The sequence below is a fragment of the Phenylobacterium sp. FG114 genome, assembly GCF_057809855.1.
The window spans coordinates 385,128-440,250 of sequence record NZ_JBMDKU010000001.1 but is presented as its reverse complement, the minus strand read 5'-3'; the positions used below and the strand labels follow the sequence as shown (position 1 = coordinate 440,250).

The window sequence follows — 55,123 nt, the reverse complement described above, 5'->3', positions numbered from 1 at the left end:
AACGCTTCGGGTTCCGGCAGCAGGTAGCCGATCTCGCGCAGGAAGGCGGTCTCCTCGGCCACGTCCACCGGCTTGCCGCGGCGTTCGCGCCAGTAGCCGTCGATCAGGACCTGCAGTTCGTCGCGACGGCGCAGGAGCTCCAGGTTCTTCGGCGCGAAGTCGGCGAGGATCGCCTCCAGGGCGTTCCAGAACGCCTGCGGGCCGACGCCGGTATCCGGCAGCAGCTCAGTCTCGACGAACGCGTGCAGCAGGTCATCGACGGCGAGGTTGGCGGTGATGTCCATCTTGAACTCTCGACTGGCTGGCGGCAGCGCGCGCGGCCTCAAGCCATAGCAGGAAAAAAGAGGGCGGCCCGAGACATCCCAGGCCGCCCTTTCGACGCGAGAACGAGCGCGCGGTTAGGCGAACTGGTTCATCGTGTTGTGCGCGCCGCCGGCCTTCAGAGCCGCCTCGCCGGCGAAGTATTCCTTGTGGTCGTCGCCGATGTCCGAACCGGACATGTTCTGGTGCTTCACGCAGGCGATGCCCTGGCGGATTTCCTTGCGCTGGACGCCCGCGACGTAGCCGAGCATGCCGGCGTCGCCGAAGTATTCCTTCGCCAGGTTGTCCGTGCTGAGCGCGGCCGTGTGGTAGGTCGGCAGCGTGATCAGATGGTGGAAGATGCCCGAGCGCTTGGCGCTGTCGCGCTGGAAGGTCCGGATCCGCTCGTCGGCCTCAGCCGCCAGTTCGGTGGCGTCGTAGTCGGCGCTCATCAGGCCCGCGCGGTCGTAGGACGAGACATCCTTACCGGCCGACTGCCAGGCGTCGTAGACCTGCTGGCGGAAGTTCAGGGTCCAGTTGAACGACGGGCTGTTGTTGTAGGCCAGCTTGGCGTTCGGGATGACTTCGCGGATGCGGTCGACCATCGAGGCGATCTGCTCGATGTGGGGCTTTTCCGTCTCGATCCAAAGCAGGTCGGCGCCGTTCTGCAGCGAGGTGATGCAGTCGAGGACGCAGCGGTCCGCGCCCGTGCCTTCCCGGAACTGGAAGAGGTTGGACGGCAGGCGCTTCGGACGCAGCAGCTTGCCGCCGCGGTTCAGGACCACGTCGCCGTTCTTCATGTCGGCGGGCGCGATCTCCTCGCAATCCAGGAAGCTGTTGTACTGGTCGCCGATGTCGCCCGGCGTGTGGCTGACCGCGATCTGCTTAGTCAGGCCGGCGCCCAGGCTGTCGGTGCGGGTGACGATGATGCCGTTGTCGACGCCCATCTCGAGGAAGGCGTAGCGGCAGGCGCGGACCTTCGCGAGGAAGTCCTCGTGCGGGACCGTGACCTTACCGTCCTGGTGGCCGCACTGCTTCTCGTCGGAGACCTGGTTCTCGATCTGCAGGGCGCAAGCGCCCGCCTCGATCATCTTCTTGGCCAAGAGGTAGGTGGCTTCCGCGTTGCCGAAGCCGGCGTCGATGTCGGCGATGATCGGGACCACGTGGGTCTCGAAGTTGTCGATCGCGTCGACCAGCTTCTGTTCCTTGGCCTTGTCGCCGGCCGCGCGGGCCGCGTCGAGGTCGCGGAAGAGGCCGCCCAGCTCACGGGCGTCGGCCTGCTTGAGGAAGGTGTAGATCTCTTCGATCAGCGCCGGCACCGAGGTCTTCTCGTGCATCGACTGGTCCGGCAGCGGGCCGAAGTCGGAGCGCAGGGCGGCAACCATCCAGCCGGACAGATAGATGTAGCGGCGCTTGGTCGAGCCGAAATGCTTCTTGATCGAGATCAGCTTCTGCTGGGCGATGAACCCATGCCAGCAGCCCAGCGACTGGGTGTAGTTGGCCGGATCGGCGTCGTAGGCAGCCATGTCCTCGCGCATGATGCCAGCGGTGTACTTGGCGATTTCCAGGCCGGTCTTGAAGCGGTTCTGTAGACGCATGCGGGCCACGGATTCGGCGCTGATCCCGTCCCAGGTTCCGCCCTTGCTCTTGATGAGCTGGCTCATCTCGATGATGTGGTCTTGGTACGCCATTGCCGAAGTTCCTAGTGCCGTGTGGGTGATGTGAACCATCGGCTACCTCCGCCGCGACGGCGTTGGGAGGGCCCACGCGGTCTAGGTGTCAAACTTTACAAACTTTCCGTGTAATGTTGTAAGGAATGACAAAGAGGGTGACATGCCCGCCGAACGTCGCATCTACGCCGGACCCAGCCTGCGCCGCCTCCGGCGCGACCGTGGGCTCACACAGGCCGACATGGCCGCCGACCTCGACGTCTCGGCCTCGTACATCGCGCTGCTGGAACGCAATCACCGGCCGCTCAGCGCCGAGGTGCTTGTGCGCCTGGCCCAGACCTACAAGGTGGACGTGGCGGCCCTCGCTGGTGACGGCGCGAATGACGACGCCGCGCGACTGCAGGCGGTGCTGAAGGATCCGATGTTCGCCGACATCGACCTGCCATCCCTGGAGGTCGGCGACGTCACCACCAACTTCCCCGGCATCACCGAGGCGCTGCTGCGCCTCTACACCTCATACCGCGAGGAACAGCTGGCCCTGGCGGATCGCGGAGCGGCGGCCGAAGCCGACGCCGGCGCGCGCGCGCCGGAGGCCTCGGACCCCGTCGCGGAATCCCGTCGTTTCCTGGAGGCGCGGCGCAACAGCTTCCCCAGCCTGGACGACGCCGCCGAACGGATCTCGCAAGCGGTCGCGGCGCACGACGGCTTCACGCCCTACTTCAAGGCGCGCCACAACCTTCGGGTCCGCCGCCTGCCGCCCGAGGTCATGGTGGGATCGACCCGACGTCTGGACCATCATCGCCGCGAGATCCTGTTGAGCGACGAACTGGACAACGCCAGCCAGACGTTCCAGCTCGCGCTGCAACTCGCCTATCTCGAACTCGGCGCCGACGTGGACGCGGTGGTCGCCCCGGGCGGCTTCGCCACCGACAGCGGCGAGCGTCTGACCCGCCGCGCCCTGGCCAGCTATGCCGCCGCCGCCATCCTGATGCCCTACACGGCCTTCGCGCGGGCCGTCGAAGCTCGCCGCTACGACGTCGAAGCCCTGGGGCGGCAGTTCGGGGCCAGCTTCGAGCAGGTGGCTCACCGGCTGACCACATTGCAGAAGCCGGGCCAGGAGCGGGTGCCCTTCTTCTTCATCCGCGTGGACGAGGCGGGCAACATCTCCAAGCGCCTGGACGGCGCAGGCTTTCCGTTCGCCCGGCATGGGGGCGGCTGCCCGCTCTGGAACGTGCACCAGGCGTTCCGAACGCCTCGGCAGATCGTCACGCAGTGGCTGGAACTCCCTGATGGTCAGCGGTTCTTCTCGGTCGCCCGCACCGTCACCGCCGGCGGCGGTGGCTACGGCCGGCCCAAGGTGGAGCGCGCCATCGCGCTGGGCTGCGCGGCCGAGCATGCCGATAAGCTGATCTACGCCCAGGGCCAATCGGCGGAGGGCCAGGCGGCGACGCCCATCGGTGTCACCTGCCGGCTCTGTCACCGCACGGAATGCACCGCGCGCTCGGCCCCGCCGATCGGGCGTTCGATCCTGCCGGACGATATCCGGCGGACCAGCGCGCCTTTTGGCTTCTCGGACAACTGACGCATTCGGAATGCCGTAAGGTCAAGCCGGGCGATGTAGACCCTTGGCGAAGCGGTGCTTTCGGGGTCAAAAGGGTGCTCATTCGGGGAACTGTGCGTCCATGGTCCAGCGAAGCGCGGCGGTGAAATCGACGGACCGGTTCGAGCGTAAGCGGGAAGCCATCCTCGACGCGGCGACGCGCATCCTGAACCGCAAGGGAATCAAGGGCCTGACGCTGGGCGACACCGCCGCGGCCGTGGACCTCTCGACGACCAGCGTCACCTACTACTTCAAGCGTAAGGACGACCTGGCGGCGGCGTGCATCACGCGCGGGATCGAGACGCTCCACGACCTCGCCGACCGGGCAGTGCGCGCGGCCACGCCAGCCGAGCGCCTCAGTGACTTCTTCACGCTCTATCTCGAGGCGCTGGCGGCCACCCTCGCCGGGACCGCGCCCCCGCTGCCGATCATCTCCGAACTGCGCGCGCTCACGTCGCCGCGACGCGAGGAGGTGGCGACCGCCTACGGCCGGCTCTTCCGCAAGACGCGCCAGATCTTCGACCATCCCGACCTGATCTGGATGTCGCGCGGCCGCCGGACGGCGCGCACACGCATGCTGCTGGAACAAGTGTTCTGGGGCGGAGCCTGGCTCGCCAAGTTCGACGCCGAGGACTATCCGCGCATCCACGACCGGATGGTGGACATCTTCCTGCACGGCCTGGCCCCGGAAGGCGCGGCGTGGGACCCGAAGCCGATGGCGATGGACAAGCTCGCGGCCCGCGATGGGCCGGAGCTCGCGCGTGAAACCTTCCTGCTGGCGGCCACGCGGCTGATCAACCTCCGCGGCTATCGCGGCGCCTCGGTCGACAAGATTTCGGCCGAGCTGAACGTGACCAAGGGCAGCTTCTATCACCACAATGAAGCCAAGGACGACTTGGTCGTCGCGTGCTTCGAGCGCAGCTTCGAGGTCATGACCCGCGCGCAGCGTCTGGCGATGGAGCTGCCGGGAAACCAGTGGGACAAGGTCTCGGCCTGCGCCGCCGCCCTGGCCGAGTTCCAGCTGTCGGACCATGGCCCGCTGCTCCGCACCAACGCGCTGACGGCCCTGCCCGAGCAGATGCGCCGCGTGATGGTCGAGCATTCGAACCGCGTTTCGGACCGTTTCGCCTCGATGATCTCGGACGGGATCGCCGAGGGCTCGATCCGGCCGGTGGACCCGTTCATCGCGTCCCAGATGCTGAACGCCACGCTGAACGCCTGCGCCGAGCTGGGCTACCTGGTCCCCGACGTGCGCCCCAAGGCGGCCGCCTCGGTCTTCGTGCGTCCGCTGCTCAAGGGCATCTTCGAGCGCTAGCCAGCGGCGCGCGTCTGCTCGGCTTCGCGCCTCGCCTCGATGTCTTCCGGCTCTTCTGCGTCAAGCCCCGCCAGCTCGCTGCGCGCCTCGCCGTGCGCGCGCAGCAGTTCGTCCAGCTTCGCCTGGATCGCCTGGGTGTCGCGATGGGCGGCGCGCTGAATGAAGAGCGTCATCACCCACGCGCCGAGGGCGGCTCCGCCATGCATGTCGAAGCTGCCGCGGTCGAAGATCAACCAGGCGGCCATGTAGACGGCCAGGGCCAGGAAGGCGATGGGCCGCGCCGTCAGGACGCCCAGTTCGGTGAGGCCGCGCCGGATAACATTCGATGCCATGCGGCGCGAACGTCCGGACAGCGGCGCCGTTCCGGTCAGCCGGCGGTGAGGATCACCTTGCCCACGTGCGCGCCGGCTTCGAGGTGGGCATGGGCGGCCGCGGCCTGCTCCAGCGGGAAGGTCGCATCGATCCGCGTCTTCAGCTTGCCGCCCGCGATCCACGGCCAGACGACCCGCTCGACCTCGGCCGTCAGCCGCGCCTTCTCGTCCGCGTCGCGGGGACGCAGCGTCGAGCCGGTGATCACCGCGCGCTTCATCATGATCGCGAAGATCGGGATATTGAGCATGCCGCCGCCCAGGGCGGCGATGAACACGATCCGGCCGCCGGTCTTCAGGGCCGCGAGATCCTTCGGCACATAGTCGCCGCCCACCATGTCGAGCACCACGTCGGCGCCGCCTTCGCGCGTCGCGACTTCGGCAAAATCCTCGTTCGTCACGTCGACGGCGACGTCGGCGCCGAGCGCGAGCGCCTGTTTCGCCTTGTCGGCCCCGCGCCCCGTGGCGATAACCTTCGCGCCGGCGGCCTTCGCCATCTGGATCGCGGTCACGCCGATGCCCGACGTCGCGCCGTGGATCATCAGCGTTTCGCCGGCCTTCAGCGCGCCGTGCTCGAACACGTTGGCGAAGACGGTGAAGACCGTCTCGGGAAGCCCCGCGGCCTCCTCGAAGCTAAGCCCTGCCGGGATCGGCAGCGCATGCCGCGCATCCACCACCGCATATTCGGCATAGCCCCCGCCGCCCAGCAGGGCGCAGACCTTGTCGCCGACTTTCCAGCGTCCCGCGGCCCTGGCGACCTCGCCGGCCACTTCCAGGCCCAGGGTATCCGGCGCGCCGGGCGGCGGCGGATAGGACCCTCCGCGCTGGACGATATCGGGACGGTTCACGCCCGCCGCGCGCACCTTGATCAGGATCTGACCCGGGCCCGGCTCGGGGATCGGCAACCGGACCGGCTTCAACGCCTCGGCCGGTCCCTTCCCACCCTCCACGGCGATGGCGGTCATGGTCTCGGCTTCGACGGGGCTGGTCATGGATCGTCCTGAAACTTGCGCAAATCGGCCTTTCCCGGTCAGATAGTCGTCCTGTCGGGGGACGGGAAGGAGGGTTCGACCATGGATGAACCTGCTGACGTCCGGCTCGGCCGCGGCCAGCGCCTGCTGGAGGCGGTACGCGAGGACCTGGATCTCTACGCCGTCTCCGAGCTGGAAGAGCGCCTCGAGATCCTCGAGGCCGAAGCCCGCCGCGTAAAAGCCCAGATCGACAAGAAATTGTCGGGCCGCGCCGCCGCCGACGCGCTTTTCGCCCCTCGCGCCAACTAGTCCGGACTGGCACAGCGGTTGCACGGGGACGTCGGCGCCGCGACGTTTCGTTCAGCGCGTGGAAACCCTATCCGGTGTAGAGTCATGTTGATGCAGGATATCCAGAGCCCCGATTGGCGTGACGACGTCATCCAGGACTTCGCTCGGTCCGAGCTGTTCGAGCGCACGTTCCAGGAAGGGATGGAGCTGGTCGAGGAGACCGCCGGATATCTGGACGGCGAGGGCCGCCAGGAATCCAAGCTGCTCTCGCGCAACGCCGCCCTGGCTTATGCGGCCGAAAGCATGCGGCTGACCACGCGGCTGATGCAGGTGGCCTCGTGGCTGCTGGTCCAGCGCGCCGTCCGCGAAGGCGACATGGCTCCGGCCGCCGCGTGCGAGGACCGATATCGCCTCAATGCCGAGGACGTGTCGCGCACCGCCGAGACCGACGCCGCGCGCGTCGAACTGCCCCGTGGGCTCACCGGCCTTGCCGACCGCGCCGAGCGCCTCTACGAGCGCGTCCGGCACCTGGACAAGCGCATGTATCTGGAAAGCCGGACCGCCGAACCGGCCAATCCGGTGCTGGGCCAGCTGGACCGCCTGAAGAGCGCCTTCGGCGGCTAAGCGGCGGATAACGGCCTTCTCCCGCAAGGGAAACGCACAACAAGAAGCGCCGCGAAGGTCACCCCTCGCGGCGTTTTGATTCTTACCCTGGATCCCCGCCTTCGCGGGGATAGGTCCAACCCGCCGGGCCTACTTGCGGGTGAAGGCGCCGAACTTGGCGTTGAAGCGCGAGACGCGGCCGCCGCGGTCGAGCAGCTGGTGACCGCCGCCGGTCCACGCCGGGTGGGTCTTCGGATCGATGTCCAGGTTCAGCGTGTCGCCTTCCTTCCCGTAGGTGGAACGCGTCTTGTAGGTGGTGCCGTCCGTCATCACGACAGTGATGAAGTGATAGTCGGGGTGAGTGTCTTGTTTCATCGAACGGGCGCCTGACGTATTGGAGCGGCCACATGCGGGCCGGCCGCCGGTGAAGGCGGGCGAAAAGGAAGCCGCGCGTATAGAGAAACGCGCGGGCAAATGCAAGGTGCGAGACGGATGAGCGAGCCGGGGCCAGAGTCCAATGCGCCCGGATCCCAGGTCGAAGGTCGGCCCAGCGCCGGTCAGGCCATGGCCCAGACGCTGGCCGAGGGTGCGGCGAAACGGGGCAAGAGCCGCAATGTGCGGGCGCTGAGCCGGCTTCAGCCGTTTCTCGCGGCGCATTGGGGACGAGCCCTCGCCTCGCTGGTCTTCCTGCTGCTGTCGACCAGCGCGACACTGGGGATGTCGGGCGCGATCCGCCTCGTCGTGGACAACCTCACCAAGCCCGGCCTGGACGCGGCCACCGTCGACAAGCGCTTCCTGGTTGTGGGCGCGGTGGCCGGCACGCTGGCCCTGGCCACGGCGCTGCGCTTCTACTTCGTCACCAGCCTGGGCGAGCGCGTCGTCGCCGACCTGCGCAAGGCCACCTACGGCCACATCCTGACCCTGGACCCGGCCTTCTTCCTGCAGACGCGCACCGGAGAGGTGCTCTCGCGGCTGACCACCGACATCGCCATCGTCGAGAACCTGCTGGCGACCTCGGTTTCGGTGGCGCTGCGCAACCTGCTGACCTTGATCGGGGCGCTGATCCTGCTGATGTTCGTCAGCGCCCACCTGACCACCCTGGTGCTGCTGACCTTCCCGTTCGTGCTGGCGCCACTGTTCCTGTTCGGCCGCCGGGTGCGCAAGCTGACCACCTCGGCCCAGGACAGGTTCGCCGACGCCGTGGGTTCGGCAGGCGAGAGCCTCGACGCCCTGGAGACCGTGCAGGCCTTCGGACGCGAGCGCGCCGCCGCCGAGCGCTTCGGCGGGGCCGTGGAACAGGCCTTCCGCGCCCAGATGCGGCGGATCACGACGCGGGCGGCCATGACCGCCGCGGTCATCGTGCTGGTGTTCGGCGGCATCGTCGGCGTCTTCTGGCTGGGCGTCCACGCGGGCCTGCGCGGCGACATCTCGTGGGGCGCCCTCTTTCAGTTCGCCTTCCTGTCGGTGATGGCCGCAGGCTCGGTCAGCGCGCTGGGCGAGACATGGGGCGACGTCCAGAAGGCCGCGGGCGCCATGGAGCGCGTCGGCGAGCTGCTGGACGCGCGACCGGGCGTGGCCGCACCGCCGAATCCGCAGTCTCTGCCCGTCCCGCCGCGGGGCGAGGTGGTGTTCGAAAACGTCACCTTCGCCTATCCTGGCCGCCCGGACCTGCCCGCGCTGACCGACTTCAGCCTGCACGTACGGCCGGGCGAGCGCGTGGCGCTGGTCGGGCCGTCGGGCGCCGGCAAGAGCACGGTCTTCCGCGTGCTCTTGCGCTTCTACGATCCCCAGGCCGGCCGCATCCGGCTGGACGGCGTCGACCTGCGCGACGCCGATCCGGTGGAGGTGCGTTCGCGCATGGCCCTGGTGGCGCAGGAGAGCCCGCTGTTCTCGGGCTCGGCGGCTGACAACGTGCGCTTCGGCCGCGACGGGGCCAGCGACGCCGATGTCCAGGCCGCGATCCGCGCCGCCCAGGCCGAGAGCTTCCTGGCGGCCCTGCCCGAGGGCCAGGACACCCTGGTCGGGGACCGCGCCCGCACGCTGTCGGGCGGCCAGCGCCAGCGCCTCGCCATCGCCCGCGCCCTGATCCGCGAGGCGCCGGTCCTGCTGCTGGACGAGGCGACCAGCGCCCTGGACGCCGAGAACGAGCACCTGGTGCAGCGCGCCCTCGACGAAGCCATGAAGGGCCACACCACCCTCGTCATCGCCCACCGCTTGGCGACCGTGCTCAAGGCCGACCGCATCGTCGTGATGGATCAGGGCCGCGTGGTCGAGGAAGGCACCCACCACGAGCTGGTGGCCAAGAACGGCCTCTACGCCCGCCTGGCCGCCCTGCAGTTCGAGGCGGCCTAGAGCCTGTCGGGTTCAGATGGAATCATCTGAACCCGATAAACAGGCTCGATCTCTATGATTTAGAGCGCATTTCAGGGGCGAAACCGGCATCCACTTTCGCCCAACGCGCTCTAGGCGCGCGCCTGCGCGGCCAGCCCCGGGAAGTCGCTGAACAGGCCGTCGACGCCGGCCGCGTAGATGGCCTTGAACACCGCGTCCACGTCGCCGTGCGCAGCGGGACCATCGCCGCGCTGCAGGCTCTTGGGCAGGAAGATGTTCTCGGCGCGGACCGTCCAGGGGTGGACCTGCAGCCCCGCCGCGTGGGCCCATTTCACCAGCTCGGTGGGCGGACCCAGCGCGCCGCCCGTCGTGGGGATCACCAGCGGCCATTCGGGGCCCAGCCCCTCGGCGAAGGCGGCGACGGCTTTCACCCCGGCCTCGGATTTCACGTCGACCGGCGCCGGACCCTGGCCGACCAGCATGACCCGGCGGCTCTGCACCAGCTTGCCGATCGCCTTCAGGGGCTCGACCTCGAAGCACTGCACGAAGACCGGCGCGCTCCTCGTGGCCAGGCCATTCTTCTTCAGCGCATCCGCCAGACGGACCTCCAGTGACAGGCCGATCCCTGCGAAATAGGTCGGATGCTTCATCTCGGGATAGGTGCCGATGGTCCGGCCGACCCGCTTGCCCTCGGCCTTCGCGAGGTCGACGACCTCCTGGTAGGTCGGGATGGCGTACAGGCCGTCGAACTTGGCGCTGCCTGGCCGCAGCTGCGGCAACCGCTCGCGGGCCCGCAGCGTCTTGAGCTCGGCCAGCGTGAAGTCCTCGGTGAACCAGCCGCTGATCTTCTGCCCGTCGATGACCTTTTCGGCCTTGCGGGCGGCGAATTCGCTCCGGCTGGCCACGTCGGTCGTGCCGCCGATCTCGTTCTCGTGGCGCACCACGAGGTGGCCGTCCTTCGTCGCGCAGAGGTCCGGTTCGATGAAGTCGGCTCCCTCGTCGATGGCGAGGGTATAGCCCATCAGCGTGTGCTCGGGCCGCTCGCCGCTGGCGCCGCGGTGCGCGATGACCAGCGGGCGCTTCGGCTGGGCGAAGGCGGGCGCCGCCGCGGCGGCGAGGGCAGTGGCGGCGAGGGTGCGGCGAGTCAGCATCCCTCGACCTTAGCCTCTATTTTGCGGCAGTCAGACGACTGACGATCTGCGGGTGCAGCTCCAGGTTCGCGGCGACCACCGAGCCCGTGCCGAGGACAGCATCGCCGCCATCGGCGTCGGTGACCTTGCCCCCCGCTTCGGAGACCAGCAGCATCCCGGCGGCCAGGTCCCACGGCTTCAGATCGCGCTCCCAGTACCCGTCGAAGCGCCCGGCGGCGACCCAGGCCATGTCCAGGGAGGCCGCGCCGAACCGGCGGATCCCCGCCACGCGCTGGGTCATCTGGTGCAGTTCCTTCAGGAACTTCGCGTGCTGGCCGTGGCCGAGGAACGGGATGCCGGTGGCCAGCACCGCCTCGTCCATATGCTTGCGCGCCGCCACCCGCAGGCGATGGTCGTTGACGAAGCAGCCCTTGCCCTTCTCGGCCCAGAACAGCTCGTTGGTGATCGGGTTGTAGGTGACCGCCGCCACCACGCCCACCTCGGCGCGCTCGAGCGCGATGTTGATGGCGAAGTGCGGGATCGCGTGCAGGAAGTTGGTGGTGCCGTCCAGCGGGTCGACGATCCAGGTGTGGGTCTTGTCGGTGCCCTCGATCAGGCCCCGCTCCTCGCCGTGGAAGCTGTAGCCCGGGCGCGCCTTGGTCAGCGCCTCGAAGATCACCTGCTCCGCCTTGAGGTCGGCGGCCGAGACGAAGTCGGCCGGCGCCTTCTTGGCCACCTGCAGCTCGGCGAGTTCGCCGAAGTCACGATTGAGCCCGCGCGCGGCCTTGCGCGCAGCGTCGCTCATCACCTTCAGGAGGGCGGATTGGGTGCTCACGGTTTCAAAAGATCTCGGGCGGGGATAGAGGGCGCGGAACCTAGTGTCGGGCCGTTGTGAAAGCAAGGAGAGTCGGATGACCACCGCCGTCGAACGTGTCGCATCCTGCTGGTGCGGCGATCTCGCGGTGACGATGCAGGGCGATCCGATGCTGGTGTCGAGCTGCTGCTGCACGCGTTGCCAGCGGCGCACGGGGGGCTTCTTCGGTGTGACGGTCTACTACCGGCCGGGCCAGATGGTCGCGCAGGCGGGCGCGGTGCGGACGTTCCACCACCCCGAGGGATCGACCACCTTCCACCTCTGCCCTCGCTGCGGCTCGAACATCTGGTGGGTCCCGGACGAAGAGGACGACGTCATCGGCGTGGCCGGCGGCGCCTTCGCCGACCCGACGCTGCCGTCGCCCCAGCGGATGGTGTTCACCGCGACACGTCATCCCTTCGTGTGTGCGCCAGAAGACGTGCCCGAATACGAGGGCGCGGCGGACTAGCCTCGGTCCGCGAGCCCCGCGGCGATCTCGGCGTTCAGGGCCTTCACGGCGGCCGCCGGACCCTCGCCGTGGCTCCAGACGCCCGCCGAGACCGCCAGGAAGTCGGCCCCGGCCGCGGCCAGGCCGCGGGCGTTCGCGGCGGTGATCCCGCCGATGGCGACGCAAGGAACCTCCATCGTCTCCTGCCAGATCGTCAGGATCTCCGGATCGGCGCGGGTGGGCGCATCCTTGGTGGTGGTCGGGAAGAAGGCCCCGAAGGCCACGTAGTCGGCCCCAGCCTCGGCGGCCTCCATCGCCAGGTGCCGGCTGTCGTGGCAGGTGACGCCAACCATGCGGTCCTTTCCGACCAGCCGACGCGCCTCGGCGTAGCTGGCGTCGGACTGGCCCACGTGCACGCCATCGCAGCCGAGGCGGGCGGCGAGGTCCGGCCGGTCGTTCAGGATCACGGCGAGCCCGCGCGCCTGGGCGATGGGCATCAGGGTGTCGACCGCGGCGGCGATGATCTCGTCGCCGACGTCCTTCAATCGGATCTGAAGGGCCGCGACGTCCCCTGCGTCCAGGGTGTGGCCCAGGACGTGCCCGAAGGCGGCGAGGTCGTCCAGGCGCGGCGGGGTGATCAGATAGAGGCGGCAGAGCGGCGAAGCCATGTCCCTACATACACAAGGCCGCCGCTAGCGCAGCAGCGACTTCAGCGCGTAGGCGATGACCGCGCAGGACAGCGCGCCGGTGATGGAGAGGCCGGCGAACCAGGCCAGCCGCTTCCAGAGGGGCGGAAGCCCATCGCCCGCCTCGGGCGGAGGTTCAATGATAGCCGGCATCGCCGCGTCCTACCTTGCCCCGGAACAGCCAGTACACCCAGACCGTATATCCGAGGATCGCCGGCAGGAGGATGACGACCCCCACCAGCATGAGGCCCAGCGCGTTGTCGGCGTTAGCCGCCTGGCGGAAGTCCAGGTCGTAGGGGACGATGTGGGGAAAGAAGCCCACGGCCAGGCCCACGTATCCCGACAGGAACACGAGGTAGGCCCCGATCAGCGAGGTGGCGTGGTGCGCCTTGCGAATGCCCAGAGCCACGACGCCGAGACCTGTCAGGCCCAGCAGCGGGATCGGCAGCAGAGGCAGGAGCGTCGCGAAGTCGAAGGCGCCGTCCTGGAAGCCCCAGCGGACGGCGATCCGCGGATGCACCAGCAGGGTCGCGATGCTCACGACGGCCAGCAGGGTCGCCGTGGCCGCCGCCGCGATCCAAGCCCATCGGTGCGCACGGACCTGCAGATCGCCGTCCGTGCGCCAGATCAGATAGGTCGCACCGAGCAAGGTGTAGCCGGCCAGCAGGCCCACCGCGACCAGCAGGCTGTAGGGCGTCAGCCAGTCGAACGGCCCGCCGGCGAAGGCGCCGCGTTCGAGGGTCACGCCCTGGATGAAGCCGCCCAGCACCAAGCCCTGGGCGAGGGTGGCGGCGATCGAGCCCCCCGCGAAGGCGGCCGTCCAGAACGCCTTGCCGCGCACCCGGCCGTGGTGGCGGAATTCGAACGCCACGCCGCGCAAGATCAGCGCCAGCAACATCAGGATCACGGGCAGGTACAGGGCCGGCATCAGCGCGGAATAGGCGAAAGGAAACGCCGCGAAGAGTCCGCCGCCCCCCAGGACCAGCCAGGTCTCGTTGCCGTCCCAGACGGGCGCGATGGAGTCCATCATTACGTCGCGCTCGGCGGGCGACGCGGCGAACGGGAACAGGATGCCGATCCCCAGGTCGAAGCCGTCCAACAGGACGTACAGCAGCACGGCGGTGGCGATGATCCCGGCCCAGATCAGCGGCAGGTCCAGCGTCATGGCGCGACCTCCTTCGTGCCGGTGGCCAAGGGGTTGCCAGGCGGCTCGTCGTGCTCGCCAGGCGGCGCCTCCGGCCCCTCGGCGATCAGGCGCAGGATATAGAGCACGCCCACGCTGAAAATGACCGCGTAGATGCCCATGAAGGCGAGGAGCGAGGCGGTGACCTGGCCGGCGCCCACGGGGGAGACGGCGTCGGCGGTACGGAGAATTCCGTAGATCACATAGGGCTGGCGGCCCACCTCGGCGACGACCCACCCGGCGATGACCGCCACGAAGCCGGCGGGCCCCATGACCACCGCCGACCACAGGAACGGGCGCGAATATTCCGGCCCGCGCGTCCGCCAGAGCAGCCATCCGCCCCAGGCGCCCAGCCCGATCATCAGGATGCCCAGGCCCACCATGACCCGGAACGCCCAGAACACGATTAACACGGGCGGCCGGTCCTGTGGCGCAAAGTCCTTCAATCCCTTCACCTCGGCCGATGCGCTGCCGGCGGTGATCAGGCTGCCCATCGCAGGGACGGAAATCTCAAAGCGGTTGCCCTCGATCGCGCGGTCGGGCCACGCGGCGATGTGGAAAGGCTGCTCCGTCCGTGTCTCCCAGAAGGCCTCGATGGCGGCGAGCTTGGCCGGCTGGACATGCATGACCTCTTTCCCGGAGAGGTCGCCGACCAAGAGCTGCAGCGGCGCGACAATGGCGAACATGCCGATGGCCATCCGCAACCCCAGGCAGGGCGCCTCGTCGTCGGCCCCGTGCCGAAGGATCCGCCACGCGGACGCCGCGCCGACCACCAGCGCCGTGGTCAGATAGGCGGCCAGCGCCATGTGCGCGAAGCGCTCGGGGAAGGTCGGCGAAAAGATCACCTGCCACCAGTCGACCGCGCGGAGCGCGCCATCCGGCAGCACCGTGTGGCCGGTCGGATGCTGCATCCAACTGTTGGCGGAGATGATCCAGAAGGCCGAGATCAGCGTGCCCACTGCCACCAGCGCGGTGGCGGTGAAGTGAAGGCCGGGTCCGACCTTCTTCCAGCCGAACAGCATCACGCCGAGGAACGAAGCCTCGAGGAAGAACGCCGTCAGCACCTCGAAGGCCAGCAATGGCCCGATCACCGGCGAAGCCACCGCGGAGAACACGCTCCAGTTGGTTCCCAGCTGGTAGCTCAGCACGACGCCGGAGACGACGCCCATGCCGAACGAGATCGCGAAGATCTTCACCCAGAACAGGTAGAGAGTCTTGAACGCCTCTCGCCGGGTGCCCAGCCAGAGTCCTTCCAGAACCGCCAGGTAACTGGCCAAGCCAATGGTGAAGCTTGGAAAGATGATGTGGAAGGCGATCGTGAACGCGAACTGCAGTCGCGAGAGTATCAGCGCGTCGAGTTCCATCGCCATCCCCGCGGCGCCGCCACCGGACGTTCCAGTGACCTGAACTGCTCCGGCGCCTACAACGTCCAAGCTGAACCGTTGGTCGCTGCGACATGCTGCCGCAGGATTGATCTCGTTGACTATTCCTTGCGAATGACTTGCAAACTTAGTCGCAAGACGCTAGTTGGAGAGCGTCATCCAGGAGCCGTCGGCGCGCCAATGTACGTCTGCAATTGCAATGGCATCCGTGAGCGCGAGGTTCGCGCCGCCATCGCGGCCGGCGCCAGCCGGCCGGTCCAGATCTTCAAGGCTTGCGATTCCGCAGTGCAGTGCGCGCGCTGCGTCTGCGACATGCGGAAGATCCTCGACGAGGAGCGCGAGGCGCTCCGGTTCGCGGCCGAGTAGGCCTCTCCGCGCCTTTTCCGGGCGATCGAGAGGCATTCGCAGCGGGAATCGCATTTTCTTGGCGACCGCAAATCACTTGCAGACATAGGCTTTGACATCTTGGGCCCGCGGGAGGCATCCCCCGCTCAGTGATGGGACGGAGGCTTGGCGGTGCAGGGCGACAAGGCGATCATCAGACTGCTGAACGCAGTGCTCACCAATGAGCTGACCGCGGTCAATCAGTACTATCTGCATGCCCGGATGTACGAGAACTGGGGCTTCGCCCGGCTCGGCAAGATCACCTACGAAGAGTCGATCGGCGAGATGAAGCACGCCGACAAGCTCATCAAGCGCATCCTCTTCCTGGACGGGCTGCCCAACCTGCAGGACTTGCACAAGCTCTCGATCGGCGAATCCGTCGCCGAGGGGTTGGCGGCCGACCTCGGGGTGGAAACCGGCGGTCGGGTGACCCTGATCGAAGGCATCAAGCTCTGCGAGGCGTCAGCCGATTTCGTCAGCCGCGAGATCCTGACCGAGATCCTGTCGGACACCGAGGAGCACATCGACTTCCTCGAGACCCAGCTGTCGCTGATCAAGAGCCTCGGCGAGCAGAACTACCTGCAGAGCGCCCTGGGCGAGCTCGAGGGCGGCGGCGGCCACTAGGTCGTAGGCCGGGCATTGCTTCCCCGGCTCGGCTAGCCCTACCGTCCCGGCCAACGATTGGGGGGAGACGGGCATGGCTGCGGCTGAAGAGGGGTCGCCGGCGCGGGTCGGGTCCAATGCGACGGTGGTCGCGGGGGCCTCGGTCGGCACGGTGTTCGAGTGGTACGACTTCTACCTCTACGGCTCGCTCGCCGGCTTTATCACCCAGCACTTCTTCTCGGGCGTGAACGAGGTCACGGGTTACATCTTCGCCCTCCTCGCCTTCGCCGCGGGGTTCGCGGTGCGGCCGTTCGGGGCCATCGTCTTCGGGCGGCTAGGCGACCTCTGGGGCCGGAAGAACACCTTCCTCGTGACGATGCTGCTGATGGGCCTGTCGACCTTCGTCGTGGGCCTGCTTCCCAGCTACGAGACCATCGGCGTGGCCGCGCCGATCCTGCTGGTCACCCTGCGGCTGGTGCAGGGCCTGGCGCTGGGCGGCGAGTACGGCGGCGCCGCCACCTACGTGGCCGAGCACGCCCCGCCGGGCAAGCGCGGCCTCTACACCAGCTGGATCCAGACGACGGCGACGTTCGGCCTGTTCCTGAGCCTCGTGGTCATCCTGCTGGTCCGCACCAACATCGGCGAAGACGCCTTCAAGGCATGGGGCTGGCGGATCCCGTTCCTGGTCTCGATCCTCTTGCTGGGCGTCTCGCTCTGGATCCGCCTTCGGCTGAACGAGAGCCCGGTGTTCAAGCAGATGGTCGACGAGGGAAAGGCCTCGAAGCGCCCCTTGGCCGAAAGCTTCGGCGAGTGGTCGAACCTGAAACTGGTGATCCTGGCGCTTCTGGGCCTGACCGCCGGCCAGGCGGTGGTCTGGTACACGGGTCAGTTCTACGCCCTGTTCTTCCTGGAGAAGATGCTCAAGGTCGATGGCGCGCTGACCAATACGCTGGTGGCGATCGCCCTGGCGCTGGGCACGCCGTTCTTCGTGTTCTTCGGCTGGCTGTCCGACAAGATCGGGCGCAAGCCGGTGATCCTGGTGGGCTGCGTCGTCGCGGCGTTGACCTATTTCCCGATCTTCAAGGGCCTCACCGAGGCGGCAAACCCCGAACTCGCCCATGCCGCCACGCGGGCGCCGGTCGTCGTGATCGCCCATCCGCAGGCCTGCAGCTTCCAGTTCGATCCGGTCGGCAAGCAGACCTTCAGGACCGGCTGCGACGTGGCCAAGGGCGCCCTGGCCAACGCGGGCGTGCCCTACGTGAACGGCACGCCCCCGATCGACCTGCCGCCGAACAAGGCCAGGATCGTGATTGGCAGCGTGGAGCTCGACGGCCTGGACGCGCGAGACGCGCCGAAGGCCGAGTTCGACGCACAGAAGAAGGCCTGGACTGCGAAATTGGCGACCGAACTCAAGGCCGCCGGCTATCCTGCCAAGGCCGACCCGGCCACGATGAACAAGCCGATGGTGGTCTTCCTGCTGTGGCTGCTGGTGATCTACGTGACCATGGTCTACGGGCCGATCGCCGCGGCGCTGGTGGAGATGTTCCCGGCGCGGATCCGCTACACCTCGATGTCGCTGCCCTACCACCTGGGCAACGGCTGGCTGGGGGGCTTCCTGCCCACGACGGCCTTCGCCATGGTCGCCGCCACCGGGAATATCTACTACGGCCTCTGGTATCCCATCGCGGTGGCAGCCTTCACGGCGGTCGTCGGCTTCCTGTTCCTCAAGGAGATGAAGGGGAATCCGATCGAGGCTTAGGCGTCAGCCGAACCAGCCGTGCTTAGCCAGCGGGATATCCGCCACCTTCTTGACGACATCGCCCGAGCGGCGCTCGACTTCCAGGGCCTCGATATGGCCGTGGATATCGATGCCGCCCATGTTCAGCGCCTGGGCTAGCTTGCGGGCCGCCGGATAATCCTGGGTCGTCGCCACGGTGATGTGCGGCAGGTAGGGCGTGTCGAAGCGTAGGGCCGCCTCGATGTCGCCGACGTGGAGGGCGTCGTACAGCTTCAGGATCGCGCCGAAGCCCTCGTCCGGGATGAGGAAGACGTGGAACCGGCCGACGGTCGGCTCGGGCGCGACGAGGGCCGAGCGCAGGCGGAAACGGATGCGCGGGATGCCGGCGGCCAACTTGCGCACCTGTTCGGCGAAGGCCGCGGGTGTCAGGTCGGCGCCGTGGAACACGAGGGTGAAATAGGGCGGCCCCCGACTGCCGGCACGACGCGAGCGGATATCGGTGAGCCAGGCAAGGTCGGCCTTTTCGAAATGGGGCCGGGCGATGACTTCAAGGGTTTCCATCGGCGTCTCCACCGCCGATTGTGCCTCAAAGGCTCAGCTTCGCCTATCGCGTGCGGCGCCGGCTGGGCCGGCGCCGCAGCGCCCTATTCCGCCGCGACCTTCGTCAGGCCGATCTTCGGGGCCAGTTCGCCCGAGGCGTAGCGCTTGGCCATGGCCGAGAGCGCGATCGGCTTGATGCTGGAGGCGTGGCCGGCGGTGCCGAACTCCTCGAAGCGCTGGACGCACACCTTGCGCATGGCTTCCTTGGCCGGCTTCAGGTAGCCGCGCGGGTCGAACTCGCCGGGCTTCTCGACGAACACCTGGCGAATGGCTGCGGTGATGGCCATGCGGTTGTCGGTGTCGATGTTGATCTTGCGCACGCCGTGCTTGATGCCGCGCTGGATCTCTTCCACCGGCACGCCCCAGGTCTGGGGCATCTCGCCGCCGTACTTGTTGATCAGGTCCTGCAGATCCTGCGGCACCGACGAGGAGCCGTGCATCACCAGGTGGGTGTTGGGCAGGCGGCGGTGGATCTCCTCGATCACGTTCATGGCCAGGACGTCGCCGTCCGGCTTGCGCGTAAACTTGTAGGCGCCGTGGCTGGTGCCCATGGCGATGGCGAGCGCGTCGACCTCGGTGGCCTTCACGAACTCGACGGCCTGGTCCGGGTCGGTCAGCAGCTGATCGTGGCCCAGCTTACCCTCGAAGCCGTGGCCGTCTTCCTTCTCGCCCATGCCGGTTTCCAGCGAACCCAGCACGCCCAGCTCGCCCTCGACCGAGGCGCCGACCCAGTGGGCCATGTCCACGACGTTGCGGGTGACCTTGACGTTGTAGTCGTAGTCGGCCGGCGTCTTGCCGTCGGCCTTCAGCGAGCCGTCCATCATCACCGAGGTGAATCCGTACTGGATCGCCGTGGCGCAGGTGGCCTCGTTGTTCCCGTGGTCCTGATGCATGCAGATCGGGATGTGCGGGTACATCTCGGCCATGGCGTCGATCAGGTGCTTCAGCACGATGTCGTTGGCATACGACCGGGCGCCGCGCGACGCCTGCATGATCACCGGCGAGTCGGTGGCCTCCGCGGCCTCCATGATCGCCAGCGCCTGTTCCATGTTGTTGATGTTGAACGCGGGCACGCCGTAGCCGTGCTCGGCCGCGTGGTCCAAAAGCTGTCGAAGCGTAATCCTGGCCATAACTTCAGGTCCCCACCTGTCTCATTGGGAGAGCGCCGCGACGCCGGGCAGCTCCTTCCCTTCCATCCATTCAAGAAACGCGCCGCCCGCAGTCGATACGAACGTAAAGTCCTGCGAGACGCCGGCCGCGTTCAGAGCCGCCACCGTATCACCCCCGCCGGCCACAGCCACCAGCTTGCCGGATGTGGCGAGCCGGGCGGCGTGCTTCGCGGACTCAACCGTCGCCTTGTCGAACGGTTCCACCTCGAACACGCCGAAGGGTCCGTTCCAGATCAGGGTCTTGGCCTGGTCCATGGCCGCCAGCACCTCGGCCAGCGCCTTCGGGCCGATGTCGAAGATCTTCTCTTCGGCGGCGACGCCGTCCGCCAGCGTCACGGTGCGGCTGGGGGCGTTCGGCGCCAGGTCCTTCGCCACGACCACGTCGACGGGCAGGATCACCTTGCAGCCGGCGGCCTGCGCCTTCTTCAGGATCTCTCGGGCGGTGTCGGCCATCTCCTTCTCGCACAGCGAACCGCCGATCTCGGCGCCTTGCGCGAAGCAGAACGTGTTGGCCATGCCGCCGCCGATGGCGAGGTAGTCCAGCTTGCCGACCAGATTGTTCAGCAGATCCAGCTTGGTGGAGACCTTCGCCCCGCCGACGATGCCGAGGACGGGCCGCTGCGGATTGCCCAGCGCCGCGTCCAGGGCGTCGAGCTCCTTGCGCATCTGCTCTCCGGCGTAGGCGGGCAACAGCCGCGCCAGGCCTTCGGTCGAGGCGTGGGCCCGGTGCGCGGCCGAGAACGCGTCGTTGACGAAGAGGTCGCCATTGGCCGCGAGGGCCTTGGCGAAGTCGGCGTCGTTCTTTTCCTCGCCGGCGTGGTAGCGGACGTTTTCCAGGAGGAGGACGTCGCCGTCCTTCATCGCCGCGACCGCATTGGCGGCGTCGTCGCCGATGCAGTCGTCGGCGAAGGCGACGGTCGTTCCGACCAGCTTGCTCAGCGGGCCGACCACGGGCTTCAGGCTCATCTCGGGGACCCGCTTGCCCTTCGGCCGGTCGAAGTGGGCCAGGAGGATGGTCTTGGCCCCGCCCTTGCGCAGCTTCTCGATGGTGGGCAGCGCGGCCTTCAGGCGAGTGTCGTCGCTGACCGCGCCGTCTTGCATGGGCACGTTGAAGTCCACGCGGACGAGGGCGCGCTTGCCGGACAGGTCTGCGTCGTCGAGGGTCTTGAAGGTCATGGATCGCACACAGCTGAGCCTTCTCCCCTTGCGGGAGAAGGTGTCAGGCGAAGCCTGACGGGTGAGGGGTTCCGCGGCGCGGCGGGCGAAGGGTGGTCAAGGCGGAAATCGCGGAGCGACCCCTCATCCAACCGCCTGCGGCGGCCACCTTCTCCCGCGAGGGGAGAAGGCTGCATGTCGCCGGCCCTGCGCAAAGGCTCTTTAGATCAGCTTCGACATGGCGACGGCGGTGTCGCTCATGCGGGTCGAGAAGCCCCACTCGTTGTCGTACCAGCTGAGGACGCGGCAGAGCCCGCCGTCCACGATCTGGGTCTGCGGCAGGGCCGCGGTCGACGAGGCGGGGTTGTGGTTGAAGTCCATGGAGACCAGCGGCTCCTTGGTCACCGCCAGCACGCCCTTCAGCGCGCCGTTGGCGGCGGCTTCCAGCGCTTCGTTGATCTGGGCGACAGTCACCGCCTTGGACGGCACGAACTTCAGGTCGACGACCGAGACGTTCGGGGTCGGCACGCGGATCGAGGAGCCGTCCAGCTTGCCGGCCAGGGCCGGGATCACCAGGCCCAGGGCCTTTGCGGCGCCAGTCGAGGTCGGGATCATGGACATGGCCGCGGCGCGGGCGCGGTACAGGTCCTTGTGCATCGTATCCAGGGTCGGCTGGTCGCCGGTGTAGGAGTGGATCGTGGTCATGTAGCCACGCTCGATGCCGCACAGCTCCTGCAGCACGTGGGCCACCGGCGCGAGGCAGTTGGTGGTGCACGAGGCGTTGGAGATGATCAGGTCGTCCTTGGTCAGCGACGCGTGGTTGACGCCGTAGACGATGGTCTTGTCGACGCCGTCGCCCGGAGCCGAGATGATCACTCGCTTGGCGCCGGCGTCCAGGTGCGCCTGGGCCTTGTCCTTGGCGGTGAAGATGCCGGTGCATTCCAGGGCGATGTCGACGCCCAGGTCCTTGTGCGGCAGGTCCTTCGGGTCGCGGATCGCCGTGACCTTGATGCGGCCGTGGCCCGCCACCTCGATGAAGTCGCCGTCGACCTTCACCTCGGCCGGGAAGCGGCCGTGCACGCTGTCGTAGCGCAGCAGGTGGGCGTTGGTCTCGACCGGACCCAGGTCGTTGATGGCGACCACCTGGATGTCCTTGCGGCCATGCTCGACAATCGAACGCAGGACCAGGCGGCCGATGCGACCGAAACCGTTGATGGCGACGCGGACAGCCATGGGGCGGAGCTCCTTGAGATTTTTCGTGTGGCGGGGTTCTTCAGGTGAGAACCCGCGAAGTCAACCCCTTGCCCTCTGGGAGAGAGCAAGAGACTGACCCTGCGGCGCGGGCCTGCAAGACCGGCGCCGGACCGCGATGTGCCGAATTGGAGCGGTCGCCCGCCTTGTCCGGCCGGCGCGCGCCGCGTCAGTCTTCGTTCCGCATGAGGAAGTGGCCGGTGAGGCCGGCGATCGGCTGCGAGCGGCTGTCCTGCCAGGCCTCGACCTGCACGTTCGCGACGCGCCGGCCCACCTTGCGCAGGATCGCGCGTGCATAGGTGTCCTGGGCCCGGCCCGAGCGCAGGTACTCGATGGTGATGTCGATAGTCTTCGGCACGCGTTTCCCCGGCGCCGCGAGCGAGAGCTGGGCCAGCGCCGTCAGCTCCATGAACGCGCCGATCGCCCCGCCGTGCAGGGCGGGCAGGATCGGGTTGCCGATCAGGCCCTGGCGGAACGGCAGGACGGCGGTCATCTCGTCGCCCGCCAGCTCGACGCGCATCCCGAGGAAGCGGACGTAGGGCACGGTCTGCAGAAAGCCGTCGAGGCCTTGGATCGCTGCGTCTTCCATGCGCTCAGGCCTTCAGCGGCTGGGCGCGGGTGTTGAGCATGAACGCCGCCTGGGCGGTGGCCACCAGGTCGCCGCGTTCGACGTCCCAGGCCTCGGCCCGCACGAAGCCCACGGTGCGGGTCAGGTGGTAGGCGTGCGCTTCGGCGGTGACGCCCATCCGGGGGGCGGCCGGGCGCAGGTAGTCGATCCGTAGGTCCAGGGTGGCGATCGGCGCCATCTCGTCCATGGAGGAGTTGATGGCCAGCCCGCAGGCGTGGTCGATCAGCGCCGTGACGACGCCCGAGGCGATGACACCGGTCTCGGGATCGCCCACCAGTTCCTCGCGCCAGGGCGCCGACATCACGCCGCGACCCTTCGCGATCGAGACCAGCTTGAGGCCCAGGGCGTCGGCGTGGGGCGCCATCAGCATCCGCTCGGGCAGCGGGGCGGTATTGAAGTCGGACATGACCCCTGGGTAGGGACCTGACGGGCAGGTAAGTCAATGTGCGGAGCCTTCGCCGCGCCCCTACATTGAAGAGTGATGATCCGTCCCCAGGACCTGCTCTGCCCGAAGCCCGAGGGGCTCTACTGCGCCCCCGGCGACTTCTACATCGATCCTGTGCGGCCCGTGGCCCGGGCGGTGATCACCCACGGACACTCCGACCACGCGCGCGCCGGACATGGCGCCGTGCTGGCGACGCGCGAGACCCTGGACATCATGGGCGAACGCTACGGTCTGGACTTCGCGCACTCGACGCAGGGCGCAGCCTACGGCGAGTCGGTGGACCGCGACGCGGTGCAAGTCACCCTGGTCCCCGCCGGCCACGTCCTAGGCTCGGCCCAGGCGGTGGTGCGGTGGAAGGGCCTGACCATGGTCGTTTCCGGCGACTACAAGCGCCGCCGCGATCCCACCTGCCCACCGTTCGAACCCGTTCCCTGCGACGTCTTCATCTCGGAGGCGACCTTCGGCCTGCCCGTCTTCCGCCACCCCGACGACCGCGAGGAGGTCGCCCGCCTGCTGCGCTCGGTGGCCCAGTTCCCTGAGCGCAGCCACATCGTCGGCGCCTACGCCCTGGGTAAGGCGCAGCGGATCATCCGCCTGCTGCGCGAGGCCGGCTGGGACCAGACTATCTACGTGCACGGCGCGCTGGAGCGGCTTAACGCCCTCTACGAGCGACACGGGATCGACCTCGGCCCGCTGGCGCCCGCCACCACGGCCAAGAAAGCCGATTTCGCGGAACAGGTCATCGTCGCCCCGCCCTCGGCGATGCAGGACCGCTGGAGCCGCCGCTTCCCCGAGCCGGTGGCCGCCTTCGCCTCAGGCTGGATGCAGATCCGCGCACGAGCCAAACAGAAGGGCGTCGAACTGCCCCTGGTGATCTCGGACCACGCCGACTGGGACGAACTGACCGCCACCGTCGACGAACTGCGCCCCGGCGAACTCTGGATCACCCACGGCCGCGAGGAGGCCCTGGCCCGCTGGGCGACCCTCCACGACATCCCGGCCCGCGCGCTCGCGCTGGTCGGCTACGAGGACGACGAGGACAGCTAGGATGCGCGCCTTCGCCGAACTCCTCGACCGGTTGTCGCTGACGTCTTCGCGGAACGCCAAGCTGACGATGGTGCGCGACTACCTGCGCGAGACGCCCGACCCGGACCGCGGCTGGGCGCTGGCGGCGCTCACCGGCGACCTGACCTTCGACGCCGCCAAGCCGGCGTTCATTCGCAAGGCCGTCGAGGCGCGGATGGACCCACAGCTCTTCTGGTGGAGCTACGACTATGTCGGCGACTTGGCCGAAGCCGTGTCGCTGGTCTGGCCCGCGCGGCCGGGCGCCAACCGCGAGCCCGAGCTCAGCGAGGTCATCGAGGCGCTGCGCACCGCCGGCCGCGGCGAGGTGCAGAAGCTGATCGAGGGCTGGCTGGACGCCATGCGCGAGCCCCGCGAACGCTGGGCGCTGCTGAAGCTGATGACCGGTGCGCTGCGGGTCGGCATGACCGCCCGCCTGGCCAAGCGCGCCGCCGCCGAGATGGGCGGCGTCGACCCTGCCGAGATCGAGGAGCTGTGGCACGCGCTTCATCCGCCCTACGAGGACCTGTTTGCCTGGCTGGAGGGACGCTCTGAGAAGCCGTCGGCCGAGCATCCAGCCCGCTTCCGGCCGGTGATGCTGGCCCAGGCGATCGACGAGGCGGTCGATTTCGCCAAGCTCGACCCGGCGGACTACGCCGCCGAGTGGAAGTGGGATGGCATCCGCGTGCAGGCGGCGCACGAGGGCGGCCTGCGCCGGCTCTACACGCGCACCGGCGACGACATCTCGCGCACCTTCCCCGACGTCCTCGACGCCCTGGAGGAAGAGGGCGTGATCGACGGCGAGCTCTTGGTGATCCGCGACGGCAAGGTGGCGCCCTTCGCCGACCTTCAGCAGCGGCTGAACCGCAAGACGGTCGACGCCAAGCTGATGGCGGCCTTCCCGGCGGCGATCCGCGCCTACGACATCCTGCAGATCGGCCCCGAGGACACCCGGTCCCTGCCGTTCGCCGAGCGCCGCAAGCGGCTGGAGGCCTTTGTGGCGAAGGAGGCCAGCCCGCGCATCGACCTCTCCCCCATGCAGCCCTTCGCGACCTGGGCCGAACTCACCGACCTGCGCGCCAGCCCGCCCGAGGGCGATCCGCAGATCGCCGAGGGCCTGATGCTGAAGCGCTGGGATTCCGAGTACGTCGCTGGCCGCCCCAAGGGGCCGTGGTTCAAGTGGAAGCGCGACCCGTTCCTCGTGGACGCGGTGCTGATGTACGCGCAGCGCGGCCACGGCAAGCGCTCCAGCTACTATTCCGACTACACCTTCGGCGTCTGGACGCAGGACGCCGCCGGTCAGCGCCTGCTCACGCCCGTGGGCAAGGCCTACTTCGGCTTCACCGACGAGGAACTGCTGCAGATCGACAAGTTCGTCCGCGACAACACCGTCGAGCGCTTCGGACCGGTGCGCTCGGTCCGCGCCGAGCCGCGCCACGGCCTGGTGTTCGAGGTGGCGTTCGAGGGCCTTCAGCGCTCGACGCGCCACAAGTCCGGCGTGGCCATGCGCTTCCCCCGCATCAACCGCCTCCGCTGGGACAAGCCGCCCGGCGAGGCCGACGAACTCGAGGCCCTGGAGCGGCTGCTGATCCAGATGGAGGGCCGATGAGGCGGCGCTTGCGGCGAAGCGGGCCGGGCGCCAGACAGGCGAGATGACTTCGAGCGAAATCGCCCTCGCCCCCAAGATCGACATCCCCTTTGTGCGGCCCCTGCGCACGGGCGACGAACTGGCCTCGGTCCAGGATGCGATCGACCGCCGGTGGTTGGCGGGCGACAACTCTGCGACGCGTTCGGCCGAGGGCTACCTGCGCGAGGCGCTCGGCGTGGCGCACGCGTTGCTGACGCCGTCCGGCACCGCGGCGCTCGAACTCGCCGCACTGCTCGCCGACCTGGGCGAGGGCGACGAGGTGGTCATGCCGTCCTACACGTTCTCGTCCACCGCCAACGCCGTCGTCCTGCGCGGGGCCACGCCGGTGTTCGTGGACGTGCGGGCCGACACTCTCAACATCGACGTCAATCTGATCGCCCCGGCCCTGACGGAGCACACGCGGGCGATCATGGTGGTCCACTACGCGGGCGTGCCCTGCGACATGGATCCCATCATGGCGCTCGCCGCGGAGAAGGGCCTGGTGGTGATCGAGGACGCCGCCCAGGCATTGCACGCCCGCTACAAGGGACGCGCCGCCGGCGCCCTGGCCGACATGGGCGCCTTCAGCTTCCACGAGACGAAGAACATCCACTGCGGGGAGGGCGGCGCCTTCACCTGCCAGGGCTCGGACTGGGGCCGCCGCGCCGAGATCATCCGCGAGAAGGGCACGAACCGGGCGGCGTTCTTCCGTGGCGAGATCGACAAATACACCTGGATCGACGTCGGCTCGTCGTTCCTGCCGAGCGAACTGAACGCCGCCTTCCTTTGCGCCCAGCTCGAGCGCTCTCGCGAGATCACCGGCAGGCGGATCGAGCTGTGGTCGGAGTACGACGCGGCCCTGGGTGGCCTGCACGACGCGGGCCTGGCGCTGACGCCGCAGATCCCGGCCGACTGCGAGCACAACGCCCACATCTACCACCTGCGCTTCCCGTCCGTGGAACGCCGCACCGCCGTGCTGCAGGCCATGCGGCGCGCCGGCGTTCAGGGCACCTCGCACTACGTTCCGCTGCACTCGGCGCCGGCGGGGCGGCGCTACGGCCGGTACGTGGGCGAGATGACCAACACCGACGCCGCGGGCGACGGCCTCATGCGCCTGCCGCTCTGGTCCGAAATGACCGACGAACAGGTCTCGCGGGTGATCGACGCGGTGCGCGCGGCGATCGGCTGACGCCCGTCACGGCGCGAGCTGCGGCCGCACCAGGTCCTGCATGCGTTCGCTCATCCCGAGCATCTCGTCCCGGCTCTCGAAGCGGAGGAACAGGATGCCCAGCTTGTGCGTCAGCACGTCCTCGATCACTTCGCCCGGCTTCCACCAGAGCATGCTGTCGATGATCTTGGGCTCGACCGCGGGGTCGATCGTCAGCCCCGTGATCGTGCCCGTCTCGCGGCTCATGATGCAGTGCCGGAGGAAATGGCCCGCCGGCTCGCGCTGGCTCACCTCGCCCAGGTCGAGCCCGCATGCGGCGCGCACGATCAGCGACGGATAGTCCACGCCCGTCGCGTGCTGCACGAGGCTGACATACAGGTCGCCGGGCGGCCGGCGGCAGATCTCGATGATCACCGGGCGGCCCGCATGCAGGATGTACTGGATGTGGACGATGCCATCCACGAGCCGCAGCAGACCGGCGATGTGCTCGGTCGTGGCGATCAGGTCCCGCGCGGTCTCGTCGGGAACCTGGGCCGGAGTCGACGCCGCCGACACCATGTAGGGGTTCAGGAAGTAGTGCTCGTTGTCCTGGAAGTGGAAGGCGACCCGACCGCGCGTCAGCATGCAGGTGAAGCCGTGCCGGCTACCCTCGATGAATTCCTCCAGCACGATCCGTCCGGCGCGGGTCGCCGAAAACGCCTTGTCCAGCGCCGCGTCCAGGGCCGCGCGGTCGCGGGCCACCGAGATGCCCTTGCCGCCTGTCAGGTCCACCGGCTTCACGATCAGCGGGAAAGTGAGGTCGGAGGCGGCCTGCCTTGCCTCGGCGATGGAGGCGCACCCCTGTGCGCGCGGCGTCGCGACGCCGTTCGCCATCGCGAAGGCGCGGTACAGGTCCTTGTGATGCAGCGTGCAGGCGACGTCATACGGGTCGTGGCCGGGCAGGCCGAGCGCCTCGGCCGCCCAGGCGCAGGAGAGCGCCGAGAAGTCGTTGCAGCTTGCGCACAGGGCATCGACCTCCAGCCGTTTCGCCAGCGCCAGGATCGCCGCCTTGTCCGAGAAGTCCTCCAGGCAGGTCTCGTCGGCGTGGGCGTGCCCCAGGTCCTGCGGGCGGTTGCCGCTCGTGATGACGTGGTAGCCCAAGGCCTGCGCCGCCTTGATCATCGGGATGTCGGCGTGGCCGCCACCCGCCAACAGCATTCTTCGCCTCTGGGCGCTCACGTCGGATCCTCGAATGGGTGGCGCGCTGCCTAGCCGAAATCCGTCCTACTTCCGAGGGAGGAAATACATCACGGTCTCGGTGAAGCCCTCGGTGTAGTGTCGCAGGCGGAGTTCATAATCGTCTCGGATTTCAAGCACTTGCCGGGGGATGTCCACCATGTCTCCGGGGTTGTGGTAGACGCTGATCGCCATCCGCGGGTGGTGCGCCTCAATGACGCCGCGAGCGCCCGCGATCGCCGACGACTCCGCGCCCTCGATATCCATCTTTAGGAACGTGAAGGGCACGTCCCGATACTTGTCGAGGGGCTCGATCTTCACGGTCACCGACCCGCCCTCGGTCACCCGCGAGCTCGATCCGGCGGGGTTGAAGCTGGCCGTCCCCTCGCTGGCGCCGACCGCCGCGGCGACAAAATGGACGCGCGGGTCATCGCCCAGCCTCCGGCGCGCCACGGCAAGGTTCTGCTCGTTGGGCTCGAAGACGTAGATGCCCTTGTAGTCCGGGCGCCGCCCCGCGAACGCATGCGAGGTGATGCCGTCGTAGGCCCCGATGTCCGCGAAGATCTCCTGGTCGCTGTAGGCGATGAAATTCTCGAAGTACTGCCGCGCCTGGGTGTCGGAGAACGGCCGCATGGCGTCCAGGTCGTACGTCAGCCGGAAACGGATCAGCCGCGAGAGCACCTCCCGCGAAAAGGGATCGGCGAGCCGCGCGAAGAGGTCGTCGTACCGGGCCTTGTCGCTCTGGAAATGCTCGGTGAAGCCGACCCAGTAGTCGATCGGTTCGAGCGCCAGCCCGGACTCGCGGAGGAACGCGTAGTAGTCGAGCTGGTCGTAGCCGAACGTGTCGATCCGGCGTTGCGCGGTGATGGGCCGGCCGACCGGGACGCAGTTCAGGACCAGCGCGTCACCCGGCAGTGCGTCCAGCTTGACGATTGGCTTGCCCAGGAATTCGGTGTCGGCCGCGAAGTCGTCCACGAACCCGTCGAGCGGAACCTGGCGAGCGACGCTGACCGCGTACTTGTTCCGGCCGAGCACGAACCGCGGCCGCCCGCCGGCCATGAACTCGCGGCAGAACCATTTGGCGCGCTCCGCCGACAGCGTCTCGACGTTGAGGATATCCATCTGCCGTTCCCGATCAGTCCACGGCCCCGGCGAGCGCCGGGACGGGCGTCCAGGCCCGCGTCCTGGCGGAGGTCGCCATGGCCTCGAGCGCGAGCAGACCCTGTACCGCATCCGTGGCGCCAAAGACGAAGTCGGAAGTCGAGGGGCGCCCCTCGCTCCGCGCCAACAGGCTCATCCCGATGTCGTCGTACAGATTGGCGAAGGCCTCGATGAACCCGGCCGGATGCCCCACCTTGAAGCGGGTGTATCTGCCCTCGGCGGCCAGTCGCGCCTCGACGCTGGCGCGGTCGATCGCCGACAGCTCGCCGTGCACGTTGTGCAGCCGCAGCTCCTCGGGCTCCATCTGGAACCACTCCGCGGCGCCGTTGGAGCCGTATACGCGTAGGCGCAGGCCGTTGCGGTGCCCCAACGCCGACTTGCTGAACCAGAACGAGCCGTCCACGCCGTCGGAATAGCGGGCCATGCACATGACATTGTCGATGATGCCCGGAAAATTGCCGTGGCTGCTTTGCATCGCCACGACCTCGACGGCGTGACCGCCTGTCAGGAACTGCACCAGGTGATGGAGGTGCACCCCGAGATCCAGCGAGATGGTCGGTATCGGGCCGTCCTGGAGGCGCCACGCCTGGGGCGACGCGGGCTCGCCGCCCGGACCGAGGCGGGTGAACCCCTCCTGGGGCATCTCAACGTGCACCTGCGTGATCCGGCCCAGCCGGCCCTCCTGGACCATCCGGCGCAGCTCCCGCACCATCGGATAGCCGGTGTAGTTGTAGGTGACGGCCAGGAAACCGTCCGAAGCCTTCACGGCCTCGGCGATACGGATCGCTTCGGTGGTGGTGCCCGCCAGCGCCTTCTCGCAGATCACCGCGAAACCCTTGCTCAGCGCCTCCAGCACCAGCTCGGTGTGGTCCGGTGTCGGCACGAGCACCACCACGGCGTCGAGCTTGCCGGCCTCGCGCTCCAGCAGTTCGCTTGCGGCGCCGTAGGTGCGCGCCTCGTCGATGTCCCACCGGCTCGCCGTCTGCTCGTTGACCTCGGCGCGACGGCTGAAGACGCCCGCGTCCACGGAGAACAGGCCATCCATGCGGGACGCGATGAAGTGCGTCGTCCCCACGGCGGAGTTCCAGCCACCCCCAATAAAGCCCAGCGATAGCGTCTTGCGATTCATTCAGGTCTCAGTACGTGGGTTTGTTGGGTCCTTGGAGCAGGAAATCCTGTCCGCTTAAAGGGCCGCGGATCGAACCGGGCGTGTTGGGCGCGGCGTCTACTTGGACGCGAGCACGTTGCAGAACCGCTTGCCGCTCGTGTCGTCGCGGAACTGCTGTTCCATCTCGGAGATCGACATCCGCGTCTTGAGGTAGTCGTCCACGACGACCACCTCGCTGAATCCGAGACTGCGCAGGAACGTCGGAAACTCGCGCGCGTCGAAGCCCGCATTGCGCATCCACGCCGGCGCCCATTCGGTGATGAGCCGCATCGGCGCATTGGCTGCGATCGTCTTTCGAAGCCCCTCCAGCACCGGGACCTCGTCGCCCTGAACGTCGCATTTCACGAAATCGATGCGCCCGTCGAAGGACGGTTCCCGCGCCAGCAGATTGTCGAGCCGGTCGATCGGCGCCGAGATCTTCCGGGTCTCCGCGATGAAGGGGCTCGGCGCGACGCCTGAGTTGACGAAATCCTCGGTCAGGAAAAATTCGGTCTCGCCCGTCCTGTCGCCCGCCGCCGACTCGATGATGGTCACGTTCGGGAAGCGTGCGGTGTTGGCCGCCAGGATGGGGACGACCGACGGCGAGGCCTCCACCGAATAGACCCGTCCCGTGGGCCCCACGATCGACGCCGCCAGCACCGAGAAGAAGCCGAAGTTCGCGCCGATATCGAGGAAGACGTCGCCGGCCTTGAGGTTCTCGACGATCGTAGCGGTCGTCAGCGGTTCGAAATCGGAAAAGATCTTCTCCAGGCTGTCGGGGACATCGAGGTACAGCCCGTCCACAATTCTCGCTTTGAACATATGTCGTTTCCGGAACTCGTTCGGCGGATGGGTCGGTTGGCGACGGAGCGCGGCGTACGAATACGGCGCCTGCGGGGCGTATCAAGCCCGGCCCGCCTCGCGCCGTTCCTCTATGAGTTCCACGAAGTGCTGCGCCATCGACTGGCCCAGGACCTGCGGATCGGAAAAATAGCGGGCGATGAAGGCCTTCGAGGCAAGGCCGGCGGCCGCACGTGCGTCGGGATCGTCGATCAGGCGACCGGCCATCGCGAGGTATTGCTCCGGCGTCCGGGCAACCGAGATCAGCGGCTCTGCATCACTTCCCATGATCGCACGCAGCTCGGCGCGCTCCTCGGCCGCGCCGTCGTCGCCCTCGGTCAGCGGCTTCAGGAACGCCCACAGGCCCGTCTGCTCGGCCTCGGGAGAGTCATAGATCACCACTGGCTTGGCCGCGGCCATCGCCTGATACAGCGTGAATCCGCAGGGGAAGGGGAACGTGTCCAGGAAGATGTCGGCGACCTGCGCGTAGAGCCGCGTATTGACCCAACCGATGAAGTGCGCCCGGTCCGCGACGCCCGCTGCCTCGAACGCCTGAACGACCTTGGGATCCTTCTCGCGACCCGCCCACAGGAAGATCGCCTCCGGGTGGGCCGTCAGCACCGCCGACATGGCGCTGAGATACGCCGGGTCACGCATCTTTTCGGTTCGCGCCAGGGTCATGAGCACGATCGATCCGCCCAGCGCGGCCCGCAGCTCCGCCGCCTCGGCCTCGAACCCCGGATCGTACCAGTCATCGGCGCCCATCTGGCCCATCCGCCAGCGCCGCCCGCGCAGCGTTCCGTAGTGGGTCAGCGCGCTGCCGGTGACGTACCCGTCGATGTCCGGGTTCGAGAAGTTCCGGTACTTCATCGCCAGCCAGGTCTGAACCGGCGCGATGCGGAGGCCAAAAGCGAGCGGCAGCATGGTGACCAGGCTCACCCACACGAGCTCCTGGACGCCATCCTTCGCCACCATTTCGCGCAGGCGAAGGATGCGCGTCCACGGAGAGGTCTGCGTCTCGGGGAACAGCTCGTTCAGCATCACCAGGCGGACGCCCAAGGCCGCCAGCGCCTGCTCCATCGGCGGGCTCTTGCCGCCAAAGCAGTACACCGTGGGCTCGAACGGCTGCTCGTCCAGCATCCGATAGCCCTTCAGCGTGTTCAGCAGCACCTCGATGTGGGCCAGCATCGAGGCGTTGTGGATGAAGAACCCGACCTTGTACGGCGCCTCCAGCGAGGGCTGCGGGAGGGCCGGCAGCTCGTCGCGCCACGCGTGGGCCGCCCGGGTGAACAGAGGCGCGATCCGCTCCATGCAAAACGCGAAGTGCGCCTCGGTCTCGGTCGATTTGACGTAGCCCTCGTACAGCACCGACTCGGCGGCCATCGCGCCGTCCATCTCGCGGCGGTCGAGCAGTATCGACAGGACCGGGAGCGCGATCTTGAGGAAGGCGGCGTCCTTGCGCGCGCTCCGCTCCTTCGTGCCGAAGCCCGCCGCGCGCAGCACCTGCACCGCAAAGGCCGCCAACTGGTGCGGCGCGATCCGCTTCATCAAGTCGAGGATCATCGACACGATGTCATCCGGCAGGCCGATAGTCGTCGCGGTCGCTGTCAGGTTCAGCCAGACGTTGGTGCTGCTGTCGCCTTGCCGGATCGCGTCCACGAGCAGAGCCTTCGCCTGTTCGCCTTGGTCCTGCCGGAGCGCGCAGACTCCGCGCACATGCTGCGCCTGCGGAAAGAGCGGATGGCCGGCCCCGATGTGCGCCACGAGAGCCGCGGCCTCCGAGGATGGCTGCCTCTGCTCCAGGAGTTTCCAGGCGCGTTGGATCGCATCCTGCGGTGAAGGGTCCGGGCTCGCCTCACCTGGCGTGACGGAGGCTGGCAAGTCGGCCATGGGGTGGCTGAGGTCCCTGATTTCGTCGGCGCTTCGTTGCAGGTCTATGGCATGGATCGATCGCCGGAATCACCCGTCGCCGGGCGCGACGGCTTCACGGCAGCAGGTCTTCCTTGGCCAGGAACGCCTTCAGGTCCCCGCCCTCGAACAGCACACCGCGGATCCCGGCCCGCAGCGCCGCCTCCAGGTCGGACGGCTTGTCGCCGATCAGCAGCGAGGCCTCGGGATCGATGGGCCAATCCTGCAGCGCCTGCAGGATCATGCCTGGGTTGGGCTTGCGCAGCGGTGGGTCGGGGTGGCGGTAGGCCTCCACCGGCGCGTCGGGGTGCTGGGGCGCATGGTAGAAGGCGTCGATGTGAGCGCCGGCCTCGGCCAGGTCCTGCCGCATGCGCGCATGCAGCGCGTGGACGTCGTCCTCGGCATAGTACCCGCGGCCCACGCCCGACTGGTTCGTCACCACGATCACCAGCCAGCCCGCCGCGTTGAACGCCGCCACCGTCTCCCGCGCGCCAGGGATCCAGTGGAAATCCTCCCAGCGGTGAACATAACCCTTGTCCTCGTTGAGCACGCCGTCGCGATCGAGGAACAGGGCGGGCTTGGCTGTCGGAGCGGGCACGGGAACGATCATACCGTCTCGGGAGGGCGGACGGGTTCCAAAAAGCCTGATTCCAGCCTTAGGGTCTCATGGGTTCCCTCCATGAGGCGCGATTTGGCCGACGTCCTGACGATCGACGACCTGCGCGTCGACTTCGACACCCACGACGGCGTCGTCCCGGCGGTACGAGGGGTGTCGCTGGCCGTGGCGCGGGGCGAGACCCTGGGCGTGGTCGGCGAGAGCGGCTCGGGCAAGAGCCAGACCTTCATGGCCGCCATGGGCCTGCTGGCCCGCAACGGCCGGGCGTCGGGTTCGGTGAAGCTGCATGGCCAGGAGCTGCTCGACCTGAAGCCGCGCGAGTTGAACCGGGTGCGCGGCTCGAAGATGACCATGATCTTCCAGGACCCGCTGACCGCGCTGACGCCCCACGTGCGGATCGGCGAGCAGATCGCCGAGCCCCTGCGGCTGCACCTCGGCCTTTCCGACGCCGACGCCCGGGCGCGAGCGCTGGAATGGCTGGGCCGGGTGCGCATCCCCGACGCGACGCGGCGGATGCGCCAGTATCCGCACGAGCTGTCGGGCGGCATGCGCCAGCGGGTGATGATCGCCGCGGCCATGGCGCCTGGGCCCGAGCTGCTGATCGCCGACGAGCCCACCACGGCGCTGGACGTCACGGTCCAGGCGGAGATCCTCGACCTGATGGCCGAGCTGCAGCGGGCCACCGGCACGGCGCTGGTTCTGATCACCCACGACATGGGCGTGATCGCCCGGCTGGCCGACCGGGTCTGCGTGATGAGGGCGGGCGCCTACGTCGAGGCGGGGCCGGCCGCCGACATCTTCCACGCGCCGAAGGACGACTACACCCGCGCCCTGCTGGCGGCGATCCCGCGGCTGGACCGCGCCGACCGGGGCGGGCGGCCAGAGATCGCGCCCGCGCCCGCCGAAGCGCCGGTGGTGGCCGAGGGGCGCGACGTGAAGGTCCATTTCCCGATCCGCGACGGCCTGTTCGGCGCGCCGCGCACCCTGCGCGCCGTCGACGGCGTCTCGTTCACGGTGCGCGAGGGCGAGACCCTGGGCATCGTGGGCGAAAGCGGCTCGGGCAAATCGACCCTGGCGCGGGCCGTGCTGAACCTGCTGCCAGCCACCGGCGGCGTGGTCACCCTGATGGGCCGCGACATCACCCACGCCGACCGCGAGGCGATGCGGGCCGCCCGCAAGGACCTGCAGATCGTCTTCCAGGACCCGCTGGCCAGCCTCGACCCGCGCATGACCATCGGCACGTCCATCGCCGAGCCGCTCACCGTCTTCCGTCCCGACCTGGACGGGGCCGCGCGCGAAGCCGAGGTCCGGGCGATGATGGCCCGCGTCGAGCTCGATCCGGCCCTGATCAACCGCTATCCGCACGAGCTGAGCGGCGGCCAGAACCAGCGCGTCGGCATCGCTCGCGCCATGATTCTGAAGCCTCGCCTGGTGATCTGCGACGAGGCGGTGTCGGCTCTGGATGTCGGCGTCCGCGCCCAGATCATCGACCTGCTGATCCAGCTCCAGCGCGAGATGGGCCTGGCGATGATCTTCATCAGCCACGACCTGGCCGTGGTGCGCGAGATCAGCCACCGCGTGCTGGTGCTCTACCTGGGCCGCGTCATGGAGCTGGCCGACCGAGACCGCATCTGGCGGGCGCCGCAGCATCCCTACACCAAGGCCCTGCTCTCGGCCGCGCCGATCCCGGACCCCGACGTCGAGCGCACCCGCCAGCGCCTGAAACTGGTCGGCGAGCCCCCTAGCCCGATGGATCCGGGCGCCGCGTTCCGCTTCGCACCGTCCAAGCTGAACAGCGGCCGCCCGCCCGAACTGCGCGAGGTCGCGCCGGGCCACTTGGTGGCCGAGTTCGACGCCGACTAGCCGCTGCGTTGCAGCAAAGCCCCGTGGTCGTTAGGTTGCGCGCCTTTCCGAACAGCCGGCCGCGCCCATGACCCTCGCCTTCGACGACATCCTTGCCGCGCAAGAGCGGCTGAAGGGTCATATCGAGCGCACCCCCTGCCGCTTCTCCCGCACGCTCAGCGAGATCACCGGCGCCAAGGTCTGGGTGAAGTTCGAGAACCTGCAGTTCACGGCCGCCTACAAGGAGCGCGGCGCGCTGAACAAGCTGCTGCAGCTGGGCGAGAACGTCCGCTCGCGGGGCGTGATCGCCGCCTCGGCCGGCAACCACGCCCAGGGCCTGGCCTACCACGCCGCCCGCCTCGGGATCCCCGTCACCATCGTCATGCCCAAGGGCACGCCCTTCGTGAAGGTGCAGCAGACCCGCAACCACGGCGCCGAGGTGGTGATCGAGGGCGACGGCTATGACGACGCCTCGGCGGTGGCGCGTCGGCTCTGCGACGAGCGCGAGCTGACCTTCGTGCACCCCTTCGACGATCTCGACGTCATCGCCGGCCAGGGCACGGTGGCGCTGGAGATGCTGGAGGACGTGCCCGACCTCGAGATGCTGCCGATCCCGATCGGCGGCGGCGGCCTGATCGCCGGCATGGCGACCGCGGCCAAGCACATCAAGAAGGACATCGGCATCGTGGGCCTGGAGCCGGCGATGTTTCCCTCGTTCACCGCCAAGATGCGCGGCGTCCGCACCGCCCAGGCCAACGGGACCTCCACCATCGCCGAGGGCATCGCGGTAAGGGAGGTGGGCGAGCATACCTACGCCATCGCCCGTCCGCTGATCGACGAGGTGCTGCTGATCGAGGAGCCCTATTTCGAGCGCGGCATCGCCCTCTACACGAACGTCGAAAAGACGGTGGCCGAGGGCGCCGGAGCCGCCTCGCTGGCGGGGCTGCTGGCCTATCCCGAGCGCTTCCGCGGCAAGACCTGCGGTCTGGTGATCACCGGCGGCAACATCGACACCCGCCTGCTGGCCTCGGTGCTGACGCGCGAGTTGGTGCGCGAGAGCCGCATCGTTTCCCTGCGGATCATCGGCGACGACCGGCCGGGCCTGCTGGCCAACGTCTCGGCGATCATCGGCCAGATGGGCGCCAACATCATCGAAGTGGCGCACAACCGTCTGGCGCTCGACGTGCCGGCCAAGGGCGCCGAGTTTGACGTCATGATCGAGACCCGCGACGCCCAGCACACCAAGGAGGTGATGGACGCCCTGCGAGAACGCGGCTACCCGCCGCGCGTCGTCTGAGGACCGGATCCATGAAGCGCACCCTGATCCTGCTGGCCGCCGCCCTGGCGCTCGGCGCGTGCCAGCCAAAGGCCGGCAAGGAGGCCGCCGCTCCGGGCGCGCCGGTCGAACAGTCGGCCCAGAGCAAGGCGTTCATGGCGAAGGCCGCCAAGGAGGAGGGCGTGAAGGTCCTGCCCTCGGGCCTGGCCTATAAGATCGTGCGCTCAGGCCCGGCGACCGGCCTGAAGCCGAAGATCGCCGACGAGGTGAAGGTTCACTACGAGGGCAAGCTGGAGGACGGCACGGTCTTCGATTCCAGCTATGAGCGCGGCCAGCCGGCCGCCATGCCCTTGGGCGGGCTCATCCCGGGCTGGCAGGAAGCGCTGCAGCTCATGCGGCCGGGCGACGAATGGATCCTCTACGTGCCGTCCAACCTGGGCTACGGCAACGAGTCCGCCGGCCAGATCCCACCCGGATCGCCGCTGATCTTCAAGATCGAACTGATCGATGTCCTGGCCGCACCCGGGCGGATCCAGCAGGGCTAGAGACGACGACGCATGCCCACGTGGCTGGGCGTGAAGCCGAGGCGCCCATAGAACCGTTGCGCGTCGACCCGGCTGTTGTGCGTCAGAAGCTCGATGATGCCGCAGCCTCGCCGCCGCGCCTCGTCCAGCGCCCAGGCCATCATCTCGCCGCCCAGGCCCTGGCCGCGCCGCCCCCCGGCGATGCGGACCGCCGACAGCAGCGCGAGCTCGCCCCCCTGGTTCGACAGCCCCGGGATGAAACTGAGCTGCAGCGTTCCGACCACCGCGCCGGCCTCGTCCTCCGCCACCGCGAGCAGCACGCGCGGCTCGGCGTCGATCCGGTCGAACGCCTTCAGGTAGGCGTCAGCCGGCGGATCGGAGACCCGCTCGCGGGCGCCGCCCATCGCATCGTCCGCCAGCAGGGCCACGATGGCGGCCACGTCGTCCCGGCGCGCCTTGCGCATCCCGATGCTCATTCCGCCACCTCCCTGCGCGTCCGTCCTCCGGCTCCTAGCACGCATCGCCTTTCCTTTGTGGGCGACCGGGCGGAAGGCTATGCCTAGGCGATGAGCGCCGACCTGTATCCCGCCGCCCGCGACCTGCTGGCCAAGCTGGTGAGCTTCGACACCACCTCACGCGGTTCCAACCTCGAGCTGATCGAGTGGGTCGAGGGCTATCTCGACGGCCTGGCCGTGCCGCATCGCCGGGTGCCGAACGCCGACGGATCCAAGAGCAACCTCCTGGCCACCATCGGCCCCCCCGTCGAGGGCGGCGCGGTGCTTTCCGGCCACACCGACGTCGTGCCGGTGGACGGCCAGCCCTGGACCAGCAATCCGTTCGAGCTGACGCGGAAGGGTGAGCGCCTCTACGGCCGCGGGACCTGCGACATGAAGGGGTTCCTGGCCCTGGCGCTCGCCGCCGCGCCCGAGCTGAGCAGGTCCGCCCGCAGGCCCGTCCATCTCGCCTTCTCCTACGACGAGGAGATCGGCTGCCTGGGCGCCCCCAGCATGATCGACGTGATCCGCCGCGAACTGCCGGCCCCGGCCGTCGTGGTCGTGGGCGAGCCCACCAACATGGAGGCGGTGAACGGCCACAAGGGCATCGCAACCTTCCACGTCACCGTCACCGGCCGCGAGTGCCACTCCAGCCAGCCGCACCTGGGTGTGTCGGCGGTGATGGAGGCCGTGAAGCTGATGGGCTCGCTGAACGCGCTGTCCGCGCGGCTGTGGGACGAGGCCGATCCCGCCTCGCCGTTCACGCCCAAGGGCCCGACCCTGACCATCGGCCAGGTCAACGGCGGCACCGCGCACAACATCATCGCCCGCCAATGCGTCTTCGTGTTCGACGTCCGCTCGCCGGGCCCGCGCACGCCGAAGGAGATCGTCGCGCCGTTCCTGGCCGAATGCGCCGCGATGGACGCCGCGCTCAAGGCCCGCGCGCCCGAGGCCGGTGTCCTGGTCGAGCTGAAGACCGACGTCCCGCCCTTCATGCCCGAGGCCGACGGCGCGGCCGAGGCCTTCGCCCGCCGCATGGCCGGCGACAACGGCCCGCCCCGCGTCGTCGCCTTCGCCGCCGAGGCCGGCCAGTTCCAGCAGGCCGGGTTCTCCACGGTGATCTGCGGCCCCGGCTCGATCGACCAGGCCCACCAGCCGGATGAGTTCGTCGAGATCGCCCAGATGCAGCGCGGCGCGCTCTTCATGCGGCGGCTCATCGAGTGGGCGGCGGAGGGCTAGACCCCGCGACGGAAACCCCCTCCCCCTTGTGGACCTCCCCCAGAGGGGGAGGACCTAGGGCGCCATAGATGCTCCCCCTCTGGGGGAGCTCGCGAAGCGAGAGGGGGTTCAGCGCGCCGAGGCCCTCAGCGGCCGGATCACCGGCCTGCGCCGCGACAAGTCCCGCGGATCCCAGGTCATCGCCCCGGCCACCTGGCCCAGCGACGCCGTCCGCAGTTGCTGCACCCTCGCCCGGGTGCGGAACATCCTGGGCGCCCCGGCGAACGCCGCCCTGACCGCCCTCAGGATCAGCCGGATATGCGGCCGGTTGTCCTTCTTCAGGTAGATCAGCACCAGCGCCGCCAGGTGCAGTGGAACCACCAGTGGCAGCAGCAGCGCCGGGGTGTTCTTGAACAGCACCCAGAAGCGGTTGCGCGTGCCGTGGAAGACGGCGAACTCCGACTTGCGGCCACCGGAAGAGGCCGACCCGACGTGGTGGATGGTGGCGTCGGGGACCAGCAGGGTCGGCTCGTCCGCGAGCTGCAGCCGGTAGCCCAGGTCCACGTCCTCGCCGTAGCAGAAGAAGTCCTCATCGAAGCCGCCAAGAGCCAGAAACAGCTTCCGATCGATCATCATCGCCGCACCGCACGGGCTGAACACCTCGCCTTCGCGCGCCGTCCCATCGTCGGGGTTCAGATACCCACCGCGATAGGGGATGCCCGTGATGCTCATCACGTCGCCCAGGCCGTCCAGCAGCCCCGGTTCCCCCTCAACCATCTGGCGCGAGGTGAACGACGACACCCGCGGATGCCGCTCCGACGCCGCCACAAGCTTCGCCAGCCAGTCCGGCTGGGCAAAGGCGTCGGGGTTCAGCAGCACATACCAGCGGCCTTGGCCTTCGCGTGCGCCCTGATTGCCGGCGCCGGTGAAACCCAGGTTCCGGTCGTTGCGGATCAGGCGGGCCCACGGGAACTCGGCGGCAATGGCTGCGTCGCCCGGATCGGGCGAGGCGTTGTCGATCACCAGCGCCTCGAAATCGCGGAACGTCTGGGCGCCCAGGTGCTCGAGGCACGCGCGGAGCGTCGGCCCTGAGTTGTAGGCGATCACGCAGACGGTGATCTGCGGGTGTTCGGCCTTGTCATCGCCCCTTTGCTGCGCCATGCGACAGCCATACCCGCATCATCTGGATCAACATGACGATCACGCCGCTCGCCATTCCCGACGTCCTGCTTATCACGCCGAAGCGCCATGGCGATGCGCGGGGCTGGTTCTCCGAGACGTGGAGCCAGAAGGCCCTGGCCGGCACGGCGGCAGACACCACCTTCGTCCAGGACAACCAGGCCTACAGCTCCAAAAAGGGCATCATCCGCGGCCTGCACTTCCAGAAGGGGGCGACGGCCCAGGGCAAGCTGATCCGGGCCCTGACGGGCGCGATCTTCGACGTGGTGGTGGACCTGCGGAAGGGCTCGCCGACCTACGGCCAGTCGGTCAGCGCCGAGCTGACCGCTGAGGGTGGTGAGCAGCTCTGGGTGCCGCGCGGTTTCGCCCACGGCTACTGCACGCTGACCGCCGAATGCGAGATCTTCTACAAGGTCGACAACCTCTACGCGCCGACCGAGGAAGGCGGCGTCATCTGGAACGACCCCGACCTGAACATCTCCTGGCCGCTCGACGGCGAGCCGCAGCTCTCCGACAAGGACACCAAGCTGCCGCGCGTGAAGGACCTGGGCGACGTCGGGTTCTAGTAGCTGAGCTTCGGGTACCAGTCGGTCCCACGGCCCTCCGGCGTCAGGTCCAGCACGTTCCACAGCGTCATCAGGTCGGGCGCCGTCGTCGGATCCTGGCCGGGGTCGGCCGTGGCGGAGCCCGCCTCTGCGGCCCAGAAGTGCCGGATCACCCCGTCGCGGCGGGTGAAGATGTTTTCGGCGGCGGTGTCGACGCTGTCTGCCGTCAGCCCGGCATAGTCTTCGCTGAACTTGCCGTTGACGTCCTGGAACATCGGCAGGTTCCTCCAGCCGCGCTCGACCTTGAAGGCGATCTGCCGCTCGATCGGAGACTGGCCCACTATGGCCACCGCAATGCGCTGGCGCAGATGGTCGGTGTTGCCGTCCAGGCAGCTCAGCAGCGCGGTGCACATCGGGCACGGCCGCACCCGCTTGGGCCCGTACATCCAGTTGTAGACGAATAGCGTGTCCTTATCCCCAAACAGCGCATCGATGCCGACGGGGCCGGAACCCCGCACCGTGCTGCTCTCGCCCAAGAACTGGTAGTCTCCCTTCACCTCGCCGCCGGGCGGCAGGTCGCGGCGCATCGCGGCGACGCGGGCGATCTGCCGGCGCAACTCGATCTCCTCGACCATCAGGGCGTTGCGAGCCTCGCGATATTCGGCGCTTTCGTTTGGCTGGCGGGCGGCCTGGTTTCGCACCAGGACCGCGGCGGGCGTTAGGCTGGAACCCTCGGCCATGCGTTCGTCTCCCCTCACGGATTGGTCCTCACGGATCGATCCTGCCTCAAGGGTCTTGGACCGACCATTCCTCAAGGACGTCCGGATCTGGCTCGTTTCGACATCGCGCGTTGCAAATTCTTTGGAAAGCCTGCGGGTCCAGTCGCGACAGCGCCCAGGCGGCCGCGCCCCGCACCACCGGCGCCGGATCGGCCGCCAGGCGTTCCGCATCCGCCGCCAGCGCCGGATCGCCCGAGTTCCCGATCGCGTACAGCACGTTGCGCAAGAAGCGGTCTCGGCCGATCCGCTTGACCGGGCTCTTGGAGAACAGCGCCCGGAACGACGGGTCGTCCAGCCGGCTCAGTTCGGCCAAGGAAGGCGCCTTCAGCGCCTCCCGCGCCGCCAGCTTCTGCTCGCGCCCGGCGCGGGCGAACTTGTTCCACGGGCAGACCGCCAAGCAGTCGTCGCAGCCGTAGATGCGGTTGCCCAGCAACGGCCGGAACTCGCGCGGGATCGGCCCCTTCAGCTCTATGGTCAGGTACGAGATGCACCGCCGCGCATCCAGCTGGTAGGGCGCGGGGAAGGCCTTCGTCGGGCAGACGTCGAGGCAGGCCTGGCAGGTCCCGCAGCCGCCCGCCTCGCGGGCGTCGGGGGCGAGCTCCAGCGTCGTCAGGATCGACCCCAGGAACAGCCACGATCCAAATTCGCGGCTGACCAGGTTGGTGTGCTTGCCCTGCCAACCCAGGCCGGCGCGCTCGGCCAGCGGCTTTTCCAGCAGCGGCGCGGTGTCGACGAACACCTTCAGTTCGCCGCCGAAACGCGCCTGCAGCCAGCGGGCCAGGGCCTTCAGCCGGCTCTTGATCAGGTCGTGGTAGTCGTCGCCCTGGGCGTAGACGCTGATCGCGGCCCTGTCGGGATGCCCAAGGATCTCCAGCGGATCGCCGTCGGGGCCGTAGTTCACGCCCAGCAGGATCGCCGAGCGGGCGTCGGCCCACATCGCGCGCGGATGGCGACGGCGCTCGACCGTCTCGGCCATCCAGCCCATCTCGCCGTGCCGTCCGGCGTCGACGAATTCCGCCAGACGCCCGGCCGCCGGCCAGGCCTCGTCGATGTCGGTGAAGCCGCAGAGGTCGAAGCCGAGCTTGAGAGCTTCGGCGCGGATCAGCTCGGTCGTGTCAGAAGTCGAGGTCGTCATAGTGCCCGGCCGGGTGCAGCCCCGGCCAGCGATCCTGCAGCAGCGGCCGGAAGGCCGGCCGGGACTTCATCTTCATGTACCACGTCTTCACGGCGGGGAACTCGCGCCAGGGCATGTCCCCGAAATAGTCGATAACCGAGAAATGGGCGGCGGCGGCGAAATCGGCCATCGACATCCGCTTGCCCGCCAGCCACTCCCGCGCCTGGAGCAGGCCGTCGAGCATGAACAGGTGGTTCTTCAGCGCTTCCTTACCCTGGCGCAGGTTCGCCAGTTCAGGAGCTCCCAGGCCCAGCAACCGCTTCTCGATCTTCTCGTGCAGGATGTAGCCGCCGGCCTCGAAGGCGAACTTGCCCTCGAACCAGCTGATCAGCCGCCGCGCCTCGGCCCGCTCGGCCGGGTCGCGGGGGGCGAACAGCGGCGGATCGGCGTAGGTCTCTTCCAGGTGGTCCAGGATCGCCCGCGGTTCGCACAGCACCAGCGGCGGCCGGCCCTCTTCGGCCTCGACCAGCACCGGGATCATGCCGGACGGGTTCATCTTGGTCAGTTCGCGCGGCCGCTCCCAATAGCGCACCGAGACCTCGGCGAACGGCAGCCGCTTCTCGCCGAGCGCAAGGCGCACCTGCCGCGAGGCCGGATCGAGCGGGAAGTGATGCAGGGTGCGTTCGACGGTCATGGCGGCATGTACGGACGGTGGCCCGCCTCGTAGGCGAATCGTTGGAACGCCAACAGACGCCCACGGGCTTAACGGGTCGTTTACTGCGTTGAAGCGGCTGTGGATTCAGCGAATGCGCCGCCGTGCGGTTCCGCGCGCCCACGCGGATCGGCGTGGATGATGATGTCGGCGGCGGGGAAGGCCTCCAGGATACGCTTCTCGGCCGCCACGATCACTTCGTGGGCGGCTTCCAGCGTCAGTTGCGGATCCAGGTCGGCGTGCATCTGCATGTGGATATATGGCCCCGACGCGCGCGTGCGCAGCTGGTGGACGTCAGTAAGCCGCGGATCCGCGGTGGCCAAGGCCACGATCTGGACGCGGTCGGCGTCGGGCAGTTCGCGGTCCATGAGCTGACTGGACGCCTCGCGAAACACCCCGACGGCGCCCCATAGCAGCAGGGCCGCCACCGCGAGCGCGGCCGCGGCGTCGAAGCCGTTCACGCCCAGCCAGGCGGATACGGCGATGCCGACCAAAGCGATCAGGTTCGAGGCCAAGTCGGTCGCGTAATGCGCACGGTCGCCCGAGACGGCGACCGACTGGGTCTGCCGCAGCACCCGGGTCTGGGCCGCGATCAGGACGCCCGTCAGCAAGGTGGAGACGATCATGACCGCCACCGCCCAACCCTCCTGGCGCAAGGGATGCGGCGCGGCGAAATCGCCGACGGCTTCCCGTGCGACCAGCGCCGCCGAAGCGAAGACCAGCCCGGCCTGCATCAGGCTGGCGAAGGCCTCGGCCTTGCCGTGCCCGAACCGGTGCTCAGCGTCCGGTGGGACCGCCGCGTAGCGAACGGCGTAGGCGGTGACGAGAGAAGCGACCAGGTCCAGACCCGAATCGGCCATGGACGCCAGCAACGCCGTCGATCCCGACGCGAGCCACGCCGCGAACTTGATGGTCACCAGCACGGCGGCCGTGGCGACGGACAGCAGGGTGACCCGCCGCGTGAGCGCGGCGGTCTCGGCGGCGGTGAGGCGGGGCGAGGTCATCGCCCCACCTATAGATCACGCCGCCTTTTTCGGCATCGGCCCGATATAGACGCTGGACGGGCGGATGAGGCGGCCGCCGGCGAGCTGCTCCCGCGCATGCGCCAGCCAGCCCGCGACGCGGCCCATGGCGAAGACGCAGGTGAAGGCGCTCGGCGGGAAGTCGAGCGCCTCCAGCAGGAGGGCCGTATAGAATTCCACGTTGGTCTCGAGCGACCGGTTCGGCTTGTGCTCGCGCAGGATGGCCAGGGCGGCGGCCTCCACCGCCTCGGCGAACTCGAGCCGGCCCTGGCGCGCGTCCAGCCAGCGCACCGCGGTCTTCAGCGCGTCGGCGCGCGGGTCGCGCACCTTGTAGACCCGGTGGCCGAAGCCCATGAGCCGGTCCCCGCGCGCCAGCGCCGCCTCGATCCAGGTTCGCGCGTTCCCAGGTTCGCCGATCTCGTCCAGCATCTCGATCACCGGTCCCGGCGCGCCGCCGTGCAGCGGGCCCTTCAACGCACTGATCCCCGCCAGCACCGCAGAGCCCAGACCGGCCCGCGTCGAGGCCACCACCCGGGCGGCGAAGGTCGAGGCGTTGAGGCCGTGGTCGGCGACGGTGACGAGATAGGTGTCCAGCGCGTCGGCCTCGGCCTTCGACGCCGGCGCGCCCCGCAGCATCCGCAGGATGTCGGCGGCGTGGCTGAGCGACGGATCGGGCGCAACCGGCGCCTCGCCGGCCTGGGCACGGACCACCGCCGCCGTGAACACTGCCGGCGCGGCCAGCAGCCGGAACGCCGTGGCGATGTCGTCGCCGTCGGCGAGCCGGGCGGTCAGCGCACGCATCGCCTCGATCGGCGTCCGGTCCAGCAGGCCGGTGTCCAGGGCCGAAACCTCGGCGAACACCTCCGCGCGTGCGGCCCCGAGGGCTGCGCGCACATCGGCGGGCAGGTCGGGATAGAAGCCGCCGAACAGAAGGGCGACCACCTGCTCATAGGTCGTGCGACCGGCCAACTCGTCCAGCGAGTGGCCGCGGACGATCAGGACACCGGCGGCGCCATCGACTTCGGACAGGACGGTTTCAGCGGCGACGACGCCTTCAAGGCCATCGGACATCTCAGGTCTCCAAATCTCTTGCTGGCGACCAGAAATGCCTCCACGATAATACCGTCAATCTTGATCAATATGATCAATATATAGAACTCAGCGATGACGCAGACCGATTGGATCGCCGCCGAGGAAGCCCAGGCCCGCCTGGGCGTGCGCCCGCAGACGCTCTACGCCTACGTCAGTCGCGGGCGGGTCAGCGTGCGGCCCGATCCCGGCGACCCGCGCCGCAGCCTCTACCGCTCGGCCGACATCGCCGCCCTGGTCCAGCGCAAGTCGCGCAGCCGCAAGGTTTCCGAAGTCGCGGCGGGCGCCATCAACTGGGGCGAACCGGTCCTGTCGTCCGCCATCACCACGGTCAGCGGCGGGCGGCTGTTCTACCGGGGGCGCGACGCCATCCGCCTGGCCGAGACCGAGACGCTGGAGTCGGTCGCCCGCCTCCTGCGCGGCGGCCATGGCGCGGCGCTCAAGCGCACCGACCGCCCGAAACCGCCGCCCGGCGCTGACATGCGCACACGGGCCTATCTGGCGCTCGCCCAGAGGGCCGCGGTCGATCCGCCCGCCCGGGGGCGTGCGCCACTGGCGCTGGCCGTCGAGGCGGCGACGCTGCTGGATGTCCTGACCGACGCCATCGCAGGCGAGGTGGGCGGCGGGGCGATCCACAACCGCCTCGCGCTGGCCTGGGGGCAGGGGCCGGGCGGGCCGGGCGCCGACCTCATCCGCCGCATCCTGGTGCTGGTGGCCGACCACGAACTGAACGCCTCGGCCTTCTCGGCCCGCGTCGCGGCCTCGACGGGCGCCTCGCTGGCCGCCTCCGCCCTGGCCGGCCTAGCGACGCTGTCGGGTCCACGCCACGGCGGCGCGACGGCGGCGGTGGCGAAGTTCGCGGCCGAAGCCGCCCAGCTCGGCCCGCGCGAGGCCATCGCCAGCCGGCTGACCGACGACCGCGCCCTGCCCGGCTTTGGCCACAACCTCTATCCCGACGGCGATCCGCGGGCCGCGGCGCTGCTGGAACGGTTCACGCCACCGCCGGACCTGGCCCGGCTGCAGGCCGCAGTGAAGGCGGTGACCGGGCTCGATCCGAACGTCGACTTCACACTCATCGCCGCCTGCGAGGCCCTGCGGCTCCCGGCCGATGCGCCCTTCGCCCTCTTCAGCGTGGCCCGCTGCGCCGGCTGGATCGCCCACGCCATCGAACAGGGCCAGACGGATTCGCTGATCCGTCCGCGGGCGCGCTACGTGGGGCCGGAGCCGGAAGTGACCTAGGCCCGCTCGTGCACCCGCTCCTCGGCCTCCAGGGCGTGGTCCAGTCGGCCGACCATCTCCTTCGGGCAGACCTGCCAGAAGTGCTCGAGCGCCAGGTCCCAGTTGCGGAGCAGGTCGAGCGCGAGCGCTGAGCCGGTCTCCTTCTGGTGCTCCTCGACCAGCTTCTTCAGGACGCCCTGCCAGTGCGCGCTCGACACCCGGCAGACGACCACGCTCTCGGCATTGAGCGCGCGGTGGAAGACGCCCTCGGGATCGTGCACGAACGCCATCCCACCCGTCATCCCGGCGGCGAAGTTGAAGCCGACCCGCCCCAGGATCACCGCCGTACCGCCGGTCATATACTCCAGCCCGTTGGCGCCGCAGCCCTCGATGACCGTCGTGGCGCCTGAGTTGCGCACGGCGAACCGCTCGCCAGCCAGCCCCGCCGCGAACAGCCGCCCTGAGGTCGCGCCGTACAGCACCGTGTTGCCGATGATGGCGTTGCGGTGCGGCTGGGTGATCTGGGGGGCTGGCTTGATCACGATGGTCGCGCCCGACAGCCCCTTGCCGACGTAGTCGTTGGCCTCGCCCGTCACCTCCAGGCGCAGACCCTGCACTGCGAAGGCGCCCAGGCTCTGGCCCGCCGAGCCCTTGAGCTGGACGGTGAGGTGGCCGGGCTGCAGGCCGTCCATGCCGAACGTGCGCACCATGTGCGAGGACGTCCGCGTGCCGATGGCGCGCGCGGTGTTCTGCACCGTGTAGGTGAGCTGCATCTTCTCGCCGCGTTCCAGCATGGGCGCCGCGTCGCGGACGATCTGGGCGTCGAGGGTGTCGGGCACCTCGTTGCGCCCGTCGATCGTGCAGAAGGGCTTGTTGAGGCCGGGGTCGGCCTTCACCAGCAGCGGGTTCAGGTCGAGGTCGTCCAGGTGCTCGCCGCCGCGGCTGACCTGCATCAGAAGGTCGGTGCGGCCGATGACGTCCTGCAGCGAGCGGGCCCCGATCTTGGCCAGGATCTCGCGCACCTCCTCGGCGATGAACGTGAAGAGGTTGATCACCTTCTCGGGCGTGCCGGTGAACTTGGAGCGCAGCCCCTCGTCCTGGGTGCAGACCCCCACCGGGCAGGTGTTGGAGTGGCACTGGCGCACCATAATGCAGCCCATGGCGATCAGGCTGGCGGTGCCGATTCCGAACTCCTCGGCGCCCAGCATCGCCGCTATCACGACGTCGCGACCGGTGCGGATCCCGCCGTCGGTGCGCAGCCTCACGAAGTGGCGCAGGTTGTTGAGGGTCAGCACCTGGTGAGCCTCGGAGAGTCCCATTTCCCACGGGCCGCCCGCGTACTTGATCGAGGTCTGCGGCGAGGCGCCCGTGCCGCCCACGTTCCCCGAGATCAGGATCACGTCGGCCTTGGCCTTCGCCACCCCCGCCGCGATCGCGCCGATGCCGGTCATCGCGACCAGCTTCACCGTCACCCGCGCGTCCGGGTTGATCTGCTTCAGGTCGTAGATGAGCTGGGCCAGGTCCTCGATCGAGTAGATGTCGTGGTGCGGCGGCGGGCTGATCAGCATCACCCCCGGCGTCGCGTGGCGCAGACGTGCAATCAGCTCCGTCACCTTGAATCCAGGGAGTTGCCCGCCCTCGCCGGGCTTGGCGCCCTGGCTGACCTTGATCTCGATCTCGCGGCACTGGTTCAGGTACTCGGCGGTCACGCCGAACCGGCCCGAGGCGATCTGCTTCACCGCCGAGTTGGGATTGTCGCCGTTCGGCAGCGGCTGATAGCGGCTGCGGTCCTCGCCGCCCTCGCCGGAGACGCTCTTCGCGCCGATCCGGTTCATGGCGATGTTCAGCACCCCGTGGGCCTCGGGGGCCAAGGCGCCCATGCTCATGCCGGGTGTCAGAAACCGCTTGCGGATCTCGTTGACGCTCTCGACCTCTTCCAGCGGCGCGGCCTTGGCGTCGGCGCGGATGTCGAGCAGGTCGCGCAGCTGGATGGCCGGCAAGGTGCGCATGCCGTGCGAGAAGCGCTTGTAGACCTGGTAGTCGCCGGTGTCGCAGGCGCGCTGCAGCGTGTGGATCATCCGCGCCTCGAAGGCGTGAGCCTCGCCGCTCCGGCGCGCCTTGTAGAAGCCGCCCACCGGCAGGCTGACCGCCGCCGGATCCCAGGCCTTGCGGTGCAGCTCGACCGACTTGGCCTCGATCCCGGCGAGGCCGATGCCCGAGATGCGCGACGGCATGCCGGGGAAGAACTCGGCCACCAGGCTGCGCGACAGGCCGACGGCTTCGAAGTTATAGCCCCCGCGGTACGAGGAGATCACCGAGATCCCCATCTTCGAGATGATCTTGAGCAGGCCGCCTTCGACCGCCTTCTTGTGGTTCAGGCACAGCTCGCGCAGCGACAGCTCGCCGGTCAGGCCCCGCTCCTGGCGGTCCAGGTAGCTCTCCTGGGCCAGGTAGGCGTTCACCGCCGTCGCGCCCACGCCCACCAGCACCGCATAGGCGTGGGTGTCGAGGCACTCGGCCGAGCGCACGATGATCGAGACGTACGAGCGCAGGCCCTTGCCCACCAGCCAGGCGTGGACGCCGCCGGTGGCCAGGATCATCGGCAGGGCCACCCGGTCGGGGCCGGCGCCCATGTCGCTCAGCACGATGGTCGAGCAGCCGCGCAGGGCGGCCTCCTCGGCCTCGGCGCGGATGCGGTCCAGGTTGGCGCGCAGGGCGTCGCCGCCACGGGCGCCATCGGCCGGGATTGGCATGGTGCAGTCGATCTGGGCGACGTTCTTCTCGCCGATCACCTCGATCACGCGCTGGTACATGCCCGTGGTCAGGACCGGGCTTTCCATCACGAAGACGTCGGCCTGGGTCTCGTTCTCGGCCAGGATGTTGCCCAGGTTCTTGAACCGGGTCTTCAGGCTCATCACCGCCGTCTCGCGCAGCGAGTCGATCGGCGGGTTGGTCACTTGGCTGAAGTTCTGGCGGAAGAAGTGGCTGAGCGGGCGATAGCCGTCCGACAGCACCGCCAGCGGCGTGTCGTCGCCCATCGAGCCCACGGCCTCCTTGGCGTCCTCGACCATGGGGGCCAGGATCAGCTCGAGGTCCTCCAGGGTGATGCCGGCGGCGGCCTGGCGGCGCACCAGTTCTTCGCGGGCGTAGAGGCGCGGCTCGGGCCCGGGCCCGATCTTCTCCTCCAGGTCGACCATGTTGCCGAGCCAGCGGTCATAGGGATGCTGGTTGGCCAGGCGGTCGAGGATCGCCTCCTCGTCGTAGAGCTTGCCCTCGTTGAGATCGATGGCGAGCATCCGGCCGGGCTCGATGTGCGCCTTGCGCACGATGCGGCTCTCTTCCACCCGGCACATGCCGGCCTCGGAGCCCACGATCAGCAGGCCGTCCGAGGTCTGGGCCACGCGGAGCGGGCGCAGGCCGTTGCGGTCCTTCCCGGCCACCACCCAGCGGCCGTCGCTGGCGCAGACCGCCGCCGGGCCGTCCCACGGCTCCATCACGGCGTTGCAGTAGGAATAGAGCGCCCGGTGTGCGGGCTTCATCTGCTCGGCGGAGCGCGTGTTCCACGCTTCCGGGATCAGCAGCGTCTTGGCCATCGGTGCGTCGCGGCCGGCGCGCACCAGCACCTCGAAGGTGTTGTCGAGAGCGGCGGAATCCGAAACGCCCGGCTGGATCACCGGCTTGATGTCGTCCTGGTAGTCGCCGAACGCCGACGCCGCCATGCGGATCTCGTGGCTCTTCATCCAGTTGACGTTGCCCTTCAGCGTGTTGATCTCGCCGTTGTGGGCCAGCATCCGGAACGGCTGGGCCAGCCGCCATTCCGGGAAGGTGTTGGTGGAATAGCGCTGGTGGAAGATCGCCACCGCCGCCTGGAACCGCGGGTCGGTCAGGTCGGGATAGAAGGCGTCGATGCTCTCGGCCAGGAACATGCCCTTGTAGATCAGGGCCCGCGCCGACAGCGAGCAGATGTAGAAGTGCTGGATGTTGGCCTGGGCGACGCGCTTCTCGATCCGCTTGCGGCACAGGAACAGCGCGCGCTCCAGCGCCTCGCCGTCCATGCCCCGTGGCGGGCTCAGCATGATCTGTTCGATCTCGGGGCGGGTGGCGTTGGCCTTCTCGCCGATCACCGAGGTGTCGGTGGGCACCTGCCGCCAGCCGTAGATGTAGAAGCCGAAGCGCAGCACTTCGCTTTCCACGATGGTCCGGGCGGCCTCCTGCGCGGCCAGGTCCACGCGCGGCAGGAAAACCTGGCCGACGGCGATCGGGCCCGGGCGCACGACGTGGCCGATCCGCTCCACGTGGGCCGCGAAGAAGTCCTGCGGGACGCTGACCAGCACGCCGGCGCCGTCGCCTGTCTTGCCGTCGGCGTCCACGGCGCCCCGGTGCCAGACGGCCTTCAGCGCGCGGATGGCCAGTTCGACCACCTCGCGGCGCGGCTTGCCGTCGATGGCGCAGACCAGGCCCACGCCGCAGGCGTCGTGCTGGGCGGTGATGTCGTAGCCGCCGTTGGCCTCGAGCAGGCGCTGCCGGTCGTTTTCGTAGCGGGCGAGGATGTCGGTCATCGGATCTACTCGGCGGGGATCAGGGCGTCGGCGCTGGCGTGCGCGGCGAGGTAGCGGTGAATGGCTTCGGCGGCGTCGCGGCCATCGCGGATGGCCCACACCACCAGGCTGGCGCCGCGGACGATGTCGCCGGCGGCGAACACGCCCGGGATCGAGGTCATCATGTTTCGCATGTCGGCCTTCACCGTGCCCCAGCGGGTCACAGCCAGGTCGGGCACGTCGAAGGCGGTAGGCAGGTCCTCGGGGTCGAAGCCCAGGGCCTTGATCACCAGGTCGGCGGGCAGGTCGAAGTCCGCACCCTCGATCTCTTCCGGGGATTGGCGCCCGGAAGCGTCCGGCGCGCCCAGGCGCATGCGGGCAGCCACCAGGCCGGCGGCCTTCAAGGCGTCGCCGGTCACCGCCTTGGGCGCGGCCAGCCATTCGAAGATCACGCCCTCTTCCTCTGCGTGGCCCACCTCGCGGTCCGAGCCCGGCATGTTGGCGCGGTCGCGGCGGTAGAGGCAGGTGACCGAGGTCGCCCCCTGGCGGATGGCGGTGCGGACGCAGTCCATGGCGGTGTCGCCGCCGCCGACGACCACCACGTTCTTGCCAGCGGCGTCCAGCTTGCCGGTGTCGAAGTCCGGAACTTCGTCGCCCAGGCCCTTGCGATTGGAGGCGATCAGGTACTCGAGCGCCGGCGCGACGCCCGCCGAGCCCGCGCCTGGGACCGCCATGTCGCGCGCCGCGTAGACTCCCGTGGCGATCAGCACGCTGTCGTGCTTGGCGCGGAGCTGGTCCAGGGTCGCGTCGCGGCCCACCTCGAAGTCGAGGACGTATTCCACCCCGCCCTCGGCCAGGCGGCGGGTGCGGCGCTCCACGACCTCCTTCTCCAGCTTGAAGCCGGGGATGCCGTACACCAGCAGTCCGCCGGGCCGGTCGTGGCGGTCGTAGACGGTGACCTTGTAGCCCAGCTCGCGCAGGCGTTCGGCGGCGGCCAGGCCCGCGGGGCCGGCGCCGACGATGCCCACCGACTGGCTCCGCTCGGCCGCGGCCGCCAGCGGGCGCACCCAGCCCATCTCCCAGGCCTTGTCCGACAGATAGCGCTCGACCGCGCCGATGGTCACGGTGCCGTGGCCCGACTGCTCGATGACGCAGTTGCCCTCGCACAGGCGGTCCTGCGGGCAGATGCGGCCGCAGATCTCGGGCATCGAGTTCGTCGCCTGGCTGAGGGCGTAGGCCTCCTCCAGCCGCCCCTCGGCCGTCATCCGCAGCCAGTCGGGGATATTGTTGTGCAGCGGGCAGTGGGTCTGACAGAACGGGACGCCGCACTGCGAGCAACGCGAGGCTTGCTCCGACGCCTTGGCGTCGATGAAGTCGCGGTAGATCTCATGAAAATCGCCCGCCCGCGCGCCGGCGTCCCGCTTCTCCGGGGTCGCCCGGGGCGTGACGGTAAATTTCAGCATGCGCTCGGCCATGGAAGTGCGCTCTCTCCGTTCGAGCGGCCATCTAGAGGGCAAGAAATTGCGTGAAAAGACGATGATCCAAAAAATGGACTATCAGCATCGCTAGATGACGCCGATGTGACGATCGAGCGCGGCCCTCCGAGAAAATTAGTCCAATTTTGAGATGAACCTGTTGTTCACCATAGTCCGGGCCCTGTCGCCCTCCGCGACTTGTATTGGAGCGTCCACGTGCTGCCGGACTGGGTCTATGCCGTCATCCTGGGGATCATCGAGGGCCTGACGGAATTCATCCCGGTGTCATCCACGGGGATGATGCTGCTGGCCAAACAGGCCATGGGCCTGCCCAGCGGGTTCTGGGATACCTTCGCGGTGATGATCCAGCTGGGTGCGATCCTGGCCGTGGTCGCCCTCTACTTCGGCAAGCTTTGGAAACAGGTCATCGGCCTGCCCACGGACCCGGAGGCGCGCAAGTTCGCGCTCACGGTGATCGTCGCCTTCATCCCCTCGGTGGTCCTGGGCCTGCTATTCCACGACTTCATCAAGGCGGTGCTGTTCGACAGCCCGGTGGTGCAGTGCGTGTCGCTGATCCTGGGCGGGATCGTGCTGCTGTTCATCGACCGGCTGGCGCCGCAGCCCGTGGCGCACGACGCGTTCCGGTTGCCGCTGGTCAAGGCGCTGATCATCGGCCTCTTCCAGGTGCTGGCCATGATCCCCGGCGTCTCACGCTCGGGGGCCACCATCGTGGGCGGCATGCTGTTTGGCGTGGAGAAACGAGCGGCCGCCGAGTTCACGTTCTTCCTGGCGATCCCGACGATGCTGGGGGCCTTCGTGCTCGACGCCTGGGAGAGCCGCGATCAGCTCACGGCCGATACCCTGCCGCTCATCGCCATCGGCTTCGTCGTCTCCTTCGCCGTCGCCATCGTGGTGATCCGCACCATGCTGGCGATCGTCACCAGCCGCGGCCTGGCTCCCTTCGGCTGGCTCCGGATCCTGATCGGCGGCGTCGGCCTTGCCTTGCTGACGCTCACCTAGGGCGCGCCGCTCGAAAGGCCGGCCGCGGCCACGAGCGGACCGCCCTATTTGGGCAGCGCCGCGCGTTCCTTGGCGATCTCGGCGAGGGCCGCCTGGGCCTTTTGTTCAGCGGCAGCGTCTTTTCGGTTGCGGGCCTCGATGAACTGGCCGGTGGCCTCCATCTCGCGCACGGGGATCAGGTGGCTGTCGTCGGCCGCCACGAACGGCTTGGTCTGGATCTTCTCCAGGATGGCGCGCTGGCGGGCGGCCTCGGGCGTGTCGCCAACCCCGTAGCTGAACATGAAGTCGGCGAGCTTCTTGCGCAGCGCCGGGTCGAGGTCCTTGCGCCAGACCAGCGGGTCTTCGGGAATGCGAGGCGAGCGCCAGACGATCTCGACGTTCTTCAGCGTGTTCTTCGCCACGTCGGTGTTCAGCAGCTTCAGCCGGTCCATTGAGGCGGTGTTGTTGGTGGCCGCGTCCAGCATGCCGCCGGCCACGGAGAACAGGTTGGTCTCGTGGTTGGCGGAGCGCACGGTCTTGAAGCACGTCTCGGGGGTGAGGTTCCGCGGCGCGAACAGGTAGGTCATCGGCGCCAGGGTGCCCGATGTGGACTTGGGGTCGCCCATGCCGAAGTTCAGGGTCTTGTCGCACTTGAGGATCTTGTCGAGCGTCAGCCCCGACCCGGTCTTGACGATGATCACGGCCTCGTAGCCGTCGATGCCGGTCGGGTTCACGGAGCGGGCGAACACCTCGCCGTCGCCCCGCCTTACCGCCTCGAGCCCCGACTGGTTGGTGAACCACCCGAGGTCTGTCTGCTTGAAGCGCATGGCCTCGATCAGCGCGGTGTAGTTCGAACCGTAGAAGGCGGTGACCGGCCGGCCGATGGCCTTGGACATGTCGGCGAGGAACGGCGCCCAATCCTTCTCGGCGCTGGTCTGGCTCTCGGCCGAAAGAATCGAGAACACGACATCCTTCCGCTCGGCCGGCTTGTTCTGGCCGCAGGCTGAAAGCGCTGTGGCGGCGACCAGAGCCAGGATCAGTCTGCGGTTCATTTCCCCTCCACCGGCGGCAGCTTCATGCCCACCACCTCGCGCTTCGCGCGGCTTATACCGAACAGGACGCGGTCGGCGGAACGATCGAACGCCACCGCCTGGCCTTCCGCCGCGACGGGGATGGTCGCCACATGCTTCAGCACCGATCCGATCCGCGGCAGTTCCAGCACATAGACCTCGGGGAGGTCGTGGCCGGTCACGT

At 68.7% G+C, this 55,123-nt stretch carries 53 protein-coding genes (2 of these 53 only partly in view); 19 read left to right on the top strand and 34 right to left on the bottom strand.

Translation table 11 applies throughout. From position 1 onward, the window contains the following. Positions 1-284, bottom strand: partial view of a malate synthase G gene (locus tag ACODSY_RS02235; RefSeq protein WP_488949997.1) — the beginning only. It extends 1,876 nt beyond the left edge of the window; the window shows 284 of its 2,160 coding nt (coding positions 1-284); its start codon is at positions 282-284; its stop codon lies beyond the left edge, outside the window. A gap of 114 nt (positions 285-398) precedes the next feature. After that, complete coding sequence (locus ACODSY_RS02230; protein ID WP_488949996.1) at positions 399-1,991, bottom strand: isocitrate lyase; 1,593 nt, start codon at positions 1,989-1,991, stop codon at positions 399-401. Between the two features lie 142 nt (positions 1,992-2,133). On the opposite strand from ACODSY_RS02230, the gene ACODSY_RS02225 reads away from it, so the two are divergent. Both ACODSY_RS02225 and ACODSY_RS02220 read left to right on the top strand, forming a co-directional pair. Continuing rightward, positions 2,134-3,552, top strand: a complete 1,419-nt coding sequence (locus tag ACODSY_RS02225; protein WP_488949995.1) for a helix-turn-helix domain-containing protein — start codon at positions 2,134-2,136, stop codon at positions 3,550-3,552. Between the two features lie 100 nt (positions 3,553-3,652). Beyond that, positions 3,653-4,885 (top strand): TetR/AcrR family transcriptional regulator, encoded by a 1,233-nt coding sequence (locus tag ACODSY_RS02220; protein WP_488949994.1) that lies wholly within the window; start codon positions 3,653-3,655, stop codon positions 4,883-4,885. Here the strand turns inward: ACODSY_RS02220 and ACODSY_RS02215 are convergent. Next, positions 4,882-5,217: a low affinity iron permease family protein gene (locus ACODSY_RS02215; protein ID WP_488949993.1), complete on the bottom strand. Its 336-nt coding sequence runs from the start codon at positions 5,215-5,217 to the stop codon at positions 4,882-4,884. The two genes, ACODSY_RS02220 and ACODSY_RS02215, sit on opposite strands and share 4 nt — an antisense overlap. A gap of 35 nt (positions 5,218-5,252) precedes the next feature. Next, positions 5,253-6,245, bottom strand: coding sequence for an NAD(P)H-quinone oxidoreductase (locus tag ACODSY_RS02210; protein ID WP_488949992.1), 993 nt, complete (start codon positions 6,243-6,245; stop codon positions 5,253-5,255). A gap of 81 nt (positions 6,246-6,326) precedes the next feature. Here ACODSY_RS02210 and ACODSY_RS02205 point away from each other — a divergent pair, with 81 nt between their 5' ends. After that, entirely contained in the window at positions 6,327-6,533 is a 207-nt protein-coding gene (locus ACODSY_RS02205) for a DUF1192 family protein (RefSeq protein WP_488949991.1), read from the top strand. Positions 6,534-6,623: 90 nt separating this feature from the next. After that, on the top strand, positions 6,624-7,136 hold the full coding sequence (gene rcdA, locus ACODSY_RS02200; RefSeq protein ID WP_488949990.1) for a protease adaptor protein RcdA: 513 nt from the start codon (positions 6,624-6,626) through the stop codon (positions 7,134-7,136). Positions 7,137-7,265: 129 nt separating this feature from the next. On the opposite strand, the gene rpmE is transcribed toward rcdA, so the two are convergent. Beyond that, entirely contained in the window at positions 7,266-7,490 is a 225-nt protein-coding gene (gene rpmE, locus ACODSY_RS02195) for a 50S ribosomal protein L31 (protein WP_488949989.1), read from the bottom strand. A gap of 117 nt (positions 7,491-7,607) precedes the next feature. Here rpmE and ACODSY_RS02190 point away from each other — a divergent pair, with 117 nt between their 5' ends. Further along, the gene (locus ACODSY_RS02190) at positions 7,608-9,467 is read left to right on the top strand and encodes an ABC transporter transmembrane domain-containing protein (RefSeq protein WP_488949988.1); all 1,860 of its coding nucleotides are present in this window, start codon (positions 7,608-7,610) and stop codon (positions 9,465-9,467) included. A 110-nt stretch (positions 9,468-9,577) separates the two neighbouring features. Here ACODSY_RS02190 and ACODSY_RS02185 read toward each other — a convergent pair whose 3' ends face one another. Both ACODSY_RS02185 and ACODSY_RS02180 read right to left on the bottom strand, forming a co-directional pair. After that, complete coding sequence (locus tag ACODSY_RS02185; RefSeq protein ID WP_488949987.1) at positions 9,578-10,597, bottom strand: glycerophosphodiester phosphodiesterase; 1,020 nt, start codon at positions 10,595-10,597, stop codon at positions 9,578-9,580. A gap of 16 nt (positions 10,598-10,613) precedes the next feature. Continuing rightward, a complete protein-coding gene (locus ACODSY_RS02180) occupies positions 10,614-11,411 on the bottom strand; it encodes an inositol monophosphatase family protein (protein WP_488949986.1) in 798 nt (265 codons plus the stop codon). 76 nt (positions 11,412-11,487) lie between these two features. On the opposite strand from ACODSY_RS02180, the gene ACODSY_RS02175 reads away from it, so the two are divergent. Continuing rightward, a complete protein-coding gene (locus tag ACODSY_RS02175) occupies positions 11,488-11,898 on the top strand; it encodes a GFA family protein (protein ID WP_488949985.1) in 411 nt (136 codons plus the stop codon). Here the strand turns inward: ACODSY_RS02175 and thiE are convergent. The 4 genes from thiE to ACODSY_RS02155 are packed head-to-tail and all read right to left on the bottom strand — an operon-like array spanning position 11,895 to position 15,110. Then, positions 11,895-12,545 carry a thiamine phosphate synthase gene (gene thiE / locus ACODSY_RS02170; RefSeq protein WP_488949984.1) on the bottom strand — a complete coding sequence of 217 codons (651 nt, stop codon included), beginning with the start codon at positions 12,543-12,545 and terminating at the stop codon, positions 11,895-11,897. The two genes, ACODSY_RS02175 and thiE, sit on opposite strands and share 4 nt — an antisense overlap. A 24-nt stretch (positions 12,546-12,569) precedes the next feature. Further along, entirely contained in the window at positions 12,570-12,716 is a 147-nt protein-coding gene (locus ACODSY_RS02165; RefSeq protein ID WP_488949983.1) for a hypothetical protein, read from the bottom strand. Beyond that, positions 12,700-13,728 (bottom strand): cytochrome d ubiquinol oxidase subunit II, encoded by a 1,029-nt coding sequence (gene cydB, locus ACODSY_RS02160; RefSeq protein ID WP_488949982.1) that lies wholly within the window; start codon positions 13,726-13,728, stop codon positions 12,700-12,702. The genes ACODSY_RS02165 and cydB overlap by 17 nt, the downstream gene beginning before the upstream one ends. Beyond that, positions 13,725-15,110, bottom strand: coding sequence for a cytochrome ubiquinol oxidase subunit I (locus ACODSY_RS02155; RefSeq protein ID WP_488949981.1), 1,386 nt, complete (start codon positions 15,108-15,110; stop codon positions 13,725-13,727). The genes cydB and ACODSY_RS02155 overlap by 4 nt, the downstream gene beginning before the upstream one ends. A gap of 198 nt (positions 15,111-15,308) precedes the next feature. Between ACODSY_RS02155 and ACODSY_RS02150 the strand changes: the two genes are divergently transcribed. From ACODSY_RS02150 to ACODSY_RS02140, 3 genes are all read left to right on the top strand, one after another. Beyond that, positions 15,309-15,494 carry a (2Fe-2S)-binding protein gene (locus tag ACODSY_RS02150; RefSeq protein WP_488949980.1) on the top strand — a complete coding sequence of 62 codons (186 nt, stop codon included), beginning with the start codon at positions 15,309-15,311 and terminating at the stop codon, positions 15,492-15,494. Positions 15,495-15,644: 150 nt separating this feature from the next. Continuing rightward, the gene (gene bfr / locus ACODSY_RS02145; protein WP_488949979.1) at positions 15,645-16,136 is read left to right on the top strand and encodes a bacterioferritin; all 492 of its coding nucleotides are present in this window, start codon (positions 15,645-15,647) and stop codon (positions 16,134-16,136) included. Positions 16,137-16,209: 73 nt separating this feature from the next. Further along, a complete protein-coding gene (locus tag ACODSY_RS02140; RefSeq protein ID WP_488949978.1) occupies positions 16,210-17,874 on the top strand; it encodes an MFS transporter in 1,665 nt (554 codons plus the stop codon). 3 nt (positions 17,875-17,877) lie between these two features. Here the strand turns inward: ACODSY_RS02140 and ACODSY_RS02135 are convergent, their stop codons facing one another. From ACODSY_RS02135 to ACODSY_RS02110, 6 genes are all read right to left on the bottom strand, one after another. Further along, a complete protein-coding gene (locus ACODSY_RS02135) occupies positions 17,878-18,414 on the bottom strand; it encodes a 2'-5' RNA ligase family protein (protein ID WP_488949977.1) in 537 nt (178 codons plus the stop codon). An 83-nt stretch (positions 18,415-18,497) separates the two neighbouring features. After that, complete coding sequence (fba, locus tag ACODSY_RS02130) at positions 18,498-19,583, bottom strand: class II fructose-bisphosphate aldolase (RefSeq protein ID WP_488949976.1); 1,086 nt, start codon at positions 19,581-19,583, stop codon at positions 18,498-18,500. A 21-nt stretch (positions 19,584-19,604) separates the two neighbouring features. Beyond that, on the bottom strand, positions 19,605-20,798 hold the full coding sequence (locus ACODSY_RS02125; protein WP_488949975.1) for a phosphoglycerate kinase: 1,194 nt from the start codon (positions 20,796-20,798) through the stop codon (positions 19,605-19,607). A gap of 201 nt (positions 20,799-20,999) precedes the next feature. Beyond that, positions 21,000-22,010, bottom strand: coding sequence for a type I glyceraldehyde-3-phosphate dehydrogenase (gap, locus tag ACODSY_RS02120; protein ID WP_488949974.1), 1,011 nt, complete (start codon positions 22,008-22,010; stop codon positions 21,000-21,002). Between the two features lie 187 nt (positions 22,011-22,197). Continuing rightward, entirely contained in the window at positions 22,198-22,617 is a 420-nt protein-coding gene (locus ACODSY_RS02115) for a PaaI family thioesterase (RefSeq protein WP_488949973.1), read from the bottom strand. A gap of 4 nt (positions 22,618-22,621) precedes the next feature. Beyond that, the gene (locus ACODSY_RS02110; protein WP_488949972.1) at positions 22,622-23,062 is read right to left on the bottom strand and encodes a PaaI family thioesterase; all 441 of its coding nucleotides are present in this window, start codon (positions 23,060-23,062) and stop codon (positions 22,622-22,624) included. A 75-nt stretch (positions 23,063-23,137) separates the two neighbouring features. Between ACODSY_RS02110 and ACODSY_RS02105 the strand changes: the two genes are divergently transcribed. The 3 genes from ACODSY_RS02105 to rffA are packed head-to-tail and all read left to right on the top strand — an operon-like array spanning position 23,138 to position 26,979. Further along, the gene (locus tag ACODSY_RS02105) at positions 23,138-24,148 is read left to right on the top strand and encodes a ligase-associated DNA damage response exonuclease (RefSeq protein ID WP_488949971.1); all 1,011 of its coding nucleotides are present in this window, start codon (positions 23,138-23,140) and stop codon (positions 24,146-24,148) included. 1 nt (position 24,149) lies between these two features. After that, a complete protein-coding gene (locus tag ACODSY_RS02100) occupies positions 24,150-25,772 on the top strand; it encodes a cisplatin damage response ATP-dependent DNA ligase (RefSeq protein ID WP_488949970.1) in 1,623 nt (540 codons plus the stop codon). A gap of 43 nt (positions 25,773-25,815) precedes the next feature. Next, on the top strand, positions 25,816-26,979 hold the full coding sequence (gene rffA / locus ACODSY_RS02095) for a dTDP-4-amino-4,6-dideoxygalactose transaminase (RefSeq protein WP_488949969.1): 1,164 nt from the start codon (positions 25,816-25,818) through the stop codon (positions 26,977-26,979). A 6-nt stretch (positions 26,980-26,985) separates the two neighbouring features. Here rffA and ACODSY_RS02090 read toward each other — a convergent pair whose 3' ends face one another. From ACODSY_RS02090 to ACODSY_RS02065, 6 genes are all read right to left on the bottom strand, one after another. Beyond that, positions 26,986-28,155: an ATP-grasp domain-containing protein gene (locus ACODSY_RS02090; RefSeq protein ID WP_488949968.1), complete on the bottom strand. Its 1,170-nt coding sequence runs from the start codon at positions 28,153-28,155 to the stop codon at positions 26,986-26,988. Between the two features lie 66 nt (positions 28,156-28,221). Further along, on the bottom strand, positions 28,222-29,295 hold the full coding sequence (locus ACODSY_RS02085; RefSeq protein WP_488949967.1) for an FkbM family methyltransferase: 1,074 nt from the start codon (positions 29,293-29,295) through the stop codon (positions 28,222-28,224). A 13-nt stretch (positions 29,296-29,308) separates the two neighbouring features. Next, a complete protein-coding gene (locus ACODSY_RS02080) occupies positions 29,309-30,463 on the bottom strand; it encodes a Gfo/Idh/MocA family protein (RefSeq protein WP_488949966.1) in 1,155 nt (384 codons plus the stop codon). A 96-nt stretch (positions 30,464-30,559) separates the two neighbouring features. Then, positions 30,560-31,303 (bottom strand): FkbM family methyltransferase, encoded by a 744-nt coding sequence (locus ACODSY_RS02075; protein WP_488949965.1) that lies wholly within the window; start codon positions 31,301-31,303, stop codon positions 30,560-30,562. Positions 31,304-31,384: 81 nt separating this feature from the next. Next, positions 31,385-33,211, bottom strand: a complete 1,827-nt coding sequence (locus ACODSY_RS02070; RefSeq protein WP_488949964.1) for a glycosyltransferase — start codon at positions 33,209-33,211, stop codon at positions 31,385-31,387. 94 nt (positions 33,212-33,305) lie between these two features. After that, complete coding sequence (locus tag ACODSY_RS02065) at positions 33,306-33,839, bottom strand: D-glycero-alpha-D-manno-heptose-1,7-bisphosphate 7-phosphatase (protein WP_488949963.1); 534 nt, start codon at positions 33,837-33,839, stop codon at positions 33,306-33,308. Positions 33,840-33,908: 69 nt separating this feature from the next. Here ACODSY_RS02065 and ACODSY_RS02060 point away from each other — a divergent pair, with 69 nt between their 5' ends. The 3 genes from ACODSY_RS02060 (at position 33,909) to bamJ (ending at position 37,508) form a co-directional block, all read left to right on the top strand. After that, positions 33,909-35,708: an ABC transporter ATP-binding protein gene (locus ACODSY_RS02060; protein WP_488949962.1), complete on the top strand. Its 1,800-nt coding sequence runs from the start codon at positions 33,909-33,911 to the stop codon at positions 35,706-35,708. Positions 35,709-35,775: 67 nt separating this feature from the next. Then, positions 35,776-36,984, top strand: a complete 1,209-nt coding sequence (locus ACODSY_RS02055; RefSeq protein WP_488949961.1) for a threonine ammonia-lyase — start codon at positions 35,776-35,778, stop codon at positions 36,982-36,984. A gap of 11 nt (positions 36,985-36,995) precedes the next feature. Then, positions 36,996-37,508, top strand: coding sequence for a BamJ family beta-barrel-assembly machinery protein (gene bamJ, locus ACODSY_RS02050; protein WP_488949960.1), 513 nt, complete (start codon positions 36,996-36,998; stop codon positions 37,506-37,508). Here bamJ and ACODSY_RS02045 read toward each other — a convergent pair. Next, entirely contained in the window at positions 37,505-37,963 is a 459-nt protein-coding gene (locus ACODSY_RS02045; protein ID WP_488949959.1) for a GNAT family N-acetyltransferase, read from the bottom strand. The genes bamJ and ACODSY_RS02045 overlap by 4 nt on opposite strands. A gap of 90 nt (positions 37,964-38,053) precedes the next feature. Here ACODSY_RS02045 and argE point away from each other — a divergent pair, with 90 nt between their 5' ends. Further along, positions 38,054-39,220 (top strand): acetylornithine deacetylase, encoded by a 1,167-nt coding sequence (gene argE, locus ACODSY_RS02040; protein ID WP_488949958.1) that lies wholly within the window; start codon positions 38,054-38,056, stop codon positions 39,218-39,220. A 108-nt stretch (positions 39,221-39,328) separates the two neighbouring features. Here argE and ACODSY_RS02035 read toward each other — a convergent pair whose 3' ends face one another. Next, positions 39,329-40,360 carry a glycosyltransferase family 2 protein gene (locus ACODSY_RS02035; RefSeq protein WP_488949957.1) on the bottom strand — a complete coding sequence of 344 codons (1,032 nt, stop codon included), beginning with the start codon at positions 40,358-40,360 and terminating at the stop codon, positions 39,329-39,331. 32 nt (positions 40,361-40,392) lie between these two features. On the opposite strand from ACODSY_RS02035, the gene rfbC reads away from it, so the two are divergent. Further along, positions 40,393-40,944 (top strand): dTDP-4-dehydrorhamnose 3,5-epimerase, encoded by a 552-nt coding sequence (gene rfbC / locus ACODSY_RS02030; protein WP_488949956.1) that lies wholly within the window; start codon positions 40,393-40,395, stop codon positions 40,942-40,944. Here the strand turns inward: rfbC and ACODSY_RS02025 are convergent. The 5 genes from ACODSY_RS02025 to ACODSY_RS02005 all read right to left on the bottom strand — a co-directional run bounded on the left by ACODSY_RS02025 (position 40,941) and on the right by ACODSY_RS02005 (position 45,621). After that, complete coding sequence (locus ACODSY_RS02025; protein WP_488949955.1) at positions 40,941-41,663, bottom strand: DUF899 family protein; 723 nt, start codon at positions 41,661-41,663, stop codon at positions 40,941-40,943. The two genes, rfbC and ACODSY_RS02025, sit on opposite strands and share 4 nt — an antisense overlap. 46 nt (positions 41,664-41,709) lie before the next feature. After that, positions 41,710-42,837, bottom strand: a complete 1,128-nt coding sequence (gene queG, locus ACODSY_RS02020) for a tRNA epoxyqueuosine(34) reductase QueG (RefSeq protein ID WP_488949954.1) — start codon at positions 42,835-42,837, stop codon at positions 41,710-41,712. Next, positions 42,818-43,510, bottom strand: coding sequence for an FtsZ-binding protein FzlA (gene fzlA, locus ACODSY_RS02015; RefSeq protein ID WP_488949953.1), 693 nt, complete (start codon positions 43,508-43,510; stop codon positions 42,818-42,820). Before fzlA ends, queG begins: the two co-directional genes overlap by 20 nt. Positions 43,511-43,590: 80 nt before the next feature. Continuing rightward, on the bottom strand, positions 43,591-44,532 hold the full coding sequence (locus ACODSY_RS02010; protein ID WP_488949952.1) for a cation diffusion facilitator family transporter: 942 nt from the start codon (positions 44,530-44,532) through the stop codon (positions 43,591-43,593). Between the two features lie 15 nt (positions 44,533-44,547). Then, a complete protein-coding gene (locus ACODSY_RS02005; RefSeq protein WP_488949951.1) occupies positions 44,548-45,621 on the bottom strand; it encodes a citrate synthase/methylcitrate synthase in 1,074 nt (357 codons plus the stop codon). A gap of 93 nt (positions 45,622-45,714) precedes the next feature. Here ACODSY_RS02005 and ACODSY_RS02000 point away from each other — a divergent pair, with 93 nt between their 5' ends. Next, positions 45,715-46,878 (top strand): citrate/2-methylcitrate synthase, encoded by a 1,164-nt coding sequence (locus ACODSY_RS02000; protein WP_488949950.1) that lies wholly within the window; start codon positions 45,715-45,717, stop codon positions 46,876-46,878. Here the strand turns inward: ACODSY_RS02000 and gltB are convergent. After that, positions 46,875-51,416 carry a glutamate synthase large subunit gene (gene gltB / locus ACODSY_RS01995; RefSeq protein ID WP_488949949.1) on the bottom strand — a complete coding sequence of 1,514 codons (4,542 nt, stop codon included), beginning with the start codon at positions 51,414-51,416 and terminating at the stop codon, positions 46,875-46,877. The two genes, ACODSY_RS02000 and gltB, sit on opposite strands and share 4 nt — an antisense overlap. Before the next feature lie 5 nt (positions 51,417-51,421). Further along, positions 51,422-52,870, bottom strand: a complete 1,449-nt coding sequence (locus ACODSY_RS01990) for an NAD(P)-dependent oxidoreductase (protein ID WP_488949948.1) — start codon at positions 52,868-52,870, stop codon at positions 51,422-51,424. A gap of 219 nt (positions 52,871-53,089) precedes the next feature. Between ACODSY_RS01990 and ACODSY_RS01985 the strand changes: the two genes are divergently transcribed. Further along, positions 53,090-53,890 (top strand): undecaprenyl-diphosphate phosphatase, encoded by an 801-nt coding sequence (locus tag ACODSY_RS01985; RefSeq protein ID WP_488950153.1) that lies wholly within the window; start codon positions 53,090-53,092, stop codon positions 53,888-53,890. 44 nt (positions 53,891-53,934) lie between these two features. Here the strand turns inward: ACODSY_RS01985 and phnD are convergent, their stop codons facing one another. Further along, on the bottom strand, positions 53,935-54,921 hold the full coding sequence (gene phnD, locus ACODSY_RS01980; protein ID WP_488949947.1) for a phosphate/phosphite/phosphonate ABC transporter substrate-binding protein: 987 nt from the start codon (positions 54,919-54,921) through the stop codon (positions 53,935-53,937). Continuing rightward, positions 54,918-55,123, bottom strand: partial view of a hypothetical protein gene (locus ACODSY_RS01975; RefSeq protein WP_488949946.1) — the end only. Its footprint extends 571 nt past the window's final position; the window shows 206 of its 777 coding nt (coding positions 572-777); its start codon lies beyond the right edge, outside the window; it ends in the stop codon at positions 54,918-54,920. Before ACODSY_RS01975 ends, phnD begins: the two co-directional genes overlap by 4 nt.

Bases quoted from the DNA above. Each gene is read 5' to 3' on its own strand.
- ACODSY_RS02230 (WP_488949996.1), bottom strand. From the start codon at position 1,991: ATGGCGTACCAAGACCACATCATCGAGATGAGCCAGCTCATCAAGAGC.
- ACODSY_RS02225 (WP_488949995.1), top strand. From the start codon at position 2,134: ATGCCCGCCGAACGTCGCATCTACGCCGGACCCAGCCTGCGCCGCCTC.
- ACODSY_RS02220 (WP_488949994.1), top strand. From the start codon at position 3,653: ATGGTCCAGCGAAGCGCGGCGGTGAAATCGACGGACCGGTTCGAGCGT.
- ACODSY_RS02215 (WP_488949993.1), bottom strand. From the start codon at position 5,217: ATGGCATCGAATGTTATCCGGCGCGGCCTCACCGAACTGGGCGTCCTG.
- ACODSY_RS02210 (WP_488949992.1), bottom strand. From the start codon at position 6,245: ATGACCAGCCCCGTCGAAGCCGAGACCATGACCGCCATCGCCGTGGAG.
- ACODSY_RS02205 (WP_488949991.1), top strand. From the start codon at position 6,327: ATGGATGAACCTGCTGACGTCCGGCTCGGCCGCGGCCAGCGCCTGCTG.
- rcdA (WP_488949990.1), top strand. From the start codon at position 6,624: ATGCAGGATATCCAGAGCCCCGATTGGCGTGACGACGTCATCCAGGAC.
- rpmE (WP_488949989.1), bottom strand. From the start codon at position 7,490: ATGAAACAAGACACTCACCCCGACTATCACTTCATCACTGTCGTGATG.
- ACODSY_RS02190 (WP_488949988.1), top strand. From the start codon at position 7,608: ATGAGCGAGCCGGGGCCAGAGTCCAATGCGCCCGGATCCCAGGTCGAA.
- ACODSY_RS02185 (WP_488949987.1), bottom strand. From the start codon at position 10,597: ATGCTGACTCGCCGCACCCTCGCCGCCACTGCCCTCGCCGCCGCGGCG.
- ACODSY_RS02175 (WP_488949985.1), top strand. From the start codon at position 11,488: ATGACCACCGCCGTCGAACGTGTCGCATCCTGCTGGTGCGGCGATCTC.
- thiE (WP_488949984.1), bottom strand. From the start codon at position 12,545: ATGGCTTCGCCGCTCTGCCGCCTCTATCTGATCACCCCGCCGCGCCTG.
- ACODSY_RS02165 (WP_488949983.1), bottom strand. From the start codon at position 12,716: ATGCCGGCTATCATTGAACCTCCGCCCGAGGCGGGCGATGGGCTTCCG.
- cydB (WP_488949982.1), bottom strand. From the start codon at position 13,728: ATGACGCTGGACCTGCCGCTGATCTGGGCCGGGATCATCGCCACCGCC.
- ACODSY_RS02155 (WP_488949981.1), bottom strand. From the start codon at position 15,110: ATGGAACTCGACGCGCTGATACTCTCGCGACTGCAGTTCGCGTTCACG.
- ACODSY_RS02150 (WP_488949980.1), top strand. From the start codon at position 15,309: ATGTACGTCTGCAATTGCAATGGCATCCGTGAGCGCGAGGTTCGCGCC.
- ACODSY_RS02140 (WP_488949978.1), top strand. From the start codon at position 16,210: ATGGCTGCGGCTGAAGAGGGGTCGCCGGCGCGGGTCGGGTCCAATGCG.
- ACODSY_RS02135 (WP_488949977.1), bottom strand. From the start codon at position 18,414: ATGGAAACCCTTGAAGTCATCGCCCGGCCCCATTTCGAAAAGGCCGAC.
- fba (WP_488949976.1), bottom strand. From the start codon at position 19,583: ATGGCCAGGATTACGCTTCGACAGCTTTTGGACCACGCGGCCGAGCAC.
- ACODSY_RS02125 (WP_488949975.1), bottom strand. From the start codon at position 20,798: ATGACCTTCAAGACCCTCGACGACGCAGACCTGTCCGGCAAGCGCGCC.
- gap (WP_488949974.1), bottom strand. From the start codon at position 22,010: ATGGCTGTCCGCGTCGCCATCAACGGTTTCGGTCGCATCGGCCGCCTG.
- ACODSY_RS02115 (WP_488949973.1), bottom strand. From the start codon at position 22,617: ATGGAAGACGCAGCGATCCAAGGCCTCGACGGCTTTCTGCAGACCGTG.
- ACODSY_RS02110 (WP_488949972.1), bottom strand. From the start codon at position 23,062: ATGTCCGACTTCAATACCGCCCCGCTGCCCGAGCGGATGCTGATGGCG.
- ACODSY_RS02105 (WP_488949971.1), top strand. From the start codon at position 23,138: ATGATCCGTCCCCAGGACCTGCTCTGCCCGAAGCCCGAGGGGCTCTAC.
- ACODSY_RS02100 (WP_488949970.1), top strand. From the start codon at position 24,150: ATGCGCGCCTTCGCCGAACTCCTCGACCGGTTGTCGCTGACGTCTTCG.
- rffA (WP_488949969.1), top strand. From the start codon at position 25,816: ATGACTTCGAGCGAAATCGCCCTCGCCCCCAAGATCGACATCCCCTTT.
- ACODSY_RS02090 (WP_488949968.1), bottom strand. From the start codon at position 28,155: ATGCTGTTGGCGGGTGGCGGCCACGCCGACATCCCGATGATCAAGGCG.
- ACODSY_RS02085 (WP_488949967.1), bottom strand. From the start codon at position 29,295: ATGGATATCCTCAACGTCGAGACGCTGTCGGCGGAGCGCGCCAAATGG.
- ACODSY_RS02080 (WP_488949966.1), bottom strand. From the start codon at position 30,463: ATGAATCGCAAGACGCTATCGCTGGGCTTTATTGGGGGTGGCTGGAAC.
- ACODSY_RS02075 (WP_488949965.1), bottom strand. From the start codon at position 31,303: ATGTTCAAAGCGAGAATTGTGGACGGGCTGTACCTCGATGTCCCCGAC.
- ACODSY_RS02070 (WP_488949964.1), bottom strand. From the start codon at position 33,211: ATGGCCGACTTGCCAGCCTCCGTCACGCCAGGTGAGGCGAGCCCGGAC.
- ACODSY_RS02065 (WP_488949963.1), bottom strand. From the start codon at position 33,839: ATGATCGTTCCCGTGCCCGCTCCGACAGCCAAGCCCGCCCTGTTCCTC.
- ACODSY_RS02060 (WP_488949962.1), top strand. From the start codon at position 33,909: ATGAGGCGCGATTTGGCCGACGTCCTGACGATCGACGACCTGCGCGTC.
- ACODSY_RS02055 (WP_488949961.1), top strand. From the start codon at position 35,776: ATGACCCTCGCCTTCGACGACATCCTTGCCGCGCAAGAGCGGCTGAAG.
- bamJ (WP_488949960.1), top strand. From the start codon at position 36,996: ATGAAGCGCACCCTGATCCTGCTGGCCGCCGCCCTGGCGCTCGGCGCG.
- ACODSY_RS02045 (WP_488949959.1), bottom strand. From the start codon at position 37,963: ATGAGCATCGGGATGCGCAAGGCGCGCCGGGACGACGTGGCCGCCATC.
- argE (WP_488949958.1), top strand. From the start codon at position 38,054: ATGAGCGCCGACCTGTATCCCGCCGCCCGCGACCTGCTGGCCAAGCTG.
- ACODSY_RS02035 (WP_488949957.1), bottom strand. From the start codon at position 40,360: ATGGCGCAGCAAAGGGGCGATGACAAGGCCGAACACCCGCAGATCACC.
- rfbC (WP_488949956.1), top strand. From the start codon at position 40,393: ATGACGATCACGCCGCTCGCCATTCCCGACGTCCTGCTTATCACGCCG.
- ACODSY_RS02025 (WP_488949955.1), bottom strand. From the start codon at position 41,663: ATGGCCGAGGGTTCCAGCCTAACGCCCGCCGCGGTCCTGGTGCGAAAC.
- queG (WP_488949954.1), bottom strand. From the start codon at position 42,837: ATGACGACCTCGACTTCTGACACGACCGAGCTGATCCGCGCCGAAGCT.
- fzlA (WP_488949953.1), bottom strand. From the start codon at position 43,510: ATGACCGTCGAACGCACCCTGCATCACTTCCCGCTCGATCCGGCCTCG.
- ACODSY_RS02010 (WP_488949952.1), bottom strand. From the start codon at position 44,532: ATGACCTCGCCCCGCCTCACCGCCGCCGAGACCGCCGCGCTCACGCGG.
- ACODSY_RS02005 (WP_488949951.1), bottom strand. From the start codon at position 45,621: ATGTCCGATGGCCTTGAAGGCGTCGTCGCCGCTGAAACCGTCCTGTCC.
- ACODSY_RS02000 (WP_488949950.1), top strand. From the start codon at position 45,715: ATGACGCAGACCGATTGGATCGCCGCCGAGGAAGCCCAGGCCCGCCTG.
- gltB (WP_488949949.1), bottom strand. From the start codon at position 51,416: ATGACCGACATCCTCGCCCGCTACGAAAACGACCGGCAGCGCCTGCTC.
- ACODSY_RS01990 (WP_488949948.1), bottom strand. From the start codon at position 52,870: ATGGCCGAGCGCATGCTGAAATTTACCGTCACGCCCCGGGCGACCCCG.
- phnD (WP_488949947.1), bottom strand. From the start codon at position 54,921: ATGAACCGCAGACTGATCCTGGCTCTGGTCGCCGCCACAGCGCTTTCA.